This window comes from Streptomyces sp. NPDC002144, assembly GCF_053593695.1.
In genome coordinates this window covers 1-51,261 of sequence record NZ_JBSFDB010000055.1, presented here as the reverse complement: position 1 = coordinate 51,261, position 51,261 = coordinate 1, and the positions used below count along the sequence as shown (strand labels likewise).

Annotated in this window: 42 protein-coding genes, 1 tRNA gene and 1 pseudogene; 22 read left to right on the top strand and 22 right to left on the bottom strand. The window is 69.1% G+C overall.

From position 1 onward, the window contains the following. Window positions 1-475 precede the first annotated feature (475 nt). Window positions 476-3,073 carry a Helicase associated domain protein gene (locus ACWCQ1_RS43925; protein ID WP_451029099.1) on the top strand — a complete coding sequence of 866 codons (2,598 nt, stop codon included), beginning with the start codon at window positions 476-478 and terminating at the stop codon, window positions 3,071-3,073. Window positions 3,074-3,163: 90 nt separating this feature from the next. Here the strand turns inward: ACWCQ1_RS43925 and ACWCQ1_RS43920 are convergent, their stop codons facing one another. Next, window positions 3,164-3,988, bottom strand: coding sequence for a TIGR04222 domain-containing membrane protein (locus ACWCQ1_RS43920; RefSeq protein ID WP_451029098.1), 825 nt, complete (start codon window positions 3,986-3,988; stop codon window positions 3,164-3,166). 484 nt (window positions 3,989-4,472) lie between these two features. Between ACWCQ1_RS43920 and ACWCQ1_RS43915 the strand changes: the two genes are divergently transcribed. Next, window positions 4,473-4,781 carry a transposase gene (locus ACWCQ1_RS43915; RefSeq protein WP_451029097.1) on the top strand — a complete coding sequence of 103 codons (309 nt, stop codon included), beginning with the start codon at window positions 4,473-4,475 and terminating at the stop codon, window positions 4,779-4,781. Window positions 4,782-4,786: 5 nt separating this feature from the next. Further along, entirely contained in the window at window positions 4,787-5,689 is a 903-nt protein-coding gene (locus tag ACWCQ1_RS43910; RefSeq protein WP_451029096.1) for an IS3 family transposase, read from the top strand. 311 nt (window positions 5,690-6,000) lie between these two features. Here the strand turns inward: ACWCQ1_RS43910 and ACWCQ1_RS43905 are convergent, their stop codons facing one another. Further along, the gene (locus tag ACWCQ1_RS43905) at window positions 6,001-6,399 is read right to left on the bottom strand and encodes a hypothetical protein (protein ID WP_451029095.1); all 399 of its coding nucleotides are present in this window, start codon (window positions 6,397-6,399) and stop codon (window positions 6,001-6,003) included. A 119-nt stretch (window positions 6,400-6,518) separates the two neighbouring features. Between ACWCQ1_RS43905 and ACWCQ1_RS43900 the strand changes: the two genes are divergently transcribed. Beyond that, on the top strand, window positions 6,519-9,125 hold the full coding sequence (locus ACWCQ1_RS43900; RefSeq protein ID WP_451029094.1) for a hypothetical protein: 2,607 nt from the start codon (window positions 6,519-6,521) through the stop codon (window positions 9,123-9,125). Between the two features lie 445 nt (window positions 9,126-9,570). After that, window positions 9,571-9,647, top strand: a tRNA-Met gene (locus ACWCQ1_RS43895). A 274-nt stretch (window positions 9,648-9,921) separates the two neighbouring features. Here ACWCQ1_RS43895 and ACWCQ1_RS43890 read toward each other — a convergent pair. After that, window positions 9,922-10,326: a hypothetical protein gene (locus ACWCQ1_RS43890; protein ID WP_451029093.1), complete on the bottom strand. Its 405-nt coding sequence runs from the start codon at window positions 10,324-10,326 to the stop codon at window positions 9,922-9,924. A 249-nt stretch (window positions 10,327-10,575) separates the two neighbouring features. On the opposite strand from ACWCQ1_RS43890, the gene ACWCQ1_RS43885 reads away from it, so the two are divergent. Continuing rightward, on the top strand, window positions 10,576-11,673 hold the full coding sequence (locus ACWCQ1_RS43885; protein ID WP_451029092.1) for a hypothetical protein: 1,098 nt from the start codon (window positions 10,576-10,578) through the stop codon (window positions 11,671-11,673). A 131-nt stretch (window positions 11,674-11,804) separates the two neighbouring features. After that, a complete protein-coding gene (locus ACWCQ1_RS43880; RefSeq protein ID WP_451029091.1) occupies window positions 11,805-14,177 on the top strand; it encodes a transposase in 2,373 nt (790 codons plus the stop codon). A gap of 73 nt (window positions 14,178-14,250) precedes the next feature. Here ACWCQ1_RS43880 and ACWCQ1_RS43875 read toward each other — a convergent pair whose 3' ends face one another. Beyond that, the gene (locus tag ACWCQ1_RS43875) at window positions 14,251-14,958 is read right to left on the bottom strand and encodes a helix-turn-helix domain-containing protein (protein WP_451029090.1); all 708 of its coding nucleotides are present in this window, start codon (window positions 14,956-14,958) and stop codon (window positions 14,251-14,253) included. Window positions 14,959-14,970: 12 nt separating this feature from the next. Beyond that, window positions 14,971-15,261 (bottom strand): hypothetical protein, encoded by a 291-nt coding sequence (locus ACWCQ1_RS43870; protein WP_451029089.1) that lies wholly within the window; start codon window positions 15,259-15,261, stop codon window positions 14,971-14,973. Window positions 15,262-16,042: 781 nt separating this feature from the next. Here ACWCQ1_RS43870 and ACWCQ1_RS43865 point away from each other — a divergent pair. From ACWCQ1_RS43865 to ACWCQ1_RS43845, 5 genes are all read left to right on the top strand, one after another. Then, the gene (locus ACWCQ1_RS43865; protein WP_451029088.1) at window positions 16,043-17,470 is read left to right on the top strand and encodes a DNA-binding protein; all 1,428 of its coding nucleotides are present in this window, start codon (window positions 16,043-16,045) and stop codon (window positions 17,468-17,470) included. A 158-nt stretch (window positions 17,471-17,628) separates the two neighbouring features. Continuing rightward, window positions 17,629-18,393: a TnsA-like heteromeric transposase endonuclease subunit gene (locus ACWCQ1_RS43860; RefSeq protein WP_451029087.1), complete on the top strand. Its 765-nt coding sequence runs from the start codon at window positions 17,629-17,631 to the stop codon at window positions 18,391-18,393. After that, window positions 18,390-20,498 (top strand): Mu transposase C-terminal domain-containing protein, encoded by a 2,109-nt coding sequence (locus ACWCQ1_RS43855; protein WP_451029086.1) that lies wholly within the window; start codon window positions 18,390-18,392, stop codon window positions 20,496-20,498. Before ACWCQ1_RS43860 ends, ACWCQ1_RS43855 begins: the two co-directional genes overlap by 4 nt. A 77-nt stretch (window positions 20,499-20,575) precedes the next feature. After that, entirely contained in the window at window positions 20,576-21,544 is a 969-nt protein-coding gene (locus ACWCQ1_RS43850) for a TniB family NTP-binding protein (RefSeq protein WP_451029101.1), read from the top strand. A gap of 136 nt (window positions 21,545-21,680) precedes the next feature. Then, complete coding sequence (locus ACWCQ1_RS43845) at window positions 21,681-21,908, top strand: hypothetical protein (protein ID WP_451029085.1); 228 nt, start codon at window positions 21,681-21,683, stop codon at window positions 21,906-21,908. On the opposite strand, the gene ACWCQ1_RS43840 is transcribed toward ACWCQ1_RS43845, so the two are convergent. Together ACWCQ1_RS43840 and ACWCQ1_RS43835 are read right to left on the bottom strand one after the other, a co-directional pair. Next, window positions 21,902-23,053 (bottom strand): caspase family protein, encoded by a 1,152-nt coding sequence (locus ACWCQ1_RS43840; protein WP_451029084.1) that lies wholly within the window; start codon window positions 23,051-23,053, stop codon window positions 21,902-21,904. The genes ACWCQ1_RS43845 and ACWCQ1_RS43840 overlap by 7 nt on opposite strands. Continuing rightward, window positions 23,050-23,409 carry an effector-associated constant component EACC1 gene (locus tag ACWCQ1_RS43835; protein WP_451029083.1) on the bottom strand — a complete coding sequence of 120 codons (360 nt, stop codon included), beginning with the start codon at window positions 23,407-23,409 and terminating at the stop codon, window positions 23,050-23,052. Before ACWCQ1_RS43835 ends, ACWCQ1_RS43840 begins: the two co-directional genes overlap by 4 nt. Window positions 23,410-23,848: 439 nt before the next feature. On the opposite strand from ACWCQ1_RS43835, the gene ACWCQ1_RS43830 reads away from it, so the two are divergent. Then, entirely contained in the window at window positions 23,849-24,337 is a 489-nt protein-coding gene (locus tag ACWCQ1_RS43830; protein ID WP_451029082.1) for a hypothetical protein, read from the top strand. A gap of 404 nt (window positions 24,338-24,741) precedes the next feature. On the opposite strand, the gene ACWCQ1_RS43825 is transcribed toward ACWCQ1_RS43830, so the two are convergent. Further along, window positions 24,742-25,101, bottom strand: a complete 360-nt coding sequence (locus ACWCQ1_RS43825) for a hypothetical protein (protein WP_451029081.1) — start codon at window positions 25,099-25,101, stop codon at window positions 24,742-24,744. Window positions 25,102-25,193: 92 nt separating this feature from the next. Between ACWCQ1_RS43825 and ACWCQ1_RS43820 the strand changes: the two genes are divergently transcribed. After that, a complete protein-coding gene (locus ACWCQ1_RS43820) occupies window positions 25,194-27,068 on the top strand; it encodes a hypothetical protein (protein WP_451029080.1) in 1,875 nt (624 codons plus the stop codon). A 101-nt stretch (window positions 27,069-27,169) separates the two neighbouring features. Here ACWCQ1_RS43820 and ACWCQ1_RS43815 read toward each other — a convergent pair whose 3' ends face one another. The 3 genes from ACWCQ1_RS43815 to ACWCQ1_RS43805 all read right to left on the bottom strand — a co-directional run bounded on the left by ACWCQ1_RS43815 (window position 27,170) and on the right by ACWCQ1_RS43805 (window position 29,509). Beyond that, on the bottom strand, window positions 27,170-27,745 hold the full coding sequence (locus ACWCQ1_RS43815; protein ID WP_451029079.1) for an IS630 family transposase: 576 nt from the start codon (window positions 27,743-27,745) through the stop codon (window positions 27,170-27,172). Beyond that, complete coding sequence (locus ACWCQ1_RS43810) at window positions 27,742-28,329, bottom strand: winged helix-turn-helix domain-containing protein (protein ID WP_451029078.1); 588 nt, start codon at window positions 28,327-28,329, stop codon at window positions 27,742-27,744. Before ACWCQ1_RS43810 ends, ACWCQ1_RS43815 begins: the two co-directional genes overlap by 4 nt. 97 nt (window positions 28,330-28,426) lie before the next feature. Beyond that, entirely contained in the window at window positions 28,427-29,509 is a 1,083-nt protein-coding gene (locus tag ACWCQ1_RS43805; protein ID WP_451029077.1) for an NAD-dependent epimerase/dehydratase family protein, read from the bottom strand. 104 nt (window positions 29,510-29,613) lie between these two features. Between ACWCQ1_RS43805 and ACWCQ1_RS43800 the strand changes: the two genes are divergently transcribed. Together ACWCQ1_RS43800 and ACWCQ1_RS43795 are read left to right on the top strand one after the other, a co-directional pair. After that, window positions 29,614-30,234 carry a TetR/AcrR family transcriptional regulator gene (locus ACWCQ1_RS43800; RefSeq protein ID WP_451029076.1) on the top strand — a complete coding sequence of 207 codons (621 nt, stop codon included), beginning with the start codon at window positions 29,614-29,616 and terminating at the stop codon, window positions 30,232-30,234. Between the two features lie 203 nt (window positions 30,235-30,437). Next, window positions 30,438-30,797, top strand: a complete 360-nt coding sequence (locus ACWCQ1_RS43795; RefSeq protein ID WP_133048004.1) for a hypothetical protein — start codon at window positions 30,438-30,440, stop codon at window positions 30,795-30,797. An 86-nt stretch (window positions 30,798-30,883) separates the two neighbouring features. Here the strand turns inward: ACWCQ1_RS43795 and ACWCQ1_RS43790 are convergent, their stop codons facing one another. From ACWCQ1_RS43790 to ACWCQ1_RS43780, 3 genes and pseudogenes are all read right to left on the bottom strand, one after another. Next, window positions 30,884-31,549, bottom strand: coding sequence for a class I SAM-dependent methyltransferase (locus ACWCQ1_RS43790; RefSeq protein WP_451029075.1), 666 nt, complete (start codon window positions 31,547-31,549; stop codon window positions 30,884-30,886). Between the two features lie 283 nt (window positions 31,550-31,832). Beyond that, window positions 31,833-32,018 (bottom strand): annotated as a pseudogene (locus tag ACWCQ1_RS43785) (gas vesicle synthesis-like protein); the annotation flags it as partial. Window positions 32,019-32,061: 43 nt separating this feature from the next. Beyond that, window positions 32,062-32,655: a hypothetical protein gene (locus tag ACWCQ1_RS43780; RefSeq protein ID WP_451029074.1), complete on the bottom strand. Its 594-nt coding sequence runs from the start codon at window positions 32,653-32,655 to the stop codon at window positions 32,062-32,064. Window positions 32,656-33,107: 452 nt separating this feature from the next. Here ACWCQ1_RS43780 and ACWCQ1_RS43775 point away from each other — a divergent pair, with 452 nt between their 5' ends. After that, complete coding sequence (locus ACWCQ1_RS43775) at window positions 33,108-33,548, top strand: hypothetical protein (protein ID WP_451029073.1); 441 nt, start codon at window positions 33,108-33,110, stop codon at window positions 33,546-33,548. A 94-nt stretch (window positions 33,549-33,642) separates the two neighbouring features. On the opposite strand, the gene ACWCQ1_RS43770 is transcribed toward ACWCQ1_RS43775, so the two are convergent. Genes ACWCQ1_RS43770 through ACWCQ1_RS43760 form a run of 3 tightly spaced genes read right to left on the bottom strand, consistent with a single transcriptional unit; the run spans window position 33,643 to window position 35,640 of the window. Then, window positions 33,643-34,494, bottom strand: a complete 852-nt coding sequence (locus tag ACWCQ1_RS43770) for a hypothetical protein (RefSeq protein ID WP_451029072.1) — start codon at window positions 34,492-34,494, stop codon at window positions 33,643-33,645. Further along, window positions 34,491-35,423: an RNA polymerase sigma factor gene (locus ACWCQ1_RS43765; RefSeq protein ID WP_451029071.1), complete on the bottom strand. Its 933-nt coding sequence runs from the start codon at window positions 35,421-35,423 to the stop codon at window positions 34,491-34,493. Before ACWCQ1_RS43765 ends, ACWCQ1_RS43770 begins: the two co-directional genes overlap by 4 nt. Next, a complete protein-coding gene (locus ACWCQ1_RS43760) occupies window positions 35,407-35,640 on the bottom strand; it encodes a hypothetical protein (protein WP_451029070.1) in 234 nt (77 codons plus the stop codon). The genes ACWCQ1_RS43765 and ACWCQ1_RS43760 overlap by 17 nt, the downstream gene beginning before the upstream one ends. A gap of 695 nt (window positions 35,641-36,335) precedes the next feature. Here ACWCQ1_RS43760 and ACWCQ1_RS43755 point away from each other — a divergent pair. Beyond that, window positions 36,336-37,196 (top strand): GntR family transcriptional regulator, encoded by an 861-nt coding sequence (locus ACWCQ1_RS43755; RefSeq protein WP_451029069.1) that lies wholly within the window; start codon window positions 36,336-36,338, stop codon window positions 37,194-37,196. Here ACWCQ1_RS43755 and ACWCQ1_RS43750 read toward each other — a convergent pair. Next, entirely contained in the window at window positions 37,123-37,797 is a 675-nt protein-coding gene (locus ACWCQ1_RS43750) for a replication-relaxation family protein (protein WP_451029068.1), read from the bottom strand. The two genes, ACWCQ1_RS43755 and ACWCQ1_RS43750, sit on opposite strands and share 74 nt — an antisense overlap. A gap of 448 nt (window positions 37,798-38,245) precedes the next feature. Between ACWCQ1_RS43750 and ACWCQ1_RS43745 the strand changes: the two genes are divergently transcribed. Both ACWCQ1_RS43745 and ACWCQ1_RS43740 read left to right on the top strand, forming a co-directional pair. Beyond that, window positions 38,246-44,515 (top strand): DNRLRE domain-containing protein, encoded by a 6,270-nt coding sequence (locus ACWCQ1_RS43745; protein ID WP_451029100.1) that lies wholly within the window; start codon window positions 38,246-38,248, stop codon window positions 44,513-44,515. 138 nt (window positions 44,516-44,653) lie between these two features. Further along, window positions 44,654-44,974 carry a hypothetical protein gene (locus tag ACWCQ1_RS43740; protein ID WP_451029067.1) on the top strand — a complete coding sequence of 107 codons (321 nt, stop codon included), beginning with the start codon at window positions 44,654-44,656 and terminating at the stop codon, window positions 44,972-44,974. 55 nt (window positions 44,975-45,029) lie between these two features. Here ACWCQ1_RS43740 and ACWCQ1_RS43735 read toward each other — a convergent pair whose 3' ends face one another. After that, entirely contained in the window at window positions 45,030-45,167 is a 138-nt protein-coding gene (locus ACWCQ1_RS43735) for a hypothetical protein (protein WP_451029066.1), read from the bottom strand. A 506-nt stretch (window positions 45,168-45,673) separates the two neighbouring features. Beyond that, window positions 45,674-47,968, bottom strand: coding sequence for a hypothetical protein (locus ACWCQ1_RS43730; RefSeq protein WP_451029065.1), 2,295 nt, complete (start codon window positions 47,966-47,968; stop codon window positions 45,674-45,676). Window positions 47,969-48,106: 138 nt separating this feature from the next. Between ACWCQ1_RS43730 and ACWCQ1_RS43725 the strand changes: the two genes are divergently transcribed. After that, on the top strand, window positions 48,107-48,478 hold the full coding sequence (locus tag ACWCQ1_RS43725; RefSeq protein ID WP_451029064.1) for a hypothetical protein: 372 nt from the start codon (window positions 48,107-48,109) through the stop codon (window positions 48,476-48,478). Window positions 48,479-48,513: 35 nt separating this feature from the next. On the opposite strand, the gene ACWCQ1_RS43720 is transcribed toward ACWCQ1_RS43725, so the two are convergent. Both ACWCQ1_RS43720 and ACWCQ1_RS43715 read right to left on the bottom strand, forming a co-directional pair. Then, window positions 48,514-49,035 carry a hypothetical protein gene (locus ACWCQ1_RS43720; RefSeq protein WP_451029063.1) on the bottom strand — a complete coding sequence of 174 codons (522 nt, stop codon included), beginning with the start codon at window positions 49,033-49,035 and terminating at the stop codon, window positions 48,514-48,516. 67 nt (window positions 49,036-49,102) lie between these two features. Next, a complete protein-coding gene (locus ACWCQ1_RS43715; protein ID WP_451029062.1) occupies window positions 49,103-49,351 on the bottom strand; it encodes a hypothetical protein in 249 nt (82 codons plus the stop codon). Window positions 49,352-49,479: 128 nt separating this feature from the next. Between ACWCQ1_RS43715 and ACWCQ1_RS43710 the strand changes: the two genes are divergently transcribed. Beyond that, entirely contained in the window at window positions 49,480-50,478 is a 999-nt protein-coding gene (locus tag ACWCQ1_RS43710; RefSeq protein WP_451029061.1) for a DUF4429 domain-containing protein, read from the top strand. Window positions 50,479-51,261 lie beyond the last annotated feature (783 nt).

Genomic DNA, 51,261 nt, shown 5'->3' with positions numbered 1-51,261 from the left:
GCGTCTCGTTCAACGGAACGAGTGCGATGGGGTGGGGTGAGATTTCGAGGAAAAGGTCCGCGCGGTCTGCTCCGCAGACACGACGCGCCGCCGCTACGCGGCGGATTCCGCGCTTCGCGCGGAATGGGCCGGAACTCCGTTCCGGCCACGGATCGCTCCGCGATCCTCTGCGGGGATCCGGCTCCGCCGGCCCCGGGCGGAACCGGTGCGCTCCGCGCCCCGTTCCCGCTAAAAAGCGGCAGCAACAGGGGTGGTGGCGGGGCGTCAGGTAGTGCAGGGACCCTGGGTGCGGTCCTGGGAGCTCTGGCTGTGCCTACCCGTTTGACGCTCCGTCAACTTGTGACTGCACGAACCTCAGGATCGAACACTTTCCACCACTTTGACGGCTCATGTGCGTCACTCTCCTTAACCAGATAGATTCTGGGATAATTGCTGAGTGGCTCCCCTGCTCATGGCCGGGTACTGAAATTCTCTCATGGCGTGCCGTGAATTGGTGCGGGAAATTGGGTGTGGAATGGTGCGTGTGAGTCTTCGTCCGCATCAGGTTGAGGCGGTGGATTCGGTGCTTCGGGGTCTTTCGGAGCGGCCGGGGATGGGAATTTCTCCTGAGGGTTTGAGGGCTCAGGTCGTCGCTGCTACCGGGTCGGGGAAGACTCTGATTGGTGTGGAGGTGGCGAACCGTCTGTCGGCGCGCCGGGTGCTGGTGTTGGTGCCGACGTTGGATCTGCTGCTGCAGATGGCGGCTGCGTGGCGGCGGGGTGGCCGGCGGGGGGCGATGGTTGGGGTGTGTTCGCTGCGGGGTGCGGACAGTGAGGGTGTGCCGTGTACGACGGATCCGGGTGAGTTGGTGGCGTGGACGGCCGGGCCGGAGATGGTGACGGTGTTCGCGACGTACGCCTCGGTCGGTATGGGTACGGTGCAGCGGGCGCATGCGGGCGGGTTGCCGGTGTGGGACTTGATGGTGGTGGATGAGGCGCACCGCACGAGTGGGGATGCGGGCAGGCCGTGGGCGGCGGTGCACGACCAGGCGCAGGTGCCGGCCGTGCGGCGGTTGTATATGACGGCGACGGCGCGGGTGTGGGAGGCCGAGGGAGAGCGGCCGCGGCTGGTGGCCTCAATGGATGAGGACTCCCCCGTGTTCGGGCCGGTGGCGTACAAGTTGACGTTGTCGGAGGCGATTCGGCTGGGGTTGGTGGCGCCGTATCAGGTGCTGTGCCTCGACATCCGCGACCCTGAGCTCCACGCGGCACTGGCCGCCACGGAGACGATCGCGGCCGGCTCCGACGTAGTGCGTGGGGCCAGGTTGGCGGCCGTGCAGGCCGGGTTGATGCGGGCTGCGGTCGAGGAGCGGGTTCGGCGTGTGCTGTCGTTCCACAGTCGGGTGGTTGAGGCGGAGGCGATGGCGGCCGCGATGCCGGCTGTCGCGGGCCGGCTTGCTGCTGACGCCCCTGACACTTTCCCGCCGGCGGAGCAGGTGTGGGCGGACTGGCTGTACGGCGAGCACCCGCCGGCCCGGCGTCGTCAGGTGTTGGAGGAGTTCGCTTCCGACTTCCTCGGAGGAGCGGGGTTCGAGGGGCGGGATGTGCCCGCCCAGTTGCGGGTTCTTTCTTCGGTCCGGGTGTTGGGTGAGGGCGTGGATACCGCGAATTGTGATGCGGTGCTTTTCGCGGATGCTCGCGGGTCGATGGTGGATATTGTGCAAATGGTTGGGCGTGCTCTGCGTATGGAGCCGGGGGCGGGGAAAATCGCCACGCTGATTGTCCCGGTGTTCCTCGGGCCGGACGAAGATCCTAACGAATTGCTGAGCTCGGACGCCTACAACACCCTCGCGAAGATCCTCGGAGCTCTGCGGGCGCACGATTCCGAGACGATCGAGAGGCTCGCCGATCCGCGGGTGCGCAGTGGTCGGCCCTGGGGCGCCCAGGAGGGTGAACAGGGCGCCGAAAGCGGCGAGTTGGGGGACGGGGCGGAGGAGTTCGAGGACGACGGCTTGGACGCCGGGATGCGGGTGGGTACGGCGGCCGGTGTGCTGCGGTTCAGCGAGGAACGCGACCCGGCCGTCCTCACCCAGTTCGTGCGGCTGCGGGTCATCGACCCGGAAGGCACCTACTGGCGGCGCGGCATCGAAGCCGCCACCCGGTGGCTGCGCGAGACCGGCAACACCGAGCTACGGGTGCCGTACGTGTACATCACCCCCGAGGACTGGGGGTCGGTCGGCTCCTATCCCCTGGGCGTGTTCATCGCTGATCAGCGCCGCTACTACGCCGCCGGCACCCTCGAGGCCGGCCGGGTGGCCGAGCTGGAGGCGCTGGGCATGGTGTGGTCGGTGCAGGCGAGCGCGTGGGAGGCCGGGCTGGCCGTGGCGGAGTCGTACGCGGGCGCACACGGGCATTTCCTACCGCAGGCTTCAGCAGTGTGGGGCGGAGACGGGTTCCCGATCGGGGTATGGGCCAAGAACATGCGTGCGGCGGCCCGCAAGACCCGCGAGAACGCCGCACGACGGGAAGCCGGGGAAACAGGCCTCTCCTACGCTGGAGAGCTGTCACAAGAGCGCATGGAAGCGTTGGACGCCATCGACCCCGGGTGGGCCCCTGAGGGGTGGGACGTGGCCTGGCAGCGCTGCTACCGGCTCACCCTCGCCCACACCTGCGCCGGCGGCACCCTCCCCACCAGGGCGGGTGAGCTCATCGTCCAGGGCGAAGACCTCGGAGCCTGGATCACCACGCAACGGGCCGGATGGGAGCAGCTGACGCCCGCGCAGCGGTTCCTGCTAGAGAGCGTCGGCGTCGAGCCTGCGGATGCGGGCGAGGTCGCGGTGTCTGGTCGGCATAGCCAGGACGAACGGTGGGCGGTCAATCTCGCCGCCGCCCGCCAGTTCCACGCGCGGGAAGGCCACCTACGGGTGCCCCGCAAACACGTCGAAACGATCCGGACAGGCGGAGACGACAACGGCGAGGACGGCCAGGAGACGGTCGTGAAGCTCGGAGCCTGGATCGACAACACCCGCCGCAGAGCCGACAGGCTCAGCCCACAACGCCGCGCCGACCTCGATGAGTTGGGCATGCGCTGGTAGTGCGGGGTACGCGCCCCACCCCGGCAGCAAACCTCGGAGATTCGGACAGCGCATCGGTGGATCGAGGTCCGGGTGGATCTGCCTTTCGTTTCATCCTCCGCATCCGCCACCGCAGCCACCCCCTCCACCGCAGCCACCGCCACCGCCTCCGCCGTCTCCGCCGGAGGACGAGTGGGAGGTCGATACGCTCGGCCCGATCAGTGCCTCGCGCAGTGACGCGTCCTCGAGTCCCCATCCGCCCGTGCGGGCGAAGTGCATGACCGATTCCGGCACCGCGATCGCAGTGGCGCCGTAGACGCGGCGTACGTACTTTCCTGGCTCCTGCCCCATGGACCAGCGGGCCCAACTCAAGGACTCCGAGGCCCGGGTGTTCTCGTCGTGGAACGGCACCACCACGAGGATCAGCACCGGGGTCAGCACGAGGCACAGGACCAGGAAGCCGACTGGCCGCCCCAGCCGGACGCCGTTGACCAAGCGGGCGATGCCGACTCCGAAGACGGCCAAGGGCAGCAAAAGAACAAGCCGCGAGGCCAGGGAGCGGCCACGCGTCAGCCGTACGCCGTCGGCGATGGCGACCAGGCGTGTGCGGCGTACCGGCTGCGCCTTCGACGCCCGTCGGCGCACCTCGGCCATGGTGAGACGCTCGTCCACGCCGAACACGCCGAGCACCGAGGCCTGGACGGGTTCCTCGGGCGCCTGACCGCAGACACTGATCCTGTGGTCAGAGTCGACACGCAGCCGCCCGCTGTCGATCAGGGCGTACACCGCCGTGTCCACCACACCCGCCTCGAACTGACACACCCTGGCGTACGTATAGACGTCCACCGGCCCCACCGGCCGTGATGCGCGCCCTCGGACCAGAAGCCGCACAAGGGCGGCCACCAGTGTCGACACGCCCAGAGCGATGCCGTACACACCCAGAAACTGCGGACCGCTCAACCCCCACGGTTGTTCCAAGCCACCTCCACACGACAGTCGGGACGCAACAAGGCTGACAGGCGACCAAGCGGAACGCTTCAGGGAAACCACGCAATCCCGTACGTAGTGAACCGCTCCGGGACAGTCCGGAGCCTCCACCGGTCCCGGAGTGGTTCACCCAGCCGGACGCCATAACTGATCAGCCCAGCTCAGCCATTCGCGAACCACAAAAGCCGATACCACACCCCCGCAGAGCCGACAGGCTCAGCCCACAACGCCGCGCCGGCCTTGATGAGTTGGGGATGCGCTGGTAGTGCGGGGTACGCATGGTGAGCTTCGTGGAGCGGCTCACGGGGGTTAGCGATGCCCGGCCTCGCGGGGAGACCGGGTATGGCCCGGTGAAACTATGGTTGAAGTTCCCCCGCTGAACTGGACAGCCTGATACTGGGACGGTTGAGTCCCGGAGGAAGCAGTCCAGATAGTGAGCGGCAAGAGCAACATGAGCAAGCGGTACACGGCCGAGTTCAAGCGGGACGCGATCGCGCTCGTCCGGTCCTCGCCGCATCGAAACGTTACCGAGATTGCCCGGGAGCTGGGAGTGAGCCCCGAGGGGCTGCGGGGCTGGGTCAAGCAGGACAGCACCAACCGGGGCGAGGGGCCGGCGGGCGCGCTGACGACGGATGAGCGCGAGGAGTTGCGTCGCGTTCGCCGCGAGCTGGCCGAAGTCAGGAAGGCGAACGAGATCTTGGTAAAAGCCGCGGCCTTCTTCGCGAAGGAGATCGTGAAGTAGGGACTGTGTGTCTCTTCATCGATGCGGAGAAGGCCACCGAGGCGAACCCCGATGGCTACAGCGTCGCGCGGCTGTGCCGCGTCCTGGGCATCAACCGCTCCACCTACTACTCGTGGCTCGCCGCGCGGCCGACCGTCGCCGAACGACAGTGCACCGAGGACGAGTTGGCCGGTCAAATTCGCGAGATCCACGCCGCTTCCCGTGGCGCGTACGGCGTCCCGCGGGTGCACGCCGAGCTGCGGCGCAAGGGCCACGGCATCAACCGGAAGAGGGTCGAGCGGATCATGCGCGAGCGCGACATCCGCGGGATCACCCGCCGCCGACGCCGCCACCTGACGAAGCAGGACGTCAAGGCCGCCCCGGCCCCGGACCTGGTCCGCCGCGAATTCACCGCCAAGAAGCCCGGCACGAAACTGGTCGGCGACATCACTTATCTGCCGACGATCGAGGGCTGGTGGTACCTGGCGACCGTCATCGACCTGGCGACCCGCGAGGTGATCGGATACGCGATGGCCGACCACCACCGCGCCGAACTGGTCACCGACGCCCTGCGCATGGCCGCCGGCCGCGGCGACCTTCAGCCCGGCTGCATCATGCACACCGATCGCGGCAGCGAGTACACAAGCAGCGAATTCCGATGCGAGATAAGGAAGTTGAACCTGCGGCAGAGCATGGGAAGAACCGGCATATGCTATGATAACGCCGCAGCCGAGAGCTTCTTCGGGCTACTCAAAGCGGAGATCGGCACCACCATCTGGGAGAGCCGCGAGGCCGCCCGGGCCGACGTCTTCCGCTTCATCGAAGTCGAGTACAACCGGACCAGGCTCCGCAAGCATCCCGAGTTCGGGTACCTCACCCCACTCGAAACCCGAGCCAGGCTGCAGCACGACTTCACCCCCGCAGCGTAAGCAACCGCTGTCCAAGATCAGGGGGGAACTTCAGGTTCCTTCGCCGGTCGAACCGGGGGGCGTCCGGGCCGCCCAGACCTCGTCGTAACGAGTGTGCGCCCTGGCCGTCATGGCAATGGCCCGTCGCGGTGTCGTAGCCCGGCGAGTGGTTCGACCGTCTGCCGACCGCTGACTGACCGGGTCCTGGTCGACGGCGCGGCATTCGAGCCAGAGGGTGTTGTCCGGGGCGAGGTCGCGCAGGCTGGTGTTGACGAGGCCGAGATCGTCTACCTGGAGATCCGCGCTTGGAGGGAAAACCGGTATCGAGGGTGTCACTTCAGAAAGGGAAGGATCAGCCCGAGGACGGCGAACGCGCTGGTGAAGCAAGCCGCCGCAGCGGCCAGCCTCTGCGGCCGGGTGAGGCCAGGGCTGGGGGTTCCGCCCGCGGGCGCGACGGTCGGTCCGGTGACGTCGTATCCGACATACGCGAGGGCGACGGCTACGGCACCGGTCAGAACGGTGAGGACGATGCGGCTTCCGCTGGGACCGAATTCCAGGGTGTATCCCACGACGCAGGAGTCTCCGATGGCGGCGAATGCGGCGGTGCCGGCGGCGGCCCAGGCGCGTGCCCGGGTGGTGCCATCGGCGAGAGCCAGCCGGAACGCGGCGCGTGCGATCACGGCTGCGCCCAGGGCGGTGATTCCCAGGAACACGGCATTGACGTTGGACACGGTGACCCTCCTGGTCAGCAAGATTGATGCTGCTGACAATCGACGAATCGGTGTCCGTCAGGGTTCGCCTCTTGGAAGATGAACGTTGGCGAACACATTGCGTCGGGGGGCATGCGCACATGGCTGAGCAACGGATCGAGCAGAGTGCGAGCCGTGCCGAGCTCCACAGGAGGCTGTGCGATGGACTGGCACACTCCCGGCTGAAGAAGTCGCAGCTGGCTGCGCAGGCCCATCTGGGGCGCACGACCGTGTCGGAGGCGTTCAACCCGAACGCGCCTGCACCTTCAGCGGGAACTGTTTCCGCATTAGCCCGCGTGCTGAGGCTTCCGGTTGATGAGCTGCTGGAACTGCGGCGCCAAGCGGCCCAGGAAGTCGTCTTCCCAACAGCCCCCGAACTTGTGCCGGGCCGGCCGATCAGTGCTTGGGAGCCGCACGATTTGGAGGTGCATCCGGCCGGGTCTGCTGAAGAGAGAACGGGGGCACGCTCCGTTGAGAAACACGTGCTCCCCACCTACGTGAGGCGCGAGCATGACCGTGTCCTGGCGGATGCGGTACGGGATGGCATGGAGGGCCGCAGTCGGATGCTGGTCTTGGTCGGCTCCTCCTCGACGGGGAAAACCAGGGCGTGTTGGGAGGCCGTTCAGCCGCTCGCCGGAACTGACTGGCGATTGTGGCACCCCTTCGACCCGACCCGGGCCGAGGCGGCGCTGGAGGATCTGCACCGCATACAGCCGCGGACGGTGGTGTGGTTCAACGAGGCCCAGCATTACCTCGGTGATCCCCGGCTCGGGGAGCAGATCGCGGCGGCCGTCCATTCTCTGCTGACTCAACCTGAACGTGGACCAGTACTGGTTCTGGCGACTCTGTGGCCCGAGTACGTCGATCAGTACACCTCCCTGCCGGAAGCTAAAGGCCCGGATCCGCACAGCCGCACGCGGGAACTGATTACCCGGCGGACTGTCGTGGTGCCCGAAAGATTTGACGACCCGGCCATGGCTGCTGCGGCCGCTTACGCCGCAGACGATCCGCTGTTGGGCGACGCTCTCTCTCGGACGCTTACCACGGGCCGTGTCACGCAGGACCTCGCCGGAGTGCCCGAACTGCTGCACCGATACGAACGCGGCACGCCAGCCGCCAAAGCCATACTTGAAGCTGCCATGGATGCACGTCGCCTCGGCGTTGGCCTCCATCTTCCGCAGACCTTCCTCACCGACGCTGCCATCGACTACTTGTCCGATGCTGACTACGGTCAGCTTCACGATGGCTGGGCCGAAGCCGCCTACGCTGAACTCGCGCGTCCCGTCCACGGCAAACAAGCTCCCTTGCACCGGGTCAGCCCTCGCCCCAAGCGGAATCCGCCCGGTCCTCCTCGAGTAGCCGCAGCGCACGATCTCGTGGTAGGGCCGGCCTATCGGCTTGCCGACTACCTTGAACAACATGGCCGTAAGAGCCGCCACCGGCTGTGTCCCCCTGCCTCTTTCTGGCACGCGGCACACGCTCACGTCACTCACCCGAACGACCTCGAGAACCTCGTTGAAGCAGCGGCAAGCCGACACCGCCTCCAATGGGCTCACTACCTCCGCGTTCGATCAGCCGAAGCTGGCAGTGTCATCGCCCAGATCCAGCTGGGAAAGGCATGGGAGGCGGCTGGGCATGTAGAAGAGGCGGAGGCTTTGTACCGTCAGGCCGCAGACGCTGGCGATGTTGAAGGCTTGGTTCGTCTCGTCGCGCTACGGGAGGAAGCCGGGAAGGGAGACGCAGCAGAAGCCTTGTCCCAGGCCGTACATCCCGACGAAGTCGAGGACTTGACCCACCTTCTGGCCACGATGCGGGCGGAGGCCATCGACGGAGACGCCACCTTCTTGGCTTGGCGGACTGAACACGCCGCCGATGAACCTGAAGATCTAATTCCCCTGGCACGAATGCAGGAGACGGCTGGGCAGGTGGAAGAAGCTGAGGCTTTGTACCGTCAGGCCGCAGACGCTGGCGATGTCGAGGGGCTAGCCCGTCTCGCCGTAATACGAGAAAAAGCCGGACAGCCAAAGGCAGCGGAAGCCCTTGCCCTCCAAGCCACCCAGAACGGCCATACCACCGTCCTAATCAGCTTGGCCGACATGCGGCACGAGACCGGCGATCAGGAGAGTGCAGAACACCTCTACCAACAAGCCGCAGACGCTCTGGATCTCCTGGCCACGCAGTATGGCCACACCGACGCCATGGTGACTTTGGCCGATATGCGGCATAGAGCAGGCGATCAGGAGAGTGCAGAACACCTCTACCAACAAGCCGCAGACGCCGGCTCCCCCATCGCCCTTATCCGCCTGGCCGTGAAACGGGAGGAAGCTGGAGAACGGGATGCCGCGGAAGCCCTGGCCCTGCAGGCCGTACGGCAGGGGCATACCAGTGCCATGGTGACATTGGCCAACATGCGGCAAAGAGCAGGCGATCAGGAGAGTGCAGAACACCTCTACCAACAAGCCGCAGACGCCGGCTCCCCCTTCGCCCTTATCCGCCTGGCCGCAATACGGGAGGAAGCTGGAGATGCCGCGCATGCCGATGCGTTGATTCGACAATTCGCTGACGCGGGGCGAGCCTTCTCGCTGCTCCATCCGGCTTGGATGTCGTGGACCTCTGATAGGCAGCTCCTCCCATGGCAAAGGTGGCCGTACGGGTTGGAGCCAGACGGCCAACCTACGGCTCCATGGACTCCCTCTTCCACGGAATGACTGCTTGCGAAGCGCCCATCTGGCGTGACCGCTGCTGCGGCGCCGAGCTGACGGGCCGCACCGACTCCAGCTGCGAGGCGTAGCTGGAAACCCCGTGCGTCGTACTCACCGCCGTCGCCGCTGACGACGATCTGGCCGCCTGGGCTCTGGCCCACGCCATTCACGCCCGCACCCACCAGGCGGTCACCGCCGCCACCAGCACCGAGCGGTCTCAGAACGGCGAGGTGACCACCGTCGTCCTCGACGACCGGCCCCCGGCCGCAGACTGACCCGGGAGGACGGCATAGGTCTGTGCGGTCGGCCAGACCCCAGCAGCAAAGTTGCCGTGCATGACGCGGTTGTCAGAGACGCTGATGCCGGCGGCACGGCATTACATACCCGTGCCGGGTGGGCGCGGGTAAATCCCTGCAGTCGCTTCCCGGATGGCCTACGCTGAGTGCACCGACGCGGGGTGGAGCAGCTCGGTAGCTCGCTGGGCTCATAACCCAGAGGTCGCAGGTTCAAATCCCGCCCCCGCTACCACAACCGGCCCCCTCCCCCGGCATTCCGCCGTCAGGGAGGGGGCCGGAGCCGTATCCGGCCCGGCGCGCCCGCCGGGAGGGTGTGGCCGCGGGTGCCCGACCGCCCCAGCGGGCGGCCACTCTCATCGAGGACGCGCCGTGCACACGTCCGCCGAGATGTTCGACCACGACGTCCAGCGGGCCGAACTCACCAGGATGCGGTCGCTTGCGCAGGTCGCATCCGGGTGCGGGCCTCGAGGAGCGGTGAACCTGCCTTGGTCGCCGCAGTTGCGGGGTCAGGGACGGGTGGCTTTTTTCGCGGCGCGGCATTCGGGGCAGCGGCAGCGGCCGTGCCGGTAGGCCATCGCGGTGCCGTGGTCGAGGTCGGGATCGCGTCCCGCGGTCAGGGCCAGGTCCAGGGCGCGGCCCCAGGCGGGGGCGTACGCGGCGTAGCTGCGGGCCCGGTGGACGGAGATTCCCAGATCGGCGCAGACGTCGCTGATGTGCTCGCCGCTGGCGATACGTCCCAGGAGGGCGGCGCGGGCGGCGGGCGGGAAGAGGGCGTCGGCGATCTCCCGCCGGTAGGCTCGGTCCGGTTTGAGGCGCAGGCTTCGGCAGCGCGTACAGCGGCTCGCCGTCCCGGCGACCGGGCGCTGGCAGTCGTGGCAGAGTCGCGAAACGGACGGTGCGGCAGCAGGCATGCGGGCACTCCTCACCAAGAGAACGGGAACCGTCCTCCCCCGGCGGGTGCTTTCCGCGCATGCGGGCAAGCCGTTGGCCGGGTGCTGTGGAGGAGCGGATACCCCCGCGTCGGCGGGGAGAGCAGCACGGGACCACGGTAGCCCAACAGTGGGCGATACCGAGCCTGTTGGGCGCGATGGTGATGCGTGCGGGTGGAACGGTGGGCCGATCCCCCGCCCGGGACGGCACGGCAGAGGCAGACTGAGGCCGTGAGCGTGCTGAGGGTGGCCCCGTTGAACGGGGAGACGACGTGGTCGTACCTGCGCCGGCTCGCCGCCGCATACGCCATGGACAGCGCAGTCCTGCTGGGCTGGTGGCGGCCCGCCAACCACCATCCGCGGCGGCGTACGGGCAGCCCCGGGGCGGCGGCGTGGGAGGTGCTCTTCGACCCGGCCGGACAGGAGATGCTGGCCCGTCTGAGCGGACTGCCGCACGGCACGCTGGCGCGGGCCCTGCCGTCGTGGCAGCAGGGACCGGCCGCCTTCCACCCCGACACCCGCGCGCAGACCGGGCTCAGCGAGCCAGGGCCAGGCGGGCCCCGGCCGGCCGGACCGGCAGCGGGGCGAGTGCGCTGGCAGCAGGCACAAAGGCTCGGGCCCGTAGCGGTCGCATGCCGACTGTGTACGGCCAGCCGCACCGGCCGCCCCGTGCACGCGGTGCGGTACCTGCCTTTGTGGCAGAGGATCTGCACCCGGCACCAGCGCTGGCAGACCGACGCCACCGACAGCCCCGACGGACCCGGATGGCTGGACATGGCCTCCTCCCCCGAGATCGCCAGAGCCCAGCAGCAGTGGCCGGCACTGGCCCGGCAAGCAGCCGCCCGCGGACACGATCCACACCAGGCCTTCGCCCTGGCCCGCACCATCGTGCTGGGGTGGTGGCAGCAGGCCGCCGCCTGGCAGGACGAGCAGACCTGGCCCCAGCGCCTGCACCGCCTCGCCCAAGCACCGGCGGCCCGCAGCCTTGATGCCGCATGGTCGACGGCTTTGCGTGACGCGGCCGTCCTGCCCGAAGTCCTCACCCTCACCGAGGTGTTGACCGACCCCATGTGCATCCGCATGGCGCACGCCGACCGCACCAGAAAGCGCCCGGCGGGTTGGGGGGCGGGAGGGCGCTTCGCCCACCACCTCGGCCACCGCCTCAACCGGCCCTGGCTCGGCCCGCTCCTGGCCGTCGATTACACCAGCCCCCTGCACACCTGGATCAACACCACCGCCGGTCCGCCCCGCCTGTGCACAGATACGACGTGCGGTTCGGGCGGAGAGCGTTCATCAGGATGCGGTCGCTGCGCAGGCCCGCCCGAGTAGGGGCGGGCCGCCGCTACCGGGTGGCACCTGTGCTCGTTGCCGGTGCAGCGGGGCTGGGGCCGGTGCACAGACGCAGGGTGTGCCGGCGGGGGCTGGGGTTGCGGGCGGGAGGCGTTGGGGTGGAGGCGGTCGTGCGGGTGGTGCCCGCGGCGGGTGAGACGACGTGGTCGTTTGTGCACCGGGTGGCGGCCGCCTACCGGCTTCAGGTGACCGATCTGGCCGAGTGGTGGCGCTGGCCCAGCCCGCTGCCGCGAAAGGACCGTGGGCGTCCGGACGGCGAGGTGCTGCTCGACAGCGTCGCGCAGAGCCAGCTGGCCGGGTGGTGCCGAGTACCGTCAGCGCACCTGGCCCGGGCGCTGCCCTCGTGGCAGACCGGCCCGCAAGCGCTGAACGAGCCGGACGGGCAGGACGATCGTGGGGCGGGGCGGGCGAGGTGGCGGGTGGGCCCGCTTCCGTGGGGACCGGTGGCGTTCGGCTGCCGGGCGTGTGCGGCCCGGCGCGGGGCCCACGGCCGGCCGGTGTGGGTCTACCGGCCGGCGTGGCGGCGCTGGTGCGCGGCCCACGGCCAGTGGCTGCTCACCGTGGGCGAGGGGCATCCGCTGGAGTTCGCCGACGTGACCTGTATGACGGCAGAGCTGGGGCCGGCGCAGCGGCGGTGGGGCCGGGTGGAAGCGGCCGCACGGACGGCCGGCGTGCAGCCGCGCGAGGTGTTCGCGCTGGCGCGGGCGGTGGTGTGCGGGTGGTGGCAGCGCACGGAATTCTGGGCGCGGGAGACGGCGTGGGGGCCGCGTGTGGAGCAGGTCGCGGCGGCCACCGCCCGCAGGGCCGGCCATCCGCAGGGGTGGGGGGATGAGCAGTGGCGGCTGCTGGTGCGGGACGTGGTGGTCTTCCCCGAACTCGCCCTGGTGGCGCAGGCACTGCTGGATCCCCGTCTGCAGGACCTGGCCGCCGCTGACGGTGGCCTGGTGCGCGGCGGCGGCCGCGGCCGGGTGGTTGCCGCTCTGGGTGAGCGGCTGGAACGGGACTGGCTCGGCGAGAGGGACGTGCAGGCCGGTTCAGGGGTGTTGGCGTCCTGGGCGCAGGCCGTCATCCGTCAGCGGCGCGCTGCGGCGGAACCACGGTCCCGGCAGGGCCGCTACGGACTGTGGTGGGTGCCCATGGCGCACCGGCCCGTGGAACTCGGCCCGGGACTGCAGCAGCCGGCCAGCCCGGGCAGCGACGACGCGGGCGGCCACGGCCGGGCCGGTGAGGCCGGGGCCGGGCGGGCGGAGCTGACGGTGCCGCGGCGGATGGGGCCGGGGCGAGGTCTGGAGCAGTGGCGTGAGGAGCTGTTCGCGCAGGGGCTGGAGCAGGCCCGCCGTCATGTGGAGCGGTTCGGTCATCTGGCCCTTGCGCACACCGACGGCCGGGCAGGGGACGGATCCGACCTGGGCCGGTGGCTGGCCAACCGGCGTGCCCAGGCAGCGGTGTTGACGAGCGAGCAGGCGGCGCAGCTTCACCGGCTGGACGCGTGGTGGAACCCGCCCTGGCCGGTGGACTGGCAGCGCGCCTGGTACCGGGCCCGCACCCACGTCCAGGCGAACGGGCCGGTGCAGGGCGGGGACAACCTTGACGGGCTGCCGCGCTGGCTCGAGCGGTGGCTGCGCCACCAGATCACCCACTACCCCCACCTGCACCCAGGCCAGCGGCGCCTGCTCGGCCACCTCGGCCTCACCGAAGACGAAGTGGCCCGCTTCCACAGCTGGCCGCGCCGTCGCCGACCGCGCGCCGACGGCATGGCCGCAGCCCGCACCCATACAGCCCGCCACGGCCACCTCGCCCTCTCCAGGCCCACCGCCTTCGACGGCTTCCCCCTGGGCACCTGGCTGGCCCGCGCCCGGACCCGCCAACGCCAGAGGGGCCGGCCCACCCGGCTGGGAGCCCAGCTGACCGCTCTGGATGCCTGGTGGGACCCGCCCTGGCCGCTGGCCTGGCAGCGCATGTGGTGGGGCTGCCGCCACCACCTGACCGGCCTCCCCCAGGACCTTCAGTGGTGGCCCGGTGCCCCGGGCGCCGACCACGCCACCGCCTGGCTGGCCCAGCAGGCCGCCCGCCGGCCCCTCCTCCACCCCGGCCAGCAGGACCTCCTCGACGACCTCACCGCACTGGCCAGCCAGCCACTTGAGTGGCGGCCGAGGATCACCGACCACGCCTGGACCATCCTGCTCCCCCTGCTGACCCCGCTCCCCCACCACGGCGGCCGCCGCCGCAACGAACGCCAACTCCTGGAGGCCATCCTCCACATCACCTGCACCCACCAGCCCTGGACCCAACTCCCCCACGCCCTGGGCCCCGTGGATGCCTGCCGCCACCGCTACCGCCACTGGCACACCGACGGCACCCTGGCCCGCATCAGCCACACCCCACTGCCCGAAACCGACCAGCACTGGCAACACCGCCTGGCCACCCACCTCGCGTCTGCTGCAGGAGCAGATGAGCCTCTGGCCGGGCCCAGGGAGGGGTGAGCCGACGGCCGGGCCTCCTCAGGCGGCCAGGTGCCTTCTTGCGCGTGCGGTGGCGCGGTTGGTTGCCGACTGGCTAGGCGGCCTGGTTCTGTTGGGGTGGAGGCAGCGGGGCATGGGCGGCGGCTTCCGTCTGTGCCTGCCGGGCCATCTGCTGGTGGGCTTTGACCCACAGGTCGAGGCCCCTCGCGCGGGAGGGCACGTCGCGCAGGACGCGGACTGCCGCGGCGAGCCACTGCTCGAGGTCAGCTGCCCGGACGACGTAGCAGGCTTTCAGGAAGGAGATCGTCTGCTGTGGGTCGACGGGCAACGCGTCTCCGGCGATGATGCGGCGCGCGGTGGTCATGGGCAGTTGGCCGGGGCCGGACATACGCTGCATCTCGCCGGGGGTGGGGTAGCCAGCCCACACATGCTGGTGGCGCAGAGCCCGCAGGAAGTCCGCCGCGCTGGCGAGTAGCGTGGGATCGGGAGCCCGGCGGACGTAATAGGGAGCGCGCGTGGCCCGCCGGGCCTTGATCCACAGCTGGCGGCCGTGGTCCATGTCGAGTTCGAGCTGGACGTCGTACTCGCCGACGGTCACCAGGATGAACGCCTCGACGGTGTCCCAGGAGGGCACGACGGTGCCGGAAGCGGCCCGCTCGAACGTCGCAGCCGACCCCCGTCCGCTGCGTACGGCCATCTGCTGGTAGGTCATCGCGGCAGTGTGCCGACGTGCGCGCAGGAAATCGGCAAGTTTCGCGCGTTCCGGCACGCTGCGGTCGACGGGGTTTTCCGTGCGCCCCATGGCCGCCCCCCTTCAGTTGCCAGCACTGAAGTAGGCGCGCACCAGGCGGGCGAGGCGGCCGCCGCCACGGCCCGGCATGACGGTCAGGACGACAACCGCCGCACCGATACCGCCGGCTCCCGCCAACAGCCGCAGGACGTCCTGGACGTTGTGTGCGTCGGGAGCCAGGCAGGCCGCGGCGGCAACGAACGCGATGATCACGAATGCGTGGGGCATGCCGAACCGGGCGCAGCTCACGCTGTGGTCCGACGTCGCTGACGGGGTCGTCTCTGTGCTCGGCGCGAGGGTGGACTTGGCACCCATGAGGGATCTCCTGACTCCGGTCCGGCGACCTGATGATCGCCGGACGGTGCTGACTGGCTCCAACCGGTTGCCCACCCGTGCGGTCAGAGGGAGTTGGCGCTCCCTGCACACGGTTGGACTGCTGCTGACGGACAGTTTTCCAGCCCCTACGACATGGCCGTGGGGGCGTCAAACGATTGCCTCACCAACGCGCCAATGTGTACACATTGCAAAACGGAGGGCCACCGGCGACGACTTGGGGCCTCCGGCGACATCCGGCAGCGAGCCTGCTAGATGAAGGCAGTGCAGGTCACAGCGCCGCGAGCCGCCCTACCACGAGCGGCTGACAGTAGATACCACACCGGTAGTTGAGGGAAAGCCGCAGGTCAGAGCCGGTAGTGGTGCCGTTCAGGGCAGGCAGTCGGCCGCCTTCCGCGCAGCGCCTTCACCCGAACGTGTCATACCAGAGGTGAGACATTGACCTGCGTTGATTCAGTTCCGTGCCTTCTGAGTTGATGATTTTCCTCCCTGGGAAGGGAGACTTCTCATCAACGGCGCGGTCGTGCAGCGGCCCGTCGGCCCTGATTGCTACTGGCTCCAACCACCGCAGCAGGGACAGGGCAGGTGTTGGCGCATCTGTCCGCGTGAAGCCGATCCCTCAGCTCTATCGGGCGGGGCATCGGCTTCACGCGTATCCGCCCGTCGTACGGCATTGATGAGCTGAACCCGCCGGATGGGTCCAGCGGTCCGTGCGCTCGCCGGGCCGTCACATCCGGCTCAGCCACCGAGAGGTCCGAGGGTCATGGCCAACGTTGCCGGCAGAACCCGCTTCGGCGCGGGGCACCCGGGGGTTTTCCGGATCACGCCTCTCACCGGGGAGACCACGGCATCCCTGATCTGCCGTACCGGCGCACGCTACGGGCTGGAGGCGAAGACGCTCCGCTCCAGCTGGCAGTGGCGCAACTACCCGCCCCGGCACGAGAGCGGGAATCTGCGGGCCGATGCCGAGGTGCTGCTGAATCCGGCCGGACGGCGGCTCCTGGCCCGGCTGTGTGGCGTTGAACAGGACGTGCTGGCGCGGGCGTTGCCGTCCTGGGGGCAGCAGGACGCCAAGCTGCCGGCCGCTTCGGACGCGGAGCCGGCGGCGGCGTGGCGGATCGGCAGCCCACTCGCCGGGCCGGTGGCGTTCGGCTGCCGCCTGTGCACCGCCCGGCGCACCGGGACGACAGAGCGGGTGGTGCGGTATGCGGCGCGCTGGCAGCGGGTGTGTGTCCGGCACGGGCGGTGGCTGCTGGACGCGGACGCCGACCAAGTACCCGAGCATCTCGATCTGCGCGGCGTGCCGGAGGTCAGCGCGGCGCAGCGGCAGTGGACGAAGGTGGCGCGGCGGGCGGTACAGGCCGGGGCCCAGCCGGAGCGGGTGTTCGCGCTGGCGCACGCAGTGGTGGCCCGCTGGTGGGACCACGCCTACACCTGGGAGCAGGAGACGATCTGGCCACGCCGCCTGCACCAGCTCGCGGGCGGCAACGCCGGCAGTCATCTGGAGTGGTGGCGGATCGTGGGACGCGACGCAGCCGTCTTCCCCGAGATGGTGGCCGTCGCCGGCGCGCTGCTGGACCCGGCCATGGCCGAGCTGGTCTGGATCGACAGCGGCGCCCTGCGGCCGCGGCCGCTGCCCGCCGACGGAATGTTCTGCCGCCGCCTGGGCGAACGGGTCGAACGCGCCTGGCTGGGACCGCTCGCGGCGACCGACTACGGCAGCCCGCTGGTCTCCTGGATGGGCGCCGTCATCCGCCGGCGCCGCGGCGAAGGCAGGCCCCCGGGACACGGCGACGACCTGTGGTGGGTGCGCCAGGAACATCAGCCCACCACCATCGCCGGACAGCTGCGCGTGCTGGGCAAGGAGAAGAAGGCGCCCGGTACGGGCAGGATGTGGCGGGCCGCTGTGCCCGCCGAACAGCGCATGCTGATCAGCAGCGCCGTCTCAGACGCCGAGGAACAACTGCTCCAGCTGCGCGGCGTACAGACCGGGCCGATCGCCGACGTCGCCCGGCACCTCCTGGGCACCCTCCACCACAGCGCCGTCCTGATCGACAACGCCTGGAAACGCACCGCCCTGGTGGCGGTGAACGCCGGCATCCCCCTCGAAGAAGTCGCCCAGTGGGCGGACATGCCTGCCGAGACCTTGATGACCATCCTGACGGCCGGCCAGGAGGAGGACGGCGGCTGAGAATCGCGTCTGGGGCCGGCGTGTTGGCTGTTGGCTGATACAGCACTCGTCTGTGGCATAAATCCTGAAAACGCCGACGCACGCGGGCGGACAGGAGTTGGCTGGCGCGGGTGATCAGTGCAGGAGAAACCCGGGCCGGGGACCGGCCAGGACGGGCCGTGCCTGGTGGGAGCAGGTTCGAGGCGGTCTTCCTCGACCCTCTCGGGCAGACGGTCCAGCAGCGGTGGGCGGACGCGGCCCTGGCGGTGGCCTTCGAGGACCTGCCGCCCGTCTCCGCGTTCCCGGTCATCCCGGGGCGGCGGTGGGGTCCGGGCCTGTGGTGGTCGGCCACGACCGGACGGCACGTGGCCGCGGGCTCGAACGCGATGCGTCTGCAGCTGATGGTCCTGGACCGCGACCCGCACGTGAGCGGGCTGGCGGGCCGGCCGGTCCGGCTGCTGTGGCGCACCCCCCGCGGACAGACGCGTTCCTGGGTGCCGCAGCTGTTCGCCCGCTACAGCGACGGCACCGCCCTGCTCGCCGACTGCCCCAGCCACCCCGACGCCGGCGGCGAACGCGCCCTGAAGGCCGCCGAGGCGGTCGCGGAAGCCTGCGCGGACCTGGGCTGGACCTACCGGCGTCTGGCTCCGCTCGACGACATCCTGGCCGCCAACCTGACATGGCTGGCCGGCTACCGCCACCCCCGCAACGCCGGCCGCCCCGGCCTGACGGCGGCCGTCCTTACAGCCTTTGCGCGGCCGCGGCCGCTGATCGAAGGCGCACAAGCGGCCGGGGATCCGATCGAGGTCCTGCCTGCCGTCTTCCATGCCCTGTGGCACCGGCACCTGACGGCCGGCCTGGACACCCCCCTCCACGAGCAGGTCCTGGTCGGCCCGCCCCGCGGCCGAGGCAGCCGCGTGGCCGGGGCGGGAGGTGGCGGGTGAGCGCCCGACGCAACGCCCGGCCGGCCCTCACGGTCGGCGCTCACGTCCGCTTCGGCGGGGTGAGGTGGCAGGTGGTCGCCCTGGCCGGGCAGGACGTTGGCCTCGTCGGCCCCGACGGCGGCGGCCAGGTGGTGCTCGCCGGACACCTGTTCGCCGACCCCGGCTTCAGCGTCATCGGGGCCGACGCGCCCCAGGCCGTCCCCCCGTGGGGGCTGTTCGAGAGCGCCCCCGCCGCGGCGCGCGAGAAGGCACTGGCCTGGCAGCGGCACGTGCGGGAAGTCGACTGCGGTCTTGCCGACGGCCCCGGCAGCGGCGGGACGGTACGCGAGCAGTACGACCCTGAGCGGCACACGCTGGCCGAGCGGGAACAGGCCAAGGCCGCAGAGCTGACCGCGCTCGGCTTCGGCCGCATCTCGCGTACCACGGTGCAGCGCATGCGCCTGGCCTACCGCAAGCAGGGCCTGTGGGGGCTGGTCGACCACCGCACCACCCGCGCCGCGAGCCCCACCGGGCGGGCCGACGAACGCGTCGTCGCCGCCGTCCGCGAGGCACTGCGCCGCCGGCGCGGCCGCTCCAAAGGCACCATCAACGGCCTGTTCCCGCTGATCAACCAGATCCTTCAAGACCGGCACGGCCCCGGCACCGTGCCCGCACCCTCCCAGGCCACGCTGTACCGGCTCGTCGCCAGCCTCGCCCGTCCCGGCGAACTGCCCACCGGACCAGTGCGGTCCACTCCGGCGAGCTTCGACGGGCGGGCCTTCACCCCCACCCGGGCGCTGCGGCCCGGCGAGCAGGTCCAGATCGACACCACCCTCCTGGACGTCTTCGCCGTCCTCGACGACGGCCATCTCGCCCGGCCCGAGCTGACCATCGCCGTCGACGTCGCCACCCGCGCCATCCTGGCCGCCGTGCTGTGCCCGAGCGCGACCAAGGCCGTCGACGCAGCGCTGCTGCTGGCGGAGATGGCCGTCCCGCACCCCGCCCGCCCCACCTGGCCGCACATCCTGCGCATGGACAACGCCCCGGCCCTGCCCCACCAGCGGCTGGCCACGCTCGACGAGCGCCTGGCCGGGGCGGCGGCCCGGCCCGTCGTCCTGCCGGAGACGATCGTCGTCGACCGCGGCCGCGTCTTCGTCTCCCGCGCGTTCACCGCCGCCTGCGAGACCCTCGGCATCAGCGTCCAGCCCGCCCCGCCCCACGCGCCCACCGCCAAAGGCATCGTGGAGCGCGCCTTCGGCACCATCAACGCCCTGTGGTGCCAGCACCTGCCCGGCTACACCGGATCCGACGTCACCCGCCGCGGCCCCGACGCCGAGAAAGACGCCTGCTACAGCATCCCCCAGCTGCAGGACCTCCTCGACGAATGGCTGGTGCACTACCACCACCGCCCCCACGAAGGACTGCGCCACCCGATGATGCCCAAAAAGGCCCTCACCCCGAACCAGATGTGGGCCGCGCTCATCGCCGTCACCGGCTACGTCCCCGTCCCCCTCACCCGCCACGACTACCTCGAACTGCTGCCCGTGCGCTGGCAGGCCATCACCGCACGCGGCATCCGCATCCACCACCGCACCTACGACGCCGACCTGCTCGCCCCCTACCGCGGCCAGCCCTCCCCCATCGCCGCGCACGGCGGGAAATGGGAGATCCACTACAACCCCCACGACGTCCGCCAGATCTGGATCCGCCTGCCCGACGGAGAACTCACCGAGATTCCGTGGATCCACCGCGAACATGTCCACGCACCGTTCAACGACCACATCTGGCAGCACGTCAAAACCCACGCCCTGCACGGCCACAACGGCGACGCCGAGCAGCATGAAGCCGGCCTCGCCGACGCCCTCGACCAGCTCATGCGCCGCATCCGCGCCGGCCACGCCACCAAGACCGAACAGGCCCTCATCGCCCGCGCCACCACAACCCCCCTCCCCCAGGCCCGCCGGCCCGAAAGCGACAGCACACCGGGCGCCGGCCACCCGGCCGCGTGGGACGAGGACGACAGCATCGACGACCTCGACGACCAGCCCGACACCGACGACGCCCGTCCCGCCCCGGCCACCGGCTTCGGGCTCTACAACGCCTACGAGGAAGCCGACAAGTGGTAACCCCCCGCCCCCGCAGCACCGCACCAGCCCCCACCAGCCCCGCCGCAGACGGCACCGCGGCCGAGCCGTCCGGGCCCCTGACCACCTGGCAGGGCTGGCACCGCTTCGCCACCACCGACCCGCCCGCCCCGCCCCAGCCCGGCGCACCGCCCCGCAGCACCGAAGAACGCCTCGCCTACCACTCCAGCTTCGTCACCATCCGCACCCCCGCCATCAGCCAACTCGCCACCCAGACCCGCACCCTCATACTGCTGGGCCGCCACCAGCAGGCCACCGCCCGGCCGTCCCTGATCCTCACCGGACCCGCCGCCGCCGGGAAAACCACCGCCCTCCTCCACGTCGGCCGCGCCTGCCACCTCGCCCACACCCGCAAAAACCCCGCCCCGCCCGGCCAGGCCCACCCCAGCGTGCCCGTCGCCTACGTCCTCGTCCCACCCCACGCCACCGCAAAAACCCTCATCACCGAATTCGCCCGCTACCTCGGCATCCCCGTCACCACCCGCATGACCCAAAGCCAGATCACCGACGCCGTCTGCCACACCTACACAACCGCCGGCATCCACCTCGTCCTCATCGACGAAATCCACCGCCTCAACCCCCGCACCACCACCGGCGCCCAGACCGCCGACCTCCTCAAAGACCTCACCGAACACCTGCCCTCAACGTTCGTCTACGCCGGCATCGACGTCACCACGACCGCCCTGTTCACCGGCACCCGCGGCGCCCAACTCGCCGGACGCGCCACCCTCATCGACTGCGGCCCCCTACCCGCCCGCCACGGCACCCGCCACCCCTTCCGCGACGTCATCACCGACATCGAAAACGCCCTCGACCTCACCCACCACACACCCGGCACCCTCCCCACCCACGCCCCCTACCTCCACCAACGCACCGCCGGCCGCATCGGCTCACTCACCCGCCTCATCCGCCAAGCAGCCATCACCGCCATCTGCGACGGCACCGAACGCATCACCAAAACATCACTCGACGCCATCCGCCTCGACCACCTCGCCGAGCAACAACACCGCCCGACGCCACGACGCTGACCGGCCGGTTCAGATGTCGCCTCCTTCCCGCAACAGTGCGAAATCGGCCGTACTGGACCGTTCAGGAAACGACAGGGCCCGATCGCTGCGAGACTCTGCCCGACAGGCAGTCGCACGGCGCGGGGGGTGTGTAGCGGTGGCCAAGTCCAAGCCCCGGAAGGGGTATTACCGGGCCGGGCACTACGTGAAGCCGACGGCGGTCTCCAGCCGGTGGAAGACGCCGTCCATGGGCCTGATCCTGGTGGGCGTTGTTGTAGTGATCGCCGCATGGAACACCCTGTTCGCAGGCGGCTCCGACCACCAGGACAAAACGCCCCAGCCTCAGTCGACCAGCGCTTCGGCCTCCGCCGTCCCCGGTCAGTGACCCCGCTGCCGGCGCAACGCCGACCAGGGCCGCTGCCATGCCCGCGCCTTCTCGGCCCCACCACGGGCAACCGGCGGGCCCGCCGCGTCGGCTGACGCATCCTGCGCGCGCAGCTGCTGCCAGACGGCCTGCCACTGCATGATCTGCTCCTGGGACACACCGCAGGCCGACAGGTAGGCGGCCGTGGTGCCCCACGTCGTGGGAAGCGTGCTGCGGTTGAGCAGACGGCCGACGGTGCCCGCCGCCATGCGTCCGGCCGAACGCTCACTGACCGCCTGATGCGTCAGCCCGCTGACCACCCGCACCTGCGCGAGGGCGGTGAAAAACCCGGTGACGGTACGGATCGTGGACGGATCCGGCCACGCACGCTCCCCCACGGCCGCACCGGCCGCAGCCGCAACCGGCCCGGCCGGCAGACCGGCGTGATTGCGCGCGAGCGCGACCTGGGCACCGCTGTTGCGATCCCGCGCCTGCGGAACGGGATGCCCCCGCGCCTCAAGCGTCCGGCGCAGATGCCGATACAGCGCCCCCAGATCAACCAGCGCGGGAGCCCCCGGCACGCCCTGCCTCACCGCCTCCAGCAGGGCCCCGGTGAACGCCGTGTAGGTCTCCCCCACCGGCGCCAGAGCCGTACGCGTCTCCGCGGCCGCCGCCAGCAGGAAACTGCCCTCCACCGCCGCCTGGTCGGCAAGCCCCGACCCCGCGCTCATCCTGCCCAGCGCCAGACCGCTGTAACAGCAGTCCAAAATCACCACATGCCGCTCGGCACGCGAGTCCAGCAGCAGCACCTGACGCACCCAGTCATACGGAAGCCCCGTCTCGATCCGGCCGAACTCGGTGTGCGGCAACGCCAGAACGAGCTGATCCTGCCCGTCGACCAGCCCATGCCCCGCGAAGTAGACGATCAGCGTGTCGGTGGCCTCACCGGCCGCCTGCCGCACCGCCCCCACCACCGTATGCGCGGCAGCCGGATCCTCCACCACCGTCACGTGCCGGGCAGGCAGATCCAGCGACAGCGGACTGCACAACAGACCAGCCAGGGCCCGCACATTGTTCGCGACAGCCGGCAACTGCTCCAGATACTCATACCGGCTCGTGCCCACCAGCACCGCCCTCGACGCCCCCGGATCAGGCAGCACACTCACCTCTCGCCGCCCTCGCCGCCGCCGGCCGCCTCCAGCGCCCGAACCGCCCCCGCGATCTCCTCCTCAGAACCCTCTACAAGCACGATGACCGTCTCCCCCCGCCGGATCTCCACCCGCGGCCGCTGCGGCCGGGACTGCCGCCACGCCGCCACCGCCAGCACGAACGACGCCGCACTCCACCCATTCCCCGTCACCAACTCCAGCACATCAACGACCGTGCCCATCTCCCCCGGCCCCGGCACACCACCCCCCACCCCCACCACCACAGACCGGCGCAACTCCGGATCCGCACGCAACCAGCCCTGCAGCGAACGCAATTCCGCCGCACCCAGCCCGACCTGCAACTCCAACCGCACCCCGGCCACCCCCGATCCGCCACGCCCACCCAACGCCACAGCACAACCCACCAGGAAACCCGCCCCAGCACAACACCCCACCCGACCAGGCAAAACACCCCTGACCAGCGCAAATACCAGCCCGGCCTTCACACCCTCCCCCTACCACCAACCAGCCCAACCCCACTCAACACACACCACGCAACCCCAGCCCACACACCCCGACCCCACCACCCAAACCCCGCACCCCACCTCTCAACACATCAGCAACACACCAGGCCAACAGCCACCCCGCACACCAACAAACCCCCCACCGAACGACAGAACTCCTTCCCGCGGGTCCGCCGGTGGCCCGACGAGGCCGGGCTTCCCGCCTCGTTGTTGGCCCGCGGGTCATTCAAATGGGTGAACTTCCGCTCGCTCATCCCTGGGTGACGCCGTGCTGCCTACTCTCACCGACGTGGAAGCCGGATACCTGCATCACGGCGTGCCCTTGATGGACTACCAGCTGACCAAGGCCGACCACCGTCGGCAACAAGAGGCTGTACAACTCCACGAGTGGGTTCACCGCCAACTCGCCAAGGCACCTCCCTGGTCGGAAGAAAAAAGGGAACGAGTGCTCAAGCTCCTGGAATCGCTACCTTCACCGTCTCGCCGCGACCGCCAGCGATGGCGGCTGCGCTTGTACTGCGGACACATCATCGAAGCCACCCGGGATCGCAAGCTTTCAAGACCGGATGAAGGAAGCTGGGACAAGGAGCTCTGCCCAGCGTGCGGTCTGGACCCCTCCGTGATCGTCGCCTTCGAACCCCTGGGCTCCCTTGCCTCTCCCTCACCAAAGAAGCTCTCCCCACGGAAAACGCCCACTGATCGACGCAGCAACGCCGAACTAGCAGCTGAAAACGCTGCCCTGCGTGCGGAACTACAGGCTCTGCGCGATCAGGCATAACCTGTCGCTCCCGCCGCCGCGAGGTGGTCCGCTAACTCCGACCGGCGCGGGGTTCATGGACGTGTCCTCCCCGCCGACGCAGGAGTGTTCCGCTGGCCAAGATCCTCAACCGGGCCGAGAACGCGTCCTCCCCGCCGACGCGGGGGTGCTCCGGTGCAGTTGTAGGTGTGCGCGGTAGTCAGGGAGTCTTCCCCTCCGAGTCCCGTCTCGTCGCCCCGCAGGGGCAGATGGTGTTCGCCTGAGGCGGGCGGCCAACCCCACTTCGAGACCATCTGCCGCCCTGCAGGTTGTTGATCAGATGCGTGAGCCGTGGTGGGTGGATTGCACCTGCTGCTGCTCGAGTGGTGCCCACCGGATGGGAGCGGGTGCGCGGGATTACCCCGTCCATGGCGCTACTGACGGCCTCACCTGGTCGCGCCTACCACCCTGGCCGGCTCGTCGGCCTCGGCGGAGACGTGCGGGCGTGCCGGAGGACGGAGGTGGGGGCGGGTCGCGAGTTGTCCCTGCCGTTGGCGGTAGGCCCAGTAGGAGTTCCACCATGTCAGGCGGTCGGCGGAGTCCTGCGGAATCAGGCCGTCGATCACGGACTGTACGAGGACGACGACCAGGGCGGCCAGGGCCAGGGTGAGGACCATGCCCCAGGGTGCGCCGGCGAGGGAGGCGGCCAGGGTGCCGATGCTGCCGATGCCCGCGCCGACGCGGGCGGCGGCACGCAGAGGGCGTGATTGTCCATTGGGCTGCGGAGAGGAGGGCGAAACGGCCAAGGTGGGCTCCTACAGTCTGTGATCGGTGTTCAACCCACCGTCACAGGCCGGGAATTGATGCGGAAGACGACCATCCATTGGTCCAGGGGGGAATGAACATGGCCCGTCCCGGGCGGCCTTTGAAGCCCATCGACGACAACCTGCCGGCGCCCGTGTACGCGTGGGCTGCTGCCGTGCGCCGCACGGTCTTCCTGCCGTTGCTCAGCGGCGAGCAGCCGCTGACGATCAGAGCCATCGCCCGCCGGCTGGAAGCTCTGGCCCCACAGGAGGAGAAAGCGGACCAGCCCGGCGCTGCGGAGGCGCAGCGGCTGGGAGCCTTCCTCACCGGGCGCAGCCCGGCGTGTGTGCAGCGGATCCTCTCGGGCCAGTCGGTGCCCACGCGTGATGTGGTGTTCGATCTGCTGAGAATTGTTGAGGAGGAGCGCGGCTGCCCGGCTGCCGCGGAGGTGAGGGCGCTGTGGGACGCGTACTGGCCTGCACTGCGCGAACGAAAGGCCGAGGTCTATGAGGTGTACGAGATCCTCAACGCCTACAACGGCGCACTAACGCTGGCCGATGTTCAGCAGCAGCAGGTCACCCGGCTGCAGGACAAGATCGAACAACAGCGGGCGCGAGTGGCGCGGGCGGAGCAGCGGGCCCGCCAGGCACGGTGGGTCCAGGCCGCCGTCCAGCGCGCACTGGGCCACAGCCGGCAGGAAGCCGACCGGCTGCAGGACCGCGAACGGCATCTGACCCGGAATCTCGACGAAGTCAGGGCCTGCGTGGCAGAGCTGCGGCAGGACGTCGCTGCGGCCCGCGAACAAGCGCAGCTGTGGAGAGGGGAAGCCGACCGGCGCCGCAAGGAGGCAGAACACGCCGAGCAGGAAACCTCGCAGACGCGGCAGGCCTGGCAGGAGCGGGAAGCCACGCTGCTGGAGCGGCTCGCACAGGTCCATGAAGCTCTGCACGAAGCCGGTGAGCGAGCCCACGAATTCGAGGTGGAGCTGCTGGAGCGGGAGGAGCACTGGCGCACCGAGGCGACAGCAGCCCACGCCGATGCCGAACTCGCCCGCCGTCAGGCGGCCTTGGTACGCAGTGAGGCAGAGGCCGTGCGCGAGGAAGCCGCCCAGGCCCTGCAGACCCAGCAGGAGTACGCCGACACCCTGGCCGCAGCCGCGGAAGAGCAACACCAGCAGGCACTGAGCACCATCGCCGGCCTCGAAGCGGAACTGCGCGCCGCCCATACCGACCTGCAAGAAGCCCGCCAGGATGCCGTGCACAAAGACGCCCGGCTGGCCGCGCTTTTGGCCGAGCGCGCCCAGAGCGCCCATCTCGACGACCTCCGCGACCAGGCCCTCACGCAGCACCCTGGCCTCCCCCAGCTCGATGAGACCGAGCCGATTGATCCCACACCCGCACCAACACCGCTGCCCGCCCGGTACGACGAACCCAGCAGCGCCTGGCAGAACAGCCCCTGGCCCAAACCGCAGACGGACGAACGCCCCGAGGACCTGCCGATGACCCCGCCGCTGCCCGAACCGCACCCCGGCACGCGCCACACCCCGCCACCAGCTCCCCCCTCCCCCGCTGCCTGGAATGCACCCGAGGACGGCATCGACGACACCGCTCGATCCCCCTTCATCGCGCCCAGCCAACCGGCCGACAGCGACACCGCCGCCCCAACGGACACCACTCCCGCCGCCGAGCCCGCCACGGCAGCAGCGATCCACGACAGCTCCACACCCACGAGCATCAAGATCAGCTTGTTCGGCATCCTCGCCAGCATCGGCGCAGCCGCCACCGGTGTCCTCGGCTACTCCCACCCGACCAAGACCGGCAGGGTCTTCACCGGTCCCGGCGCCCATCTGACCATGGCCGGCGGCATCGGCTTCGCCGTGTTCCTCCTCATCCTCAGCATCAGCGGCTTGATCCACTATGGCGATCTCGAAAACTCAAGCGGCGGTGACATGTACTGGGGCGGGATGTAGACCTACCCAGCAGAAACAGGCACGTTCGCAACAACGCGTTATCCCGCGCCCCCATGCCGCGCCTGACCGTACTGCTAGGCCTTCTGCTACTGAGTTTTTCGTTAGTTCTGTGGGGGCTGGGGGTGGATGGTGAGGCCGGTGTGGGTGAGGAAGGACCATGGGAGTTGCTCGCTGGAGCAGACGCGTTGGATGCCGCGTTCGGCTGCGTCAGCGACATCGGCGAGGTGGTCGCCGGCGAGGTTGGCCAGCTCGCAGGTCTTGATGGCCGACCACAGCAGTTCGACGGGGTTGAGTTCGGGCGCGTAGGGCGGCAGCCGCTCGAGCGTCAGCCAGTCCTGTTCGGCCGCCCAGGCCCGCATGCCCCGACTCCAGTGGGCGGACAGTCCGTCCCATACCAACACCACCGATTCCCCGGCGTAGAAGGCCTTGAGGCGTTCCAGCACGTCGATCAGGGAGGTGGTGTCGTAGGTGCCCGGCTTGAGGTGGAAGCACAGCCGTGGGCCGCGCTCGCCGTCGGCGGCGTGGTAGCCCAGTGCGGCGGCCATCCCGGCTCGTTTCCAGTTCAGCCGGTGGCGCAGGAGCGGTGTGCGGCCGCGCGGCGCGTAGGTGCGGCGCACCTGAGGCAGCAGCGATATGCCTGATTCGTCGAAGAACACGATCCAGGCACGTTTCTTCACCGCCCCCTTTTGATGCGGGGCCATTCCTGAGCGACCCATCGGGCGATCTCGGACTCGTCCCGCTCGAGGGCCTGGCGCCTGGGCCGCTGCAGGCTCCACCCCAGCCGCCCGGTCAGCAGGCGCCATACCGAGGCCCGGGCCAGCTTCACCCCGGTCACCCGCTCCACCACCACGCCGGCGCGTTCCAACGTCCACAGGTCCGCCTCGAACCCGTGCGCCTGAGCGCCTTGTTCCAACGCGGCCCGCACAGCGTCGACTTGGGCGTCATCCAGCTTGGGCGGCCGCCCGGTGGCCGGACGCCGCCGCAGTGCCTGAGCACCGCCCTGCTCCCATAACCGTTTCCACCGGCGCACGCTCTCGGCATGCATCCCCACCATCCGTGCCACCTCGGACGTGGCACGTCCCTGCTCGAACAGCTCGACAGCCCGCATGCGACGGGCCTCGGCCAACTGGGGCCGGGACAGGGGCGGAACGGACACATCGGAAACCACGGCCTGCGACTCGGAAGACACACCAAAAGCCTCACACCACTGAAGCTCCTGCGCCCACAGAACTAACGAAAAACTCAGTAGGCCGTGTTTCATAGGTCGGTGGAACGGCGGCTATGACTGGTCGCTGGCGGGCAGGACTTGCCTGAGTGATTTGCTGTCGCGACCCGGTCGAGGAGCACGCGGCTCGAACTCATGCCCGGCGGAGTGTCTTCCAGGCTTCGTAGTGGTCGAGAACCGTCTCGGCCACGGGCCGGTAGTCGATGCCCAGCTCATCGACGCTGCGGCGGCTGTCGACGCCGAACCGGATCCCCAGATGCTTGCGGATGTAATCCTTCGTCAACCCGAACTGCGGCCCGAGGATCCGGACGACGGCGTCAGGCACCGGGTGGCGAGGGACGATGTACCGGCGCGGGTACCGGCCGCGGATGATGCGACCCATGTCGAGGAACGACACCATCTCCGGCCGAGCGAGGATGTAGCGGCCACCGGCCTGCGGGCGCTGCGCGGCGCGCACATGCGCCAGCGCCACATCACGGACATCGACGAACGCGAAGGAGAAATTCGGCGCGCCGAAGAAGAAGTAGCCCTTCATCAGCTCGCTTATCAGGAACAGGCTGCCCGAGTTCGACGACGGCGTGAGCGAGGGACCGAGCACGAGACCCGGGTTGACGGTGACGAGCGACCAGCGGTCCTGCGCCCCGGCGAACTCCCAGGCGAGCCGCTCCTGGGCGGTCTTCGCGAAGTGGTACGGGTTGTTCGCCACGGTACTGGAGGTGTTCCACAGGTCCTCGCGAGCAATGCGGTCCGGCGCGTCCAGGATGTCGGCGTAGTCGCCCAAGACCGCCCCGAGGGTCGAGGTGAGCACGACGCGTTCGACGTCCGGCGCCTTCTCCACGGCCTCCAGGACCGTCCGCGTGCCGTTCAGCGCGGGCTCCACGACGTCCTTCTGGCCGTCGCGGATCTGCTCGGGCATCAGAAACGGCGCCGCGACGTGGAAGACGTACCGGCACCCCTGGACGGCCTCGTCGAACGACCCCGGCCGCATCAGGTCCGCCTCGACCAGCTCCAGTACGCCGGGCGCCCCTACCGCGAGGGCCCGCAGCGGTGCCGTCTTGGCGGCGTCCGCCACGCTCCGGACGCTGGCCCGCACCCGGTACCCCTGCTGAAGCAGCTCCCGGACGACGTGGCTCGCCACGAAGCCGCTGCCGCCGGTGACCAGGACCTGGTCGCCCGGTTGGTCGCCACCCTCGAGTGCGTACAACTTTCCAGCCATGACTGTTCCCTTTCGCCGATCCGTCGAGACGACTGCAGCCTAAGCTAAGTTTGCAGCCGACTGCAAGATTGCTAGGGGATGTAATTTTGCAGTAACTTGGTGCCATGGAGAAGCAAGGTCTGCGGGAACGCGGCAAGGCAAGGCGCAGCGAGGCGGTCATCCGTGCCGCCTTCGAGTTGTTCGCCGAGCAGGGCTACGACGCCACGACGGTCGCCGAGATCGCGGAGCGGGCCGAGGTCTCGCCGCGCACGGTGGCCATGTACTTCCGTTCCAAGCAGGACATCGCCATGTCCAAGTTCAGCGAGGGCGCGGACCGGCTGACCGAGGCGATGCGCAACCGGAGCCCCGACGAGCGCGCGGTGGACGTCCTCGGGCGGTGGCTGCTGGCGGAACACGAGTCGGGCGACGACGAGATGGTTGAACTGGAACGCCGCATGTTCGTCGCCAACCCCGAACTGGCCGCGTTGCGGACGGCGCGGATGGATGCCGCCATCCGCGAATCGACCAGAGTCGTCGCCGAGGACCTCGGCGTCGCCCCGGAGTCCGTCGGCCCCCGGATGGTGGCCGTCGCGGCGACCGCCATCATCATCGAGCTCTTCACCGGCACCCAGGAGTCCGACCTCGAACAGGCCGCGGGGGTCGCCCTGCGCCTCATCGAGGCGGCCATCGACTCCCTTCCCCGGGACGCCGTCAGCCTGCACCATGCAGCCCGTCCTGCGTCCTGAGCGCCTTCACTCGACAACCTCGCTACAGACACGACAGACGGGTGATCGGGGAACGTTGCTCGCCGTCGCACCTCACGAAGCGATGCAGAAAACAACCGGATAGGCTCTCCTGGCGGGTCCATGCCGAACGCAGTCGGCATGGACCCGCTGCGGTGTCGGACTGGATGCGGCAAACGGTGACGACCGCGGTGCATACTGGCCGCGTGCGCCAGGTATTCGTCCATGAGGCGGTCGTGAGGATCGAAGCGGGCGGCGATGTGCGAGCTCTCGGAGCAGCCGTAACGGTCGCACTCTGCGGGAGCTGGGAGCACGAGCCGCCGTGCCCGCTCGCGCCCCACCACACCGCCACGCAGTCCTCCGGCGACGAGGTGCAACTAAGGGTGCTGTTTGCTGCCGAACCTGCGGCTGAGGCCGAAGTACGCAGCCGGATCGAAGCGGCGTTGTCCCGGGCCGGCTTCGACGGCCCAGACGGTGTCAGCACGAACTGGCAGTTGCGCAACGCATGGCCCGGCGTTGTCCGAAACGACGAGGCTGAGCACGCGGCGCGGCTCGTCCGAACCTGAACGCTCGGTCTTCTGCACGTCTGGCCAGTACGCTGACTCTTGCCGGGGATTCCGTCACCCCGTGCCGCATTGCGTCGGGCTGGACCCTACCGGGGCAGGGTCTGGGTGACGCGCCACAGGCGGCGCGGAAGGTCGCCCTCTTCGAAGGCGTGGACCTCGTTCAATGTCCAGCCGTCGGCGAGGGCGTCGACCAGGGCGCGGTCGAAGAAGTGCACGGCGAAGCCGCCGTGTTCGAAGATGTCGTCCCCGCGGGCGGTGCCAGCGCCGTAGTGGGCGTCGCCGGTGTGCCGGACGGTGTAGACGAACACCCCTCCGGGCCGCAGCACGCGGCGCACCTCGCCGACCAGCGCATGGATTTCCTTCGTGGACAGCGCCATGCACAGCAGCATGTGCGCGAAGACCGCGTCCACGCAGGCGTCCGGCAGCCGCAGCGGATCCCGCACATCGTGCACCGCGGCGGTCACCCGTTCGTCGACCCCTTGCTGCCGGGCGGCGTCGCGCAGTTGCTCCAAGCCCGTCGCGGAGAAGTCGGTGGCCTGGACAGTGAAACCCTCGCGGGCGAAGTACAGCGCGTCCCGGCCGTGCCCGGCGCCGAGTTCGAGCACATCCCCTGCCCCGGCGGCACGGAAGACCTCGGCGGCATGAACGGCCGGTGCGGACGGTTCGGCACCGTACATGGCGGGGTGGGCGCTGTAGGTGTCCTGCCAGTGCGCCCGCTGCACATCGGCCAGGTCCTGCCCGTCGTCCGTCACAACCGTCGTCCTCTCGTGCCAGTGAGGCGAAGCGTAGGCCGGAACCCCGACGCGGTGCGCAGTCGTGTCCGGCCGGACTGCGGCTTCCGTCGCACCCGGCACAGCCGTCCTCACCGTGGATGGGGCCGGCCATCCATGCGTTGACCGCCACGTTGACGATGACCGCGCAGAGGTCACCGCCGCTCTGCGCCCGGGAGTCCGGGACGCCAGCAAGGACCAGCGCAAGTTCGGGGTTGTCGATCGGCGGCACCGGGGCCTGGCCCACACCCCACGCGGAACGGTTTGCCTGCTTCTGGCGTCCCTCGTCACGGGCCTGCTGGAAGGCCTGTGAGATCGTCTCGGCGGCCCCGGACAGCGCACCCTTGGTCTTGCCTCGGGCACCGGATTCGGTGAGCTGGCCGGTGAGTTCGGTCAGGCCGGCCGGCTTGCGGGGGCCCGCCTCCAGGTCGAGGCGGTTGCACGCCTCGGCAGGGCAGATCGGCTGTTAAGCCGCACCGCGGGTGCGTCGCCGGCTAAGGGACCTGGCCGGTGAAGATGGCGGTCCGGTAGCTGACGTCGAGGTCCTCGCTGCCGGGGGTGATCTCCAGCTGGAAGTCGTGCTCGGCGCGGCCGAAGGCGCAGGCGCTCGCCCACGCGACCGACTTGCCGGGCAGGGCGTGCCGGTTGGGGGCGCTGTCCAGCCCCTCGTCGTAGATCATGCCATCGTCGGTCGGGCACTCGATGTCGAGCAGGGACAGATCGAGCGGGCTCGTCGAGCCGTTGGTAACCGTGACCGTGAAGCGGATCATCGGCGTATTCGCCGGCGCCGCCACATTCGAAGAGACGCCGCGTGTGAGGTTGCTCAGCCGAGCCTCGACTCCGTCGTTCCAGACAGCGGACTTGTGCAGGCCGACGGTGAAGCTGTCGCCGCTGTCTGTGGCCGCCTGATCGGTCGGCGTCTCCTCGGCCGGCGTCTGCGTGGTCGCCGACGCGCTGCTCGGCGCGTACGTCTTCGTGCTGGCCGTGGGGTGGGTGCTGGTGCAGCCGGCGCCCAGCAGGAGTGCCGCCGACACGACCATCGGCGGCCAGAAGGCACTCTTACTTCCGAAGTGAGGTCTGTCGGTCATGTCCGGCTCCTCTCCTCGATTCGGAATGTAGCGCGCATCGGGGGAGGCAGCCCCTGTCGGGCAGCAACGCCGGCGGGCCTTCGGGCCGCTGCCTGAGCGTGAGAACACGCGGCGGGATCTACGCGGTGGGGTGGGAGACGGCGAGCAGGTCATGTCCGGTCGCTGAGCTGGGACGGACGGTCCTTGTCCTCCCCGCCGACGCGGAGGTGTTCCGCACTGGCTGGACCTGATCCTCCTCGTCCTGTCGTCGTCTTCCCCGCCGACGCGGGGGTGCGCCGGCGTCCTGGTGCCGGACGTTCGGACTTCAGGTCCTCCCCCTCTGACGCCGGAGTGCTCCGATGTTCGTCGGTCCGGTCCTGGACAACGGCGAGTGCTCTCCGCTGACAGGCTACTGGGAGGCCGTCAGGATCAGTTCGTAGACGTACCTGAACGAGCGAGGACGCGAGGTGCCCATGGTTCCATCGGCGAAATCCTTCTTCGAAGAGGTGCGAGTGGTCTACGCGGAAACAGCCGCTGCTGTAGGGCTATCCGGCCCGACTGAGACCGAGCGCATCATGCCAGCCTCTAACTACCAGGGCGACGGAGCCGCATACGACGTCACGCTCGATGTCAGGGAGGGTGGGGTGAAGTGCAGCGTCAGCTTCCAGACGGATGCCGTCAGTCTCACGGTGGATATCGAACCGCTGGCCATCGCAGCCGGAATCGTGGACAAGCGCGGCGGTGTCTCATACAGCGCCCGGAATCTGAAGCAACTACGCAAATCCCTTCTGGGACAGGCCGACTACGTCCGACGCGTTCATCCGCTGCTGACGGACGCCGACACAACCGAGGAGCTGATGCGGCGGGCCGGCGCCCGCGAGTGGCTCAGGCACCGTTCCATCCCCGAACAGTGAGGCCGGAAAGCGACAACCGCCAACGGGCGTGGGATTCTTTGCGACTCGGTCGCTGCTGCCCGCCGCGTCAGCGGAGCGAGCAGCAGCCGTCGTGTTAGCGGGTTGCGGTCTCCCCCACCTGAGGCTGCACCGCATCCGGGGGTGCGGGGCGGGTCTGCGGGCGGGGGATGTCGGGGAAGGGGCGGTAGGAGGTTTCTGATCGTGCGGGCAGGCTATTGGGGGTGTCGGGGCGGGCCGCGGCCGCGGTGAGCAGCATGGCGATGCGCTTGGCGAAGCCGGGGCCGGGGACGGGGAGTTCTATTTCGGGCTGGCGCAGGTAGCCGGCGGTGACCGCGGTCGGGACGTAGGCCATGAGTGCGGTGACGGCGGCCGGTCGGGGGCGCGCGGTGTACTTCGCCAGGTGGCGCAGCACCCTGAGGATGGTGGTGGTGGATGTGCTGGTGATCCGGTGTTCGGCCGGGTGCCAGCGGCGAGAGACCGTGGTTTGCGGGCCGGGCTCAAGGGCGGGAGAGTCGGGCTGGGGCTGGACGTCGTCGGTCTGGCGGTGCCACCAGTCGGCGGTGTCGTCCTCGCCCAGGGCCAGGTGGTGCAGGTAGAGGCAGTAGGCGGCAGCCGCCTGTCCGGCACCGGCCGCGTACTGCCACCAAAAGCGTGCTCCGTCGTCGGTGTCGGTCAGCTGCAGGACGCAGGCCAGCACGAGCGCGCTGCGGGGTGCGGGGACCTGGTCGGTGACGAAGTCGGCGACGTCGGTGGGCGGAGTGTGGGTGAGCAGGGTCTCGCACAGGGCCCGCAGATCCTCCGCCGCTCCCGTCGAGGTGCGTGTGCCGGTGTCAGCCGGCGGTCGGGGGCGGGTGGTTGGGGTGTTGTGGGCGGGGACGATGTCGCGGGGTACGGTGCGGCCGCGGACCAGCAGGGCCCGGGACAGGATGTCGTCGATGCGGGTCATGAGGTAATCCCTTCTGTCTCGGTCTGCTCGGTGTCGGGCTGCGGGCAGAGAACGCTCTCGAGGAAGTGGACGGCGTGGCGGTCGTCGGAACGGACGGTGGCCAGCGGCAGGCCCAGGAGGGTGGCGACGTCCTCGTCGGTGATCCCGCACAGGCGGCGCAGCACCATGATGTCGAGCTGCTGGTCGGGTAGCCGGCTCATCGCGGTGAACAGCTCCAGGGTCTCGGCGACCTGCTCCATCCGGTCGGCGTCCGCGCTCAGGGAGCTCAGGGCGACGGTGTCGAAGGCCGCCCGCCCGAGCTCGGGCCGGCCGTCGAGGTGCGGGGTGCGGGACATGACGGTGGCGCGCAGCACCATCCAGGCGTAGCGCCGGGTGTCGGGGCTGGCGAGTGCGTCATTCCAGCAAAGCCACAGGATGTCGAAGGTGTCGGAGACGACGGTGTCGCACTGGTCGGCGTCCAGGAGGAAGACCTGCGCGTAGTGGATGTAGTCGTACTCCACCAGCTCGCGAAAGGCCCGGTGGTCCAGCGGCGGAGCCGCGTGGGTCGTGGTCAGGGCGGCCTTCTCGCTGGAGCGTTCCACCCACTCCCGGCTCTTGTGGGCCTCGAACGCCGCCTGGCGCCACAGCCGGTACAGCGGCGCGTAGGGCATCTTCAGCTCCATGGACAGGCTGAAGATGATCTCCCAGCGCGGGTAGAGGCCCGTGCCGCGCAGCAGTTCGGAGATCTTCGACTTCGCCAGGCAGACCCGCACGCTCAGATCGCTCAGCGTCAGCCCGCTCTTGAGGTAGTTCTCCCGCATCGGCTCCAGCCACGCGCGGTGGGCGCTGCCCACGCAGTCCGCGATCGGGCCGAGCTTGCGGCCCGGCCGCGCCGGAGGCGCCTTGACGGGTGGAGGCGGCGGGGCCGGTGGATCAAAGGGACTCGTCACGGGTGCTGTCCTCCTCCCGGTCGGGAACGGAGGCCACCCGGTGGCCCGAGGCCGGCGCGCTCTGGGTACGCACGGCGCGAACGATCTGCTGCACCGTCAGGGCCAAGACCGGGGCCGCGGTGACGATCGCGGCCGCCTGGCCGACGACCGCCATCACCACACTCCACGCGAACACCGTCACCGTCGCCACAGTGATCGCTATGGACTTGCGTTCCATTCAGACTCCTCGCTCGTCGTCGGCCACTCGCCCCGCGCGGCTCATCCGGAGGCCGCGACGGTTCCCCGGACGACGGGTGCCGACGCCGTCGTGCGGGGAGGCAACCAGCTTGATGCGAGAGGAAGTTGCTACGCCACGTGATCGGAGATTCACGGAACAATGCCAGTCACACGATGGCCCTCAGACGAGCACCAATGACCGCTCAGGCAAAGGAACAGCACAGCTCACGCGTGTGAGAGTGGAAGTTCCGGGTTTTCCTTGCAATCGGGCCGCCCAGCCCCGTCAATGGAATCAAGACACCTCGGTGTCGGCCTTCCCATCCGGAAGGGCCCGCTCCCGTGCCGAGAACCTGGGGGGCGAGCACCCCGCTCTCGCCCGGCCGCTGCAGAAGGCCGGGCGAGAGCGCGTGAGTTCCCCGCGGACGGAACGACCGTAGCCCACCGCACTGACAACGCCCCCGGCGCTGGCGCCGCATCCGCTCCGTGTCGCCGGCACCACACGTCGGCTGCCCGGCAGTCACAGCCACGGCATATCGGCGTGCTGCGTCTCAGCAGCGTCAGCTTTGGGCTCGCGGGATGGCGAGCCCGGCGAGCGCGGGCCAGGTCGAATACCAGACCCGGTCAACCCGACGGAGGTAGCTTCGATGCGTGGCTACCTCAGAACACGGCGAAGGCGGGGGCAGGGAGTCCACGCGTGTGGAAACGGCTCTGCGGCACATGCTGGCGGACGGGACTCTCCGGTTGAACGAGTCGCTGCCGACGCAGCGGCAGTTGGCGGAGGCATACAGCGTCAGCCGCGACACTGTGCAGCGCGCCCTGGCCAAGCTCGTAGAAGAGGGATGGATCGCCTCACGGCCAGGGAGCCGGATGTGGGTGATCAGGATTCCGGCCACCACGCGTGCCGAGGAGCGGTCCGTTGCGCGAGGCAAGGTAGCTCTTGGTCCGCTCATCCACCGCGCCTTCGAGCAGACCCAGGTGTCCCTGGACGTCTTCAGCCTGACCGGCGAGACATTCGTGAGGCACCTGAAGAACCAGGAGGAACGGGTACTCGCCCAGGAGATCGCCCCGCAGCAGCTACGCATCCGCCTGCTCCTGCCGGGAGAGCAGAGCCCGCTGATCTATCCGCGCGCCCTGGATCCCGGGGATCTCCGAGTGTGGGAACGCTGGCGGGACATGCTCCGGGGCCATGTGGCCGAACTGAGCGAACTGGCCGACAGACTGCAGGGCGCGGGTGTGGACTCTCGGATAGAGGTGCGACGGTTTCCGAGTACACCCCAGTTCAAACTGTACGTGCTCAACGAGTCCGAGATGCTGTTCAACCCCTATGAGCCGGTCGAACGCACGATCATGGTCAAGGATGCCGAACGGCCCGTCGCCGCGCTGGACGTACTCGGCCTCGGGTCGGCCTACTCGTACCACCGCCTGGACGACGATGACGAATACTGCCACGACTCGCTCTTCTTCACCAACATGATCGAATGGTTCAACGCGAACTGGGAGATCTGGCCGACCATGCGGCTGCGCACCGACCACAACGGCACCGAACGCCCACGGTAGGGAGGGCGGAAGAGGAATCAGTGGCTTGGCCGCTACGCAGGATCCGTACAGGTGCGTCGCCGGTGCTCATGGCCCTCCTGTCTGGTCGGCGGATACAGCGTGCTCCACACCGGGACCTCCAGCCCCCCGGTGAAGCCTTGGCTTTCAAGCGGAAGAAGTGGCGGTAGGGGTCGAACTTCGCGGCCAGGACGTCGGCGGTCTCGGTGCAGTTGTCGATCTCCACCAGCAACCCCGGCACTCCCTCCGGAGCGAGCAGCACCGCGTCGACCTGGACGGCGGACCGGTTACGTCCGTCGGCAGGCAGGTGATGGACCACCTCCGTAGACCATGAGGCGGCCGTGCCGATGCCCGCCAGCTCCGCAGCGCCGGTGTCCCGCACGGGCGGGAGCGAAGCCGCGGGCTCGGACTCGGGCTGTACCCGGCGTACGGGCCGGGTGCGTTCAGGGGTGGTGCGGGTGGTAGCGATGATCGTCTCGTTCACCGCCATCGCGTGCGGGGCGCCGGATCGGGCCGCGCCATGCGCGGTCCCGCCCATCTCGCTCAACGGGCGGGCCAGGACCTCGGATGCGACCTGTCCTGCCAACTCAATGAGCCGTTTCACCTTTGACGATTGCTCGTGACTGCGCGGGGCCGCAGGTAAGCATCGATCAGGGCTCTTGTTAAGTTCACGCCATTTTATTCACCTTTTCTTCCATGTCTTGGGAAAATCTTGAACCGGCCAGGGGAACCTGTTGCGGCTTTCGGGCATCCGCCACATGCAGACCTAGGGGAGCAAAAGCTGTCAAACAGGTAACTCAGGACTGAGCATCCTTCCTGGTTCCTTTTGACATTCCTTGGTGGCCTGAAAGGTTTGGCTTGATCAATCCCTGTGGCCCCCATCGGTGTACTGCGAACCTTCAGTGAAGATCAGCTCGTTTCTGTTGGCTCCGCAACGCGGAGTACGAGGGAGGGAGCTGATCGTGCGTCACAGACCTGTGGCCCATGACAGATCGAGAAGGGGCGGGTCGCGCCAGGCACGACGGCTACGCCAGATCGCTGTCGGTGTGGTGATGCTGTTCGCGGCCGAGGCCGCGCTGGTGTCGCAGGACACCGGTGCCGCGTTCGCCGCGCCGGCCTCCGGTGCGACAGCGGAGTCCGTACAGTCGGACGCCACTCAAGCGTCGGGTCCTGCGGAGGCGCAGGATGAGGCGTCGGCGGTGCTGATGGCGCGTCTGCAGGACCGCAAGATCGAGGTGTTGTCCGCCCGGGCGACGGATTCGACGACGTATGCACTGCCCAGCGGTGAGTTGGAGACGGAGGCGTACGCCGGTCCGGTGCGGGTGAAGCAGGATGGCGTGTGGAAGAACATCGACACGTCGCTGTCCGACACCGGCTCCGACCTCACGCCGACTGTGGCGGCGGCCGACGTCGCCGTCTCCGACGGGGGTGACACAGAACTGGCGTCGGTGGCCAAGGGCAAGGAGTCCTTCGGACTGGGGTGGGAGGACAAGCTTCCGGCCCCGACCGTCAAGGACAGCACCGCCTCCTACGATTTGGGCAGTGGCCAGACCCTGTCCGTTACGGCGCTGGCCCAGGGTTTCTCGGAGAACATCAAGCTGACTGAGCAGCCCGACGGTCACACGGTTTCCTATCGGATCCCGCTCAAGCTGGACGAGCTGAAGCTGTCCCAGGCCGACTCTGGGCACCTGTTGCTGAAGAACAGCGACGGCGACCTGGTCGCCGAGGCTCCGGCCCCGATGATGTGGGACGCGAGTAAGGATCCCGCCTCTGGCGAGTCAGCGCACCAGGAGCAGGTGGCGACGAAGGTCGAGACGGCGTCGGACGGTTCACAGACGCTGGTCCTTACCCCGGACCAGGACTTCTTGGCCACCGCGACCTACCCGGTGACCGTGGACCCCACCTCCACCCTCGCGGTGACCACCGACACTTGGGTACAGAACCCCGACTACCCCGACTCGCAGGTCTCTTCCCAGGAGCTGAAGTCGGGCACGTATGACGGCGGTACGGACACGGCGCGCTCGTACCTGAAGTTCGACGTGTCGAAGTTCACCGGCAAGCACATCACGTCGGCCACGATGTCGCTGTACAACTACTACTCGGCGACCTGCTCCACCTCCGGTGCGGCCACGGTGGCGAAACGGATCACCTCCTCGTGGTCCTCGTCGTCGATCACCTGGGGCGCGCAGCCGTCGACCACCACCACGGGCATGGCCTCCAACACCGGCCACTGGGGCTACACCGGCTGCGCGGCGAACTGGTCGAACTGGAACCTGCAGACGATCGTGCAGGCATGGGCGGACGGCTCGGCCAACTACGGCCTGCAGGTCCGCGCAGAGAGCGAGAGCGACTCCACCACCTGGCGCCGTTTCCGCTCGGCGAACTACACCACGTCCGGATACGCGCCGAAGCTGTCGGTGACCTACAACTCGTACGCCACGACCAGCTCGCTGGCGATCTCGCCGAGCAGCGTGAACGCCTACAGCGGCAAGCGGTACGTGACCACCTACACCCCGACCCTGTCGGCGAAGGTGACGGACGCGGACGGCTCCGCGGTCAAGGCCCAGTTCGAGATCACCAACGACCCCTCGTACAGCGGTGAGACCTCGTACTCCTACACCGGCACCTCATCCTCCGTGGCCTCCGGCAGCACCGCGAAGCTGACGATCCCGAGCGCGAGCCAGCTGGCCGCGGCGCACCTGCGCATGCGGGTACGCGGCTACGACGGCACGGACTACGGCGCGTGGTCGTCGTACATCTACTTCGTGCCGAACGTCGCCAAGCCCAACGCCCCGACCATCACCTGCGACCCTTATACACAGGACACCTGGACACCGAAGGCGTCGGGTTCGGTGACCTGCACGCTGGACACCTCCTCCAGCGACGGCCAGGGCTACCTGTGGGGCCTGGACGACTCCACCACCCCGAAGTCGGTGTACGACACCGCCGACGGCAACGGCGGTGACCCGCTGACCATCTCGATTGCCCCGAACGAGGACTGGCACACGCTCTACGCCAAGACCATCGACTCGGGCGGCAACCTCTCGACATCCAACACGAGTTACGCCTTCGGTGTCGGTGACGGCGCAGGTCTGCTCACCCCGGGCGAGGGCGACAGTGCCGCTCGCCGCATCAGCCTCACCTCGACGGGCAAGAGCACCTACACGGGCGTGACGTACCAGTACCGGCGGGGCGAGACCGACTCCTGGGTCTCCATCCCGGTCGTGGATGTCACCAAGTCCGGCGGCTCGGCGCTCTCATCCTGGCCCCTCGCTGTGTCCGGCGGTGCCCCGGCGGCCCTGACATGGAACGTCACCGACTCCCTGTCCGAGGACGGATCGCTCGACATCCGGGCGGCCTTCACCGACGGCACCACGACCGCCTACTCCTCGGCGCACACGATCACCGTGGACCGCAACGCCGGCACCGCCCCCAGCGTGAACGTCGGCCCCGGGTCGGTGAATACCCTGACCGGTGACTATAGCCTGTCCTCGACGGATGCCACCGGCTTCGATCTGTCGGTGTCACGGACCGCGTCATCGCGCCGCCCGACCGCAGGTTCGGACGCGGAGGGCCAGGTGGCGATCTTCGGTCCGCAATGGACCTCCGGCACCACGGCGGAGATCACCGACTCCGACTGGGCCTACCTCAAGCAGACCTCGGCCACCTCGGTGGCACTGGTGGACGTGGACGGCGACGCGACGGGTTTCACCGCTACCTCAGCGGGCGGTTGGAAACCCGAGCCCGGCTCCGAGGACCTAACGCTGACCAGCAAGGACAGCAATGGTGCCACGGCAAACGACCTGACTAGGGTCTCGGCTTTCACGCTGAAGGACGATGGGGGTACGACCACGACGTTCGCGAAGGTGGACTCGGCGGCGACGACCTGGCAGGTGTCCAGCACCTACCTGCCGACCGACAACTCCACGACCAAGGTGGTCTCGGAGAAGGTCATCTCCGGCAGCAGCACCCTGGCCCGGCCGAAGTACGTCATCGCCCCCACGTCGGCGGTCACCGCCGACAAGTGCCAGACCGCGATCGACACCGCAACCGCCGCCGGCCACGACTGGTTCACCAACGCCAGCGACAACACCGGCTGCCGGGTTCTGCAGTTCGTCTACGCCTCTTCGACCACAGCCACCAGTTCCGCGCTCGGCAACTACACCGGGCAGGTCCAGCAGATCAAGCTATGGGCCGTCACACCCGGTGACAGTACCACCACCGCCACAGCCATCTCCCAGTACACCTACGACAACTCCGGCCGCCTGCGCGAACAGTGGGACCCCCGGATCAGCCCCGCGCTGAAGACCGCCTACACCTACGACAGCGCCGGCCGCGTCGCCAGCCTGACCCCGCCGGGCGAGCTGGCCTGGACCTTTACCTACGGCAAGGCGGGCAAGGCAGCCACGGCCGGTGACGGCATGCTGCTGTCGGCCTCCCGCCCAAACCTGACGGCCGGCACTAAGGGCACCACAGACGGCACGACGGCGACCACCAGCGTGGTCTACGACGTTCCGCTGAGTGGTTCGAATGCGCCCAACGCCATGGGCACCTCGGACGTCGCGACCTGGGGCCAGACGGATGTGCCCACGGATGCGACCGCGGTCTTCCCAGCCGACTCCGTCCCCTCGTCCCACACCGGCTCGGACCTCGCGGCCTCGGACTACCCCCGCGCGACCATCACCTACACCGACGCCTCCGGCCTTGAGGTCAACAGCGCCACCCCCGGCGGACACATCGCTACCACAGAGTACGACCGCTTCGGCAATACCGTCTGGCAGCTCACTGCTGGCAACCGTGAGCTGGCACTGACCTCGGCCACCAGCGGCGACACCTACGACGAACTGGCTCTGCTGCACATCGCAGGCGAACAGACCGCCGACCGCGCCGAGCAACTGTCGACCGTCTCCACGTACTCCAGCGACGGTCTGCGGATGCTCGACGAGAAGGGCCCGCTGCACCAGGCCACCCTCACCTCGACCCTCGCGGCCGGATCCGGTGGAACCGACGTACCCGCCGGGACCCCATTGCCGGTCCGCCAGCACACCGTCAACACCTACGACGAGAACCGCCCGACCGACGGCACAGCCACCGTCGCCAACCAGGTCACGACCTCCAAGGTCGGGGCATGGGCCGACGGCTACCCCGCCGACGCTGACGTGCGCACCACGAGCACGCAGTACGACTGGGTCAAGGGCCTACCCACCGCCACCATCACCGACCCGTCCGGTCTCGCGCTGAAGACCACCACGTCGTACGACTCCCAGGGCAGGATCACCAAGACCACCCTGCCGAAGTCGTCCGGCACGGACGCCGGGGCCACGGTGACCACCTACTACTCGGCCACCGGCACCGGAGCCTGCAACGGCAAGCCGGAATGGGCGGACCTGGTCTGCTCCACCGGCCCGGCCGGCACCATCACGCTCGGCGGCTCCAACCCCACCGAACTGCCCACCAAGACCATCGAATATGACCGCTGGGGCAACACCGCCAAGACCACCGAGACCGCCAACTCCGTCACCCGCACCACCACTAACACCTACGACACCGCAGGCCGTCTCAAGACCACGGCGGTCACCGGCGGGGTGGGCACGGCGGTACCGGACACGACCACCACGTACGACACCGACAGCGGTGACGTGGCCACGGTCGCCTCCAACGGGCAGACCATCACCCACACCTACGACCAGCTCGGACGCGAGATCACCTACAACGACGGCGCGGGCAACACCGCCAGCACGCAGTACGACGCGCTCGGCCGGCCGGTGAAGACCACCGACTCCGCCCCGTCCACCACCACTTACACCTACGACACCACCAAGGACCCCCGCGGTCTGGAGACCTCCCGCACCGACTCCATCGCCGGCACCTTCGCCGCCCTCTACGACGCGGACGGCAACCTGGCCACCGAGTCCCTGCCCGGCGGCTACACCCTGACCGTCGGCCAGGACGAGACCGGCGCAGAAACCTCCCGCATCTACACAAAGGACAGCGACAACACGGTCGTCGCCTCCGACAGCACGGACGAAAGCGTCCAGGGACAGGTCGTCAGCGACACCGACACCGCGGGCCAGACGCGGGCGCGCAGCTACGCCTACGACACGGCGGGCCGCCTCACCCGAGCCGACGACACCAATCCGGACGGGGCCTGCACCCGCCGCGACTACACCTTCGACGACAACACCAACCGCACCGCCCTCGCCGTCGCCACCAGCGACGTCGGCGCGGCATGCACCTCCACCGGCTCCACCACCACCTCCTACTCCTACGACAGCGCCGACCGCCTGGTCACCTCCGGAACGGTCTACGACGCTTTCGGCCGCACCACCACCCAGGCATCCGGCGCCACTGTCGGCTACTACACCAACGACCTCGTCCGCCAGCAGACCTCCGGCACCAGCCGGCAGACCTGGAACCTGGACGCCGCCGGCCGCCTCGCCTCCTGGACCACCGAATCCAACAGCAGTGGCACCTGGACCCAGACCGGGTCCAAGGCCAACCACTACGGCTCCGACGGCGACAGCCCCGACTGGATCCAAGAGACCAGCACCACCCTCACCCGCAATGTTCAGGACATCGGCGGGGACCTGGGAACTACCACCACCGCCACCGGCGGTGTCGTCCTCCAGCTGACCAACATCCACGGCGACGTCACCGTCCAGCTCCCGCTGGACACCGCCCAGCCCGTCATCGCGTCGTCCTACGACGAGTACGGAAACCCCGAGGCCGACACCGCCGCCACTCGCTACGGCTGGCTCGGCGGCAAGCAGCGCTCCGGCGAAACCCCGACCGGCGCCCTCCTGATGGGGGTCCGCCTCTACGATCCCACCAGCGGACGCTTCGACTCCCTCGACCCCGTCCCCGGAGGCGGAGACAACGCCTACGGATATCCGGGCGATCCCGTCAACCAGTTCGACCTGAACGGCAAGTGGTGGGGCAGCATGTTCCGCCATATATGGCGAACCAGGCAAGTACAATCCGCCGCGAATGCGGTGGTTGCCGTGGGCGCGATCTTCCCGTACGCGATATACGCCGGCACGTACCACCTGCGTCATCGCCTCAGCCGTCGTCACCGGCGCGGGCTGTATGGCCGTGCCATGCGGAAGTTCGAGTACTACAACCTTCGAATGGACGAAGGGCTGGACTCGTTCAAGCGGCACCATCTCGGAAGGAATGAGAGTAACTACGACGAGCACATCCGTGGTAGTTACTGTCCGAGATTCATGTACAGCTGGTCGTCGCAGTGCCGCCGCGGCGGCCATCTGTACGGATGGTTGCCCGGCTCGTACAGGAGGCATGGACGGGTCTACCGGGACCTCTGACGGATGATTTCCGGGGTGGGGGCTCCGCAAGCCCCCACCCACCCGATCTCAGATAGGACGACGACGATGGCCAGGAAATTCAATCGGCCTCATCGGTACAGGAAGACTCTCGTCGCTGCCACCATAGGCGGACTCCTCGTGCTGACCGCAGCCGCATGCGCCGCCGACCCGACCGACCCCAGCAATGTGGCTCCCGTGCGTCTGGTCAACGACACCTCGGACAGGATTCACGTCTCCTGGTGCTCCGGTGATGATGCGCAGTGCACGGAGCGCCGACAGCTCGGTGATGTGAAGCCCGAAGGGCGGGCGGAATACAAGATCTCTTCTTACGAGGTCGTCTTCCGCCTCGAGACGGGTGACGGTGCGGCGAAATATCTCTGCAAAGACGGTGCGGAAGGTTCGACCATGGAGGTGTCGAAATCCGTTTCCGATCTCACGTCGGCCTTCAAGAATTGCTGACCGGCAACAAATGAAGACAGTTCACGGCGGGGAGACCGATCCGGATCTTCGGTGGTCATTCCAAGGTGACCTGACCACGGTGCAGCTGCCACTGTTGCGCGTCCGCGACCAGAGCCAGCCGGACATTCACCGCGGCGCGCTCGCTGAGCAACGCAACCAGCACGGCCGTATCCGTCTGCCCGTTAATCGCCATGCCCAGCTTTCCTCTCCCCGCAGCGTGTGGAGCCGGACCAGGCGCATCGTCACGGCCCGTGCTCCCGAGCAGGCTACGCCTCATGTATGCGAGCGGCGGCCACGTGCTGTCCTCAGCCTCAGGCGGCAGCCGAGCAGCGCGAGGCCAGCGTCCGTGGCGCAGTGCATCGCCCATCCGCTGCGTCGCTCACCGACGCCCCGTGCCGGGTGCGCTCACCGGCACGGGGCGTGCGCCAGAGCGGTGGGGTCGGTGTCCTGGCCCGCCGCTACGGGGGAAAGCGGCGGGCCAGGAGCTCCTCCACGGTGCCACAGCCGGGCACGGACCGCCTGCCATGCCATGGAAGTGGCTGCCGGACGCCGAGGTTGGCCAGAAGAGGCGGCGCGTGACCTCCCCAGCCGCCGCGCCGCCGCTCCCCTGTCCGCGTCCTGCTTCCCGCCCCGCTGCCGCGTACACCTCCTCATGCGGCACTTGATCGACTGCCGGTCCGCTTCGGGGGCGGCTGGTCATCAGGTTGGGCCGCCGAAGAGACCGCCGTTGGCGCCTGCGCTACCGTTTGCGCCGCCGCCGTTGGCCCCGTTGGCCTGGCCCGATGAGGCAGACGTGCTGGGGGTGGGGGGCGGAGAACTCCGTGTGCTGCTGCCGCTGTCGCCGAGCAGGCCGCCCACGGATCCGCCGGACGCGAAGGAGGATCCGGTCGAGGTACCGGCATGTCGCGTGGCCGCCCGGCTGGGTGAGGGCGAGGACTGCTCCTGCGGAGCGGCGTCGGTGGCGAAGACAAAACTGGTCTGGCTCTTGTTGCCCGCGAAGGTGGTCTCCACGAGGTAGGTGCCGACGGCCGCGTGGCTTGTCTGCCCGCAGTTGCCGGAGTTGGGGATGCCGTCCCAGACGAAATCGACGTGGGCCGGCCGGCCGCGGGTGACAGCGATCCAGCGGTGACTGTGGTGTCCGTCGGTACATGAGGAGCTGTCCCACAGCGGGCTCGAGCCGTCTGCCGGGGTGATGGTGAGGACGGCGTGGTCGCGGGCGGCATCGACGCGACACGGCACCCGCCCGCCGTCGGCCGCAGACACGGTCAGCTCGATGTGCGCTTGGCCGCCGCTGCTGTAGGTGTTGTGAGCAGATTTGAGACCAGCGCGGATGTCGGCGTTCGTGCACGACTGGAGCCCCATCACCTTCGCCGTGTTGACCTCCTGGCTGCCGATGTCCGCGACCGGGTCCTTCGCCGGTCTACTGGGTAGCGGCGACACCGAGGCCGTTTTGGGCGCTGCCGCGGAGGAGGTCGCCTTGGAGTCATCGTGGCGGTCGCCCGACAAGCGCATCGCCGCCTGCAGAATGACGAAGATGCCCGCCAGGACGATGCCCACCAGGGCGCCGACGATGAAGGCCCGCTTGAACGGCGTATCACCTGGCAGACCAGGCCTGTGGGCCTGTCCGCCGACATCCTGACCTGTCGCCGCCGTCGCGTTACCGACAGGCGCTGAACGCGGACGCCCGGGCGCCCTGGTGGCGCCGGCACCCGCTCGGGCGAGAGGGTGTTTCCACGCTGGCGGATCGGCCGCCACAGCGGGGCGGTGCGGCGTTGAGCTGGGGACATCAGTTGTCTCCGAGGTGGGGACATCGCTGGCCGGTGGCAGTGCCGCCGGCGCCGTGTCGAGGTGCTGCAGGGCCAGGCTGACGACGGTGTCGGCCTCGGCCAGGACCCGGTCGGCGCGCAGCGAGGCGATCTCCTCGGCGTGTTCCTCGACGAGGCTGGCCAGGACTCCGTCCCGGCGCAGGAGTTCCGTCCGGGCGTCAGTCAGCTGACGGGAGACGGTGCGCAGTTGCTCGCTGAGGTGCTCCACGGCGTCCATGGCGACGTCGTGGCGGCGCTCGAGTTCGGCGCGGCTGCGCCGGGCGGGCAGGGCGGGCTCTTCTTCGCGCCGGGGAGCGTCTTCGGTCGAGCTGGCCCGCTGCTGGGCGTCGTGCAGGGCCTGGACGGCGGTGCGCAGCAGCCGGGTGAGTTCCTCGTTCTCCTCCCGAACCGTCTCAAGAGCGCTCTCCAGGTCGGTGATCCGTTTCGTGTGGGCGCCGCTGCTGATGGTTTCCTGCTCGTGCAGCCGGCTGATCTCCTGTTCCAGACGCTCCTGATCCTGCCGGGACTGCTGCAGCTGCTCCTCGAGCTCTCCCACCCGGCGGGTCAGCTCCGCGGCCTCGGCCCGGGCGCGTTGCGTCTCGTCGTCGCGCAGGATCGCGGTCTGCTGGGCGTGTTCCAGTTCGGCGCTCGCATGCCCCAGCAGGACCTTCAGCCGTTGTTCCTGCCGCCGGGACAAGGCCAGGTCCTCGGCGAGCTGGTCCTTGGACTGCTGCAGCTCCTCGGCGTGGCGGCGGGCCGTGTCCCTTTGGTCCAGTGCGTCGTAGAGGTCGGCCAGGAGCCGGGACGAGGTGCGCAGCGCGGCCCGGTGTGCGCTCCACAGCTCGCTCATCTCCTTGCGCGTGGGCGGCGGATCAAGGGTCTCGCAAGCGATGTCGAGCAGATGCTGCACCACGTCGCGGGTCGGCACCCGATCGCCGGCAAAGAACCGCTGCAGGGTGGGCTTCGCCGTCCCCGAGGCATCGGAGCGCGCCCCGCCCTCCAGCCGCACCCCGCCCATGCGCCGGGCCAATTCCGCCGACATGCGCTCCAACGTCCACGGCGGATCAGCCGCCCGCAACCGTTCTACGACCACCGCCCGCCACACCCGCAGCCATGCGATGACCGTCTCCGGCAGCCCCGGGTCGATCGGCTTCATCGGCCGGCCCCGCCGGCTCTCCCCCTGCGCCATGACGCGCCCTTGCCCCCTGCGTTGTTCCCCCCACAGAACCGTCAGCTCTCCCCCACGGCCCCGCTGCCGGGTCAATCACCCGGCCACAAGGGTGGTGGACACCAACCGGCCAAGCCCGACATTCGGCAGGAGTCCACCATGCTCGATCCCCAGCCTGCGCCGCAGAACAACCCGCAAAATCAACCCCCCACACCACCCCCCGGCGCGCGGCCCTCACGCATCCCCGCGCTGGCTGGCGCCGGCCTGGGCAGCGTCAGCACCCTCACCCTCGTCACCACCCACGCCCCCTGGCCCGCCGTCCTCACCCTCGCCCTGGCCGGCCTCGCCGTGGTCCTGGCCCAGTCCGTCCTCCAAGCCCTCGCCCCCCAGGACTCCCACGACCGCCTCACCTGGTGGACCACCCGCTGGCAACACCGCAGCAGGCACCGCCCCACTCCCGCCCCACAACCCGAACCCCCACCCCCTTCTTCACGCCCCGGCCAGGCCCCTGACACCAACCCGCCCGTATGACCGTCGGGTTGCGCCGCCTCGTGCCGTGCGGCAGGTCAGGAGGGGGCTGGATCCTGGCGCAGCAGGTCGGGACGGGCATCTGCCAGGTCGAAGGCGCGCTGCAGGCCCGGTACGAGGGCGGGCTCGATGCGGTAGACGCGGACCCGGTCATCGAGTTCGAGCAGGCGGGTGTTGTTGTCGGGGCCGATCCGGCGGCGCACCGCCCGGACGGAGGTGAGCGTCCCGCCGATCCGGTCCTTGGGGATCGGCGTGCGGGGGTGGCCGGCGAAGTGGGCCTGGATGTCGTCGTAAGAGACGGTGCCGCCCAGCTCGGTCAGGCGACGCAGCACAGCGCGGGCACCCGGCATGAGCGCGGCGATCGTGTCGAACAGCAGCCGGTCCGTCCAGCCCTCCCACAGCTCTTCGCCGCTCAGATCCTGCGGCCCCGGCCGAGCCTCCAGCACAGGGGCTTCGGGCCAGGAGCCCGCCGTGGCGGCCGGGTTGAAGCCGTAGGCAGCCTGCACCGCGGCGATCGCCTGCTCATAGGTGTCCCTCTCGGTGTCAATCGTCAGCCGCACGCCCTCCCCTTCCGTGGTCTGCGCCCCCGTCCTGAATACCCCAAGCCGCCTGCGGTCATGGCCGGGCTCAGCCGAGATGGAGGACGGCCAGCGCCGTGGTCCAGTCGGTCACGATCGCGTGCTGCGCCGCGGCGCGAGACACCTTGCCGTCGCAGACGGCGGTGTGCAGTTTCGTCTCCACCGGGTCCTTCTTGTTGTTCACCCCGGCGCCCTCCTTGTGGCTGGGGTCGGCCGGCTCCACCCACAGGTTGCGGGGATCGTTGGGGTCGCCGCCGAGCTGCAGGCTGATCAAGTGGTCGTACTCGGCATCGGCCATGCGGCCGGTGTAGCCGTAGGAGGCGGCATTTAAGGCCGGACAACACGAGGTACCAGTCGTTCCTTCGCGCGCGGAATCCTCATGCTCCGGATGGTGCGGAATATGCAATTCCGCACCACTATGGCCTGGTGACGCTATACCAGGGTTATGGCGGGTCGATCGAGATTGACGGCCCGATGTTGATCATCATCCGGTCCGGCCTCGCAGCCAAGGCCAATAACCTGCCGACGGGCCCGCGGCACATCCCGATCGCTGCCGTAAGCGCCGTGGATTTCCGGGAGGCCACCCGGCTGCGCAACGGCCATATCAGGCTTGCTCTGGGCGGCGAGCCCATCAGCGCGATAGCCGCAACGCAGACGGCAGCCGATCCGAACGCCGTTATATTCACCCACCGTCAAAACGCCGCATTCGCGGAACTCAACAACCTGTTGCAACGCGCAGTCGATGACAATCGAGCCACCGGCGTGGACGCTGCCGCCGCATACGCACAGGCCGACGACCCGCTTCTGGCCATGGGCCCGTCACGGAAGGCGGCGCGGAAAGCCAAGGCGGACGCTTTGCAGGATCGAGCCAACGCACTCAAGGAGCAGCTGGGGACGGCCGGCGAGCGGGAGGACATCGCCACGGCAGCCGCACGTCTGCACTGGACCATGGGAAGCAAACGAGAGATCAAGAAGCTTCCGGAGCACTTGGGGGATGGCGAATCCGTGAAGTTCCTGGCCGCAGGCAAGTACGACGACGCCATGGGGCTGGTCGCGCTCACCGACCGACGGGTGCTGTTCCTGAGGCACGGGTTCACGGGTAGCCAGCTTGTGGACTTCCCACTCCACGTGATCACTTCGGTACAAAGCACTAGCTCGCTGGGCCTGGGCAAGCTGCGGATCTTCGCTTCGGGCAACACCACCGACATCACCCAGATCGCAATGATGGACCTGCAACCGCTGGCGGAAGCGATCCGAGCCGCAATAGCAGTCTCATCCGCGTCAACAGAGCGGACGGAAGCCGCTCCCCAGCCACGGCCAGGCGTGCTGGGGCAGCTGGAACAGCTTGCGGAGTTGCACCGGGTCGGCGTACTCACGGACGAGGAATTCGCCGCGAAAAAGCAGGTCCTTCTCGACCGGCTCTGAAGCACAAACATTGGGGCCGCTGGATCGCGAGCTCGTACTCGAGCAGCGCGACTCGGCCGGCGCTGGACGACGTACCACTACATCTCCGCTGCTCCCATCGTCCCGGCGAGCAAGTCTCCGGCCGCGCGGCCGGCGCGGTCCAGCTGGTGGTGAGCGAGCTGGTGACCAACACCCGCAAGTACGCTCCCGGACCGTGCTTGCTGACCCTGGAGGTCCGCGAGGGGGCGGTGGAGGTGACGGTTGGGACGGCGCCCCGTCCCCTGCCCGTCGCGCAGGCCACCGACCCCGACCGGCCGGGCCACCCTGGGCCAGAGTTTCCACATGCACCGGGAGCCGGTCGGCAAGCGCATCGCAGCCGTCATGGTCCTCGCCGACCCGGTTGGAGACCAGGCCCAGCGATCAGGTCAACGGCGGCCGGGCACACCGTGTTCACGCGGTGCGGCCGGCGGAGCTGACGACGAAGGCGTACGCCGACGGCATCGCGCTCTATCTGCGACACCACCCGGCCGCTGGGTGGGCGGGTGGTGCGGAAGCCAGGACACGCGCAGGCGCGTCCGAAGCGCAGTCGGAGGAGCCTGCTGGGGCAGCAACGGGAGTGTAGATCTAACGGCGGATCCGACGATCATGGGAGTGACGCCAAGTGACTGATACCGCCGTGGAGTTGGAGAGCGTGGAGCCTGTCGAGAGTGCCCAGTTGGGGCAGCCTGTGCCCGTGTCCGACGAGCAGCTCGTTGCGATGCTGGTGGAGCGTGCCCGGTCGGAGGGGTTGCAGCTGACCGGGCA

Coding starts and splice junctions, on each gene's coding strand:
- ACWCQ1_RS43925 (WP_451029099.1), top strand. CDS start 476: ATGGCGTGCCGTGAATTGGTGCGGGAAATTGGGTGTGGAATGGTGCGT.
- ACWCQ1_RS43900 (WP_451029094.1), top strand. CDS start 6,519: ATGGCTGAGCAACGGATCGAGCAGAGTGCGAGCCGTGCCGAGCTCCAC.
- ACWCQ1_RS43890 (WP_451029093.1), bottom strand. CDS start 10,326: ATGCCTGCTGCCGCACCGTCCGTTTCGCGACTCTGCCACGACTGCCAG.
- ACWCQ1_RS43875 (WP_451029090.1), bottom strand. CDS start 14,958: ATGGGGCGCACGGAAAACCCCGTCGACCGCAGCGTGCCGGAACGCGCG.
- ACWCQ1_RS43870 (WP_451029089.1), bottom strand. CDS start 15,261: ATGGGTGCCAAGTCCACCCTCGCGCCGAGCACAGAGACGACCCCGTCA.
- ACWCQ1_RS43865 (WP_451029088.1), top strand. CDS start 16,043: ATGGCCAACGTTGCCGGCAGAACCCGCTTCGGCGCGGGGCACCCGGGG.
- ACWCQ1_RS43820 (WP_451029080.1), top strand. CDS start 25,194: ATGAACATGGCCCGTCCCGGGCGGCCTTTGAAGCCCATCGACGACAAC.
- ACWCQ1_RS43810 (WP_451029078.1), bottom strand. CDS start 28,329: ATGAAACACGGCCTACTGAGTTTTTCGTTAGTTCTGTGGGCGCAGGAG.
- ACWCQ1_RS43805 (WP_451029077.1), bottom strand. CDS start 29,509: ATGGCTGGAAAGTTGTACGCACTCGAGGGTGGCGACCAACCGGGCGAC.
- ACWCQ1_RS43800 (WP_451029076.1), top strand. CDS start 29,614: ATGGAGAAGCAAGGTCTGCGGGAACGCGGCAAGGCAAGGCGCAGCGAG.
- ACWCQ1_RS43780 (WP_451029074.1), bottom strand. CDS start 32,655: ATGACCGACAGACCTCACTTCGGAAGTAAGAGTGCCTTCTGGCCGCCG.
- ACWCQ1_RS43775 (WP_451029073.1), top strand. CDS start 33,108: ATGGTTCCATCGGCGAAATCCTTCTTCGAAGAGGTGCGAGTGGTCTAC.
- ACWCQ1_RS43770 (WP_451029072.1), bottom strand. CDS start 34,494: ATGACCCGCATCGACGACATCCTGTCCCGGGCCCTGCTGGTCCGCGGC.
- ACWCQ1_RS43760 (WP_451029070.1), bottom strand. CDS start 35,640: ATGGAACGCAAGTCCATAGCGATCACTGTGGCGACGGTGACGGTGTTC.
- ACWCQ1_RS43745 (WP_451029100.1), top strand. CDS start 38,246: ATGCTGTTCGCGGCCGAGGCCGCGCTGGTGTCGCAGGACACCGGTGCC.
- ACWCQ1_RS43735 (WP_451029066.1), bottom strand. CDS start 45,167: ATGGCGATTAACGGGCAGACGGATACGGCCGTGCTGGTTGCGTTGCTC.
- ACWCQ1_RS43730 (WP_451029065.1), bottom strand. CDS start 47,968: ATGGCGCAGGGGGAGAGCCGGCGGGGCCGGCCGATGAAGCCGATCGAC.
- ACWCQ1_RS43725 (WP_451029064.1), top strand. CDS start 48,107: ATGCTCGATCCCCAGCCTGCGCCGCAGAACAACCCGCAAAATCAACCC.
- ACWCQ1_RS43715 (WP_451029062.1), bottom strand. CDS start 49,351: ATGGCCGATGCCGAGTACGACCACTTGATCAGCCTGCAGCTCGGCGGC.